The sequence below is a fragment of the Enterobacter sp. RIT637 genome (genome assembly GCF_019718755.1).
Classification (GTDB): domain Bacteria; phylum Pseudomonadota; class Gammaproteobacteria; order Enterobacterales; family Enterobacteriaceae; genus Enterobacter.
In genome coordinates this window covers 617,385-674,599 of the sequence record NZ_JAIHAZ010000002.1, presented here as the reverse complement: position 1 = coordinate 674,599, position 57,215 = coordinate 617,385, and the positions used below count along the sequence as shown (strand labels likewise).

Below are 57,215 nucleotides of genomic sequence, written 5' to 3'. Positions count from 1 at the left end.
CCGGGGGACGGACGGCAACATCGCGAGAAGGCTTAATCACTCTAACGCCCGGTTCGCCGGGCGTTTTTATGTGACATTCAGGGAGTGTGTGTGCAGCGCGATACCTATGGTGTAAAACGATCTCTTCAGCAATGGCTGCATCAGCGTAGCAATCCCGGCCTGATTGTTAATCTCTGTTTTATTATTGTCCTGGTCTTTTCCACGCTTCTCACCTGGCGTGAAGTGGTGGTGCTGGAAGATGCCTATATCTCCAGCCAGCGTAACCATCTGGAAACGGTCGCAAATGGCCTGGACAGGCAGTTGCAGTACAACGTCGATAAAATGCTTTTCCTCCGTCACAGCATGCGCGATGCGCTGCAAACTCCGCTGGCATTCGGTGTGCTGCACAATGCGGTGACGCGTTTTAATACCCTGCGGAATACCTCAAACTGGCAAATCGCGGTAGACGAAAAGCGCACGTTGCCCATCAACGGGGTCTCCGATGCGTTTGTCGAAAAAACCACGCTGCTTAACCGCGATAACGATCGCATGGCAAACGAACTCTCTGCTGCCCTCGAAGTGGGGTACCTCCTGCGTCTGGCGTCATCGCACAGCAGTAACGAGGAGCGGGTGGTGTATGTTTCCCGCGCAGGGTTCTTTATTGCGACCGATACGCCCGCGCAGCCGAACGATATCGCACCCCGCTATTATCAGCTGGTTACTCAGCCCTGGTTTTCACAGCAGTCTGAGCGTGAAAACCGCGCGCGTGCCGTCCGCTGGTTCATTTCGCCTCCATCGTCATCTGCCGGGACCAGGCGGCTGATTACCGCCAGCGTGCCGATCTATTACGACCATTTCTGGTATGGCGTGGTGGCGATGGATATCAGCGTTGAGACGATGAAACAGCTGCTGTCAGAGGCCATGGACAACCATACAGAAGGCGAATACCAGCTTTACGACATGCGCCTCAATATGATTGCGACCTCAGAGTCACCTGAAAGCAAGGTTAACCACTTTGATGAAAGCGAGCTGGCGCAGATAGCTCACGCTATCGAGTCCGACACGGAGGGGGGGATCCGTCTGGGTAGCCGCTTTATCAGTTGGGAACGGCTCGATCATTTTGAGGGCGTTGTCCTGCGCGTGCATACGCTGCATGAAGGAGTTCGCGGGGATTTCGGCAGCATCAGCATTGTGCTGGCGCTACTCTGGGCGCTGTTCACCGCCATGCTGCTCATCTCCTGGCTCGTGATCCGGCGCATGGTCAGCAATATGTATACGCTTCAGCATTCGCTCCAGTGGCAGGCCTGGCACGATCCGCTGACCCGCCTGAACAATCGCGGGGCGCTGTTTGAACGGGCGAATGCCCTTGCGAAGCAGTGCCAGCAGCAGTCCCTGCCGTTTTCTGTTATCCAGATCGATCTTGACCATTTCAAGGGCATCAATGACCGCTTCGGGCATCAGGCAGGGGATAAAGTGTTGTCGCACGCAGGAGGATTGATTGCGAGCGCGCTGCGTTCCAGTGACGTGGGCGGCCGTGTGGGTGGCGAGGAGTTTTGCGTCGTGCTCCCGGGCCTGACGCTTGAGGAAGCGGCAAATGTAGCTGAGCGGATCCGCGCGCGTATCGACAGCAAAGAGATTCTGGTTAAGAAGAGCGTCACTCTGCGCATCAGTGCCTCACTGGGCGTCAGCAGCGCACAGGAGACGGATAACTATAATTTTGAGCAGCTGCAGTCCATTGCCGATGCGCGGCTGTATGAGGCAAAGCAGGGGGGACGCAATCGCGTCGTCTGGCGCGATCACAGCAAGAAGTGATCGAGCCCTTCGCGCCAGCCCGCGGGACCGGAGCGTTGCGTGTGATAAACCCGTTCCGGGCTATCGTTCTGCAGCGAAATGCCCTGGCGGTTAATGCTTTTGACCACCACAGCAAAGTCGACGCTGTCTAGCAGCGGGGCGTCGTTGGGACCATCGCCCAGCCCAAGGGATGTCCACGCAACGCTTTCGCGCGAACAATACTGTTCAGTGAGCCATTTTACCGCCACATCCTTGCCGCAGCGCACGTCAAGGATGTGCCAGAACCGCGCCCCCTGTACAAACTGCAAACCGTGCTGTTCCAGCGCCTCTTCAAAGCGTGCCATTTGCGCATCGCTGTCGCGCCAGATTAACGTCACGGATGCTTCATGCTTGTGCGCAAGCAGTGAGCGGGAAGGCGTCAGTCCCGTCCATTCACCGATTACCCGTTCATTCACGTCGTCAAAGGTGGTGAATTTGACGTGCGTTTGCACTCTGATCTGCTCGATGATTTGATGAATCGTACGGTGCGACATCCCCGCTATGCGCCGGGCTGGGGGATCCCAGCGGACATCAGGCTGAATAACCGCTCCGTTTTCCGCAATGAACGGCAGTCCTTCCAGGCCCAACTCCTGCTGGATGTCGAGCATCTCAGCCGCCGTCTTGCTGCTGCATAGGATAACGGGAACCTGTTTATCCTGTAGCCGCTCCAGCCACGCGGCAGCAGGCTGCCAGTCATAAGTATGAATATCCAGCAGCGTACCATCCAGATCGGTGAAAATCAGTAGTGGCTTCTGAAGCGAAGGCATAACGGCTCCTGATGGCTGATGAGGACTTGCCTAAGATTATTCCTAAAAAATAACCGCGTCAGGGGGCTGGTTTGACTGAATCGTTCCTGCGTAACCCATACGCGGCGCATGTTGCTGCTCATAACTAAAATTCACATGTATAAAATATTATATTCACCAGGAGAATATATGCTTGTCAGACAAATCCGTTGGGGATAGTGTTGTTTCTACATCAGATTTCCTGGTGTAACGAATTTTCAAGTGCTTCTTGCATAAGCAAGTTTGATCCCGGCCATCCCCATGACCGGGATTTTTTTCATCTTACCGATTCGCCTCAGACACGCTGAAGTCATGAATATCAAGCTCGAAGGCTTCGGCGAGCTCGCGGTAAGTGTGATAGTCCCTTCCGTTCACAATCACTTTGTCTGACTCATCGTCTGCGCGGCGAACTTCGGACTCACTGATCTCATTAATAGCGGCGAGCAGGGCATCGACATCCACTTCTACCTCACGCTTGATGGTGTCGCTGTACTCTTTATCGGTCTTCATTACGGGGTCCTCATGCAACCGTGTCCATCCGTAAGTATAGACCGCACACAAAAACACCATTCGCGCCGGGCGTCGGTGCCAGTTAATGCGTTTTGTTCTACACTGGCTCAAAACCACAGGAGGAATGTATGAAGGTCAACGATCGGGTAACCGTTAAAACGGACGGTGGGCCGCGCCGCCCGGGTGTGGTGCTGGCAATAGAAGAGTTTAGCGAAGGTGTAATGTACCTGGTTTCACTGGAAGACTACCCGCTCGGGATCTGGTTCTTTAACGAACTGGGGCATGAGGATGGTATTTTTGTGGAAGCAGCAGAATAGCGTGGCGTCGGGCGGCGTTCCCGTCCCCGGCCCATGCGGCTATAAATGCAAAAATCTCTGGCCAGGCCAGAGATCGCAGGTAGGGTACAGAAGGTCTCGCGCGGATCAGCGCATATTAACGAAAATTCCGTTTGTGACATTATCGGTCAGGCGAACGACGTGGTAGATCACTTGCTTATTATGCGTTTTAATTTTCCTTTTAATATTTCCTTTGTGTGACGAAACCGTTTTTGCCTTGATATTCATCTGGTCCGAGATCTGAATTGTCCCTTGTCCAGCCATCCACATTCTGAGCATACTTGATTCAGTTCTGCTTAATGATAGGGTGGGTAAGTTAACCGCTCCTACATTCTTAACTTCTTTATTCAAATAATCACCCAAAATGTCATCCAGCGACTCGGGTTTAATCGATTTAGAACTGATCAATAAATTTTTACGGACCAACAAGTATTCGTCGAAATGAATATTGGCGATAGCCATAAAAACAATAAACAACGTTTTAGGATGCTGATTAATGATTTGCTTAATGTGCTGACTGTTGGCTGGATCGTGAATGAAACAGTCCTCATTAATAAACACCACGCCGGGCTTGTGTGCTTCACAAGCGGCTTCGAGTTCGTCAACGGTGTGTGCATCGTTGATGTCTCTCTTTCTTACCCCTCTGCTTGCCAGATACCCGGTTAACCCTAGCCGGGTGTAGCTGCATAAATCCATAATGATCGTTGACATGGCATACCCTCACTCAATGCGTAACGATAATTCACCATCTGCCTGAGAGCTCATAAACAGCCATACGGGATGGAAAAAACCAAATAAAACCTGTGAGCATGACAAAGACTTTCAGGCGAACTCACTATCCCGTAAAGTTACTTATAATTTGCCAGGAATCTTCTTAAAGTAAAGTAAATATTAAGTATTGTGAGATGGTTAGAAACATTTAAACCGCGTCAGATATATCCTGGAAGATGTTTTTCATGTTTTATTTTAGGAATATCCTCAGAAAGACAATATGGAGTGTGAGGTCTATTATTTGCGAGGCAGTTCGCTGACAATATCTGCTAACAGGTTGAATATCTCGCTGAATAAATGTTCACAGAAGGGGGCGATAAGTGGCATTAGCAATGACATTAATAAAAGACCGACCGTCAACGTCACGGGAAAGCCAATGACAAACACGGAAAGCTGCGGTGCCATTCTGTTCAGCAAGCCTAATGCCAGGTTAACCGTCAGCAGCAGGGTGATGATCGGCAGCGCCAGCATCAGCCCGTTGAGAAAAATCAGCCCGGCGGCACGCACCAGCGCCAGAAACGCGTTGCTGTTGACCGGATTTTCGCCAATCGGCAGCGTGTGGAAGGTGTCCACCAGCATTGAGATAAGCCATAAGTGGCCGTTAAACGACAGGAACAGCAGCATCGCCAGCAGATCGATGATACGCGCCAGCACCGGCATGTTGAGGTGGCTGCCGGGGTCGACGAAGGTGGCGAAGGATAACCCCATTTGCAGGCCGATCAGCTCACCCGCAGTACGCACTGCCGCAAAGGCGAGCTGCATGGTAAACCCAACGGCGACGCCGATCATCACCTGCTGAAGCGCCACCCATACGGCGTTAGCGGAAAAAACAGGGATATCAACCGGCGGCAGGGACGGGGCGACAATAATCGTGATGACGATCCCCAGCCCCACTTTGATGCGCTTGGGTATCGATTTCTCGCTGAGAATAGGGGCGGTCGAGATGAGCGCCATAATGCGCAGCATCGGCCAGAAGTAGACGCCCAGCCACTGGACGTATTGATCGCTGGTGAAGTGCAGCATCCTGATATCAGCCGATGATGTACGGCAGATTGGTGAACAGGTTGCGCATATAGTCCAGCAGCAGGTTCAGCATCCACGGCCCGGCGACGATAATCGCCACGAACACGGCAATGATTTTCGGGATAAACGACAGCGTCATTTCGTTAATCTGCGTGGCGGCCTGCAGGATACTGATAATCAGACCGGTCACGAGGGCAACAAGCAGCAGCGGGGCGGCAACGGCAATGGCGACTTTCATCGCTTCCGTGCCCATCATCATGACCGATTCTGGCGTCATTGCGCGCTCCTCAACTGTAGAAACTCTGCGCCAGCGAACTGACCAGCAGCTGCCAGCCGTCGACCAGCACAAAGAGCATGATCTTAAAGGGCAGAGCGATGGTCGCAGGCGGTACCATCATCATCCCGAGCGCCATCAGCACGCTGGCGATCACCAGGTCGATAATCAGAAACGGAATGAAAATAGTGAAGCCAATCTGGAACGCGGTTTTTAGCTCGCTGGTCACATAGGCTGGCAGCAAAATGCGCATCGGCACCGCTTCCGGTCCCTGAAGCTCGCCGGTATTGGACAGGCGGGCAAAGAGCGCTAAATCCGCTTCACGCGTCTGGCGCAGCATAAATTCACGCAGCGGCTGCGCGCCTTTCTCCAGCGCAACCTCCATTGAGATTTTATCTTCGCTAAACGGCTGGTAGGCGTCGGTGTAAATCTTGTCGATCACCGGCGACATAATGAAAAAGGTCAAAAACAGGGCCAGACCCAGCAGCACCTGGTTGGGCGGCGCGGAAGGCGTTCCAAGGGCGTTTCGCAGCAGGCCAAAAACAATGATGATGCGGGTAAAGCTGGTCATCATCAGCAGAATGGCCGGAATAAAGGTCAGCGAGGTGATGAATACCAGCGTCTGAACCGAGAGCGACCAGCTTTGACCGCCTCCGGCGAGCGGCGTCGAGACCAGACCGGGCAGCTGCGCGTAGACCGCGGGAGCAAACAGGCCAACACCCGCAAGCGTAAGGGATAACAAACGGCGCATCAGGATCTCCCGGAACGCTTAAGCAAACTCTTCATAACGGACTGGAAATCCGCTGGGGCTTCTGCGCGCTCGTCGCTTGTGACGGGGGCGGGCGGCAGTTTATGCAATACATTGATGTTTGAAGCGGTAATTCCCAGCACCAGGCGCGCATCTTCCACATCGACGATGACCACGCGCTCGCGTGGCCCCAGCGTGGTACTGGCGCTGACCTTCAGGCCGCGCGTTCCGGCGGTTTTACCCGCCAGACCAAAGCGCTTGGCCAGCCAGGCCGCAATAAGAATGAAGGCAATAATGCCGAACAGGGCACCGCTCACCTGGAGCAGCGGTGAGCCAGGTACCGCAGAGGGTTGGGACATTGTTGCCTGGGTTTTCATGCTTAACGGCTCAGACGACGCATACGTTCGGACGGGGTAATGATGTCGGTGATGCGCACGCCGTATTTGTCAGCAACCACCACCACTTCACCCTGAGCAATCAGATAACCGTTGATCAGAATATCCAGCGGCTCGCCGGCCAGGCCGTCAAGGGCGACCACGGAACCCTGCGTCAGGCGCAGCAGCTCTTTAATGGTCATGCGGGTGCGGCCCAGTTCAACCGTCAGCTTAACCGGGATATCCATGATCAGGTCGATGTCCTGCAGCGTGCCGCTGACGTCACCGCCGCCCAGCTGCTGGAATACCGCGTCCGCCGCGCTTTTCGTCGGGGTTGTCTTTTGCTCGTTTAACGCGTCAGCCCACAGATCGTCCAGTGCTCCGCTGTTTTCATCGGACGGATTGTTCATGTCACTCATTTGGGCTGTTCCTCATTCAGCGAATTCAATATCGGGTTGATCAAGTGCTCAACGCGTAACGCATACTGGCCGTTAATTGTGCCGTACTGACTGGTCAGCACGGGGACACCATCCACATGGGCAATAATGCGGTCGGGTTTTTCTATCGGCAAAACGTCGCCGGGTTGTAATTTCAGGATCTGAGATAACCGCAGCGGAATATCGGCAAAGCTCGCCACCAGCTCCAGCTGCGAATGCTGAACCTGGCGGACCAGGTTTTCACGCCAGTTCTGATCTTCGTGGCGCGAGTTCTCCAGCGGCGGGTTCACCAGCAGCTCGCGCAGCGGTTCGATCATGCTGAACGGCAGGCAGATGTTGAACTCACCGGTCAGGTTGCCGATTTCAACGTGGAACGGCGTGTTAACGACGATATCGTTCGGCGAGGTGGTGATATTGGTGAACTTCACCTGCATCTCGGAACGAACGTACTCCACTTCCAGCGGGTTAATCGCTTTCCACGCGTCGCTATAGGACTCCAGCGCCAGCTTCAGCATGCGGTTAATGACGCGCTGTTCGGTGTGGGTGAATTCACGACCCTCTACTTTGGTCGGGAAACGCCCGTCGCCGCCGAACAGGTTATCCACCGCAATGAACACCAGGCTTGGCGAAAACACCACCAGACCGGTGCCGCGCAGCGGCTTCAGATGGATCAGGTTAAGGTTGGTTGGCACCGGCAGGTTGCGGGCAAACTCATGGTACGGCTGAATGCGGATCGCGCCGACGGTGATATCCGGGCTACGACGCAGCAGGTTAAACAGCCCCATACGGAACTGACGCGCAAAACGTTCGTTGATGATCTCCAGCGCCTGCAGACGTTCACGTACCACGCGGCGCTGGGTATTCGGGTCATAGGGGCGAATATTGTCGTCGCCGCTCAGACCCGGTTGCGGATCATCACTCTTATCGCTGTCGCCGTTGAGCAGCGCATCGATTTCTGCCTGAGAAAGAATACTGTCGCCCATGTCGTTACCGCAGAATGAAGGCTGTATACAGAACGTCAGTGACTTCCTGCTTAGGTTGGCCGTTTACCAGCGGGGTAGACAGCGTCTGTTTGATGGCATCGACCAGTTTTTGCTTACCGTCATCGGTAGCGAGCGTCGAAGCGTCCTGACGAGAGAACAGCAGCAGCAGACGGCTACGCACTTCAGGAAGATAATCGTTCAGACGAGAACGGGTAGCTTCGTCTTTCAGGCGCAGCGTAATGCCAACATAAAGCACACGATCCGCATCACCCAGGTTGACGGTGAAGGTGTCCAGCGGGAAGAACACGGGAGCCGGAGGCGGTGGCGCTTCAGCTTTGGCAGCAGCGGCAGTCGGTTCCTGCTGCATACGCCAGTAACTATAGCCCGCGGTAGCGCAGGCGGCGAGCGTGATCAACACCAGCAGCGGGATCCAGATGGAGCGCTTACTTTTTTTGGTGATAGCGGAGTCAGTCATCTGATACGAGCTTCCTGTTTCGGTACAGCTTAATAGGGTGATTATCCCGTGTCCGCCTTATCTCAAAGCGTGGAAAAGACGGGAATAATCACGCTACCTCTGGCGTTTAGGCGAAGATATCCACTGCGCCATTTCCACGCGCGGCGGATTGCAGGGCGGCAGGGGTCGGCAATAGCTCATCACTCTCTTCATTGAACGCGCCGTGCTGGCCCGAGCGGGAAGCCTGCTGTTGCTGCTGTGATGAAGATTGCTGCTGTCCGGCGAAGCTCTCGCTGCTGACGCTGCTCTGTGAAAGCTGAATGCCGCTTTCCGCCAGCGAGGTGCGTAAGACCGGCAGTGCCGCTTCCAGCGCCGCGCGCACGTGGCTGTGCGGAGACACCATCTGCAGCTGTGCCTGGTTATCATCCAGTTTAAGCGAGATTTGCACCTGTCCCAGGTCTTCCGGGTGCAGACGCAGCTCAGCGGTCTGCTGGCCCTGCTTCGTGAACAGGGTGATGTGCTGGCTCAATGTCTGCTGCCATTCGCTGGTGCCGAGCGGCTGGCTCAATACCGGCGCGGTAGCAACGGTTGCGGCTGGCTGTGAGGTCGCGTGGCTGCTGAGGATCGGTGCCAGGGTTGCGGTGGGCGAGGTTGACGACGCGCTGCTCGCGATGTCCTGTTTCTCAGCCGCCGCCGCGACCGCAGGCGTCACGGGTACGCTGGCGGGCAGGGCAGCGTCAGCCGTTTGTGCCACAGGCTGAGACGCCGCCTGAGGCTGGTTATTCTCTTTTCCCGGCAGCGCGTTTTTCAGCGTTTGCGGAAGTGCGGAAGTCAGGGACGTCTGAGCGGTAACACCGTCGACGTGGGTTGCCTGCGTCGTTACCGGTGTTGCCGTCTGCTGGTGCGGCAGCATCGCCATCAGCGCGCTAAGCCCCGCGAGTTCGTCTTCGCTGAGATCGGTTTTGCCGTCATCTTTTGCGGACGCGTGCGTCAGCGTCTTTAACGCATCACCGTTTGTCGTCGGCATCAGCCCGGAGACCAGCGTTTGCAGCGCTGTGGTTTTCGCCGCGTCATCGTCGGCGGTCAGCGTCTCCTGGCGTGAAAGCAGGTCGGCAATTTTCGCCTGCAGGGTCGTCTCGCCTGCGTCCTGCTGCGCGACGTTGGACAGCTTGCTGCCAGCCGCTTTCAAATCAGCCAGGGTCAGCGGCGCATCTTTGCCCTGAGCGGTCGCATCGGTCAACGCGCCCGCCAGCAGCGAAAGAAAGTCTTGCGCACCCTCGGTGCCTTTCCCCGTTTGCGTGCCGCCTGACAGGTCGCTGTCGGTCATCAGCAGTTGTTGCAGTGTGATCATTCCGGTTTCCTCATTGATGCGCGCTGGGCAAACTCATCCATTTTTTTCTGATCCAGACGGTTTTCCGCCAGGGTTGACGCCGCGACCTGTCGGTCCTGGAGTGTTTGCCAGGCCTGCAGCCGCTGTTTTTTCTCGCGCCAGAAGTTGAGCGCGGTATCCACTTTTTCGGTCCACTGGTTAAGCTGCAGGCGGTGTTGCTCAATCGCCTTTTCCAGCGTCTGGATAAACTGCTGATAGTTGATCCAGCGCTGGCTGCCAATGCCCTGCGTCATATCGGTATTCAGGTTGGTGCGATATTCATGCTGATAGTCGATTAACATCTTCAACTGCTCTTCAGCCTGCTGGCACCCGCGTCGCATTGCGCCAAGCTGCAGTGCGGCATCATCAACTTCTTTTTCAGCCAGATCTTTTAGCGTTGATAACGCGCTGTTTTGCGCCATGACCTTCGCCCTCCACCTGTATTACACCTGCGGGAAAATCAGATCCAGAGCCTGGATTGAGTCTTCCCAGTCGGCGCGTTCAAAAATGCCTTGTTGCAAAAACGCCTCCAGCTGCGGCCAGAGCGCAATCGCTTTGTCGAGCATCGGGTCGCTGCCTTTGGCATACGCCCCAACGCTCACCAGATCGCGGTTGCGCTGGAAGCTGGAGAGCAGTTGTTTGAAGTTACGCACGCGGGCGTAGTGCTTCTCGGTTATCAGCGCCGTCATTGCGCGGCTGATGGATGCTTCAATATCAATCGCCGGGTAATGCCCCGCTTCGGCCAGACGGCGCGACAGCACAATGTGACCGTCGAGGATCGCACGCGCGGAGTCGGCAATCGGATCCTGCTGGTCATCGCCCTCGGTCAGCACCGTATAGAATGCGGTGATCGAGCCGCCGCCGCTGATGCCGTTCCCCGCGCGTTCGACCAGCGCCGGGAGCTTGGCAAATACCGAAGGCGGGTAACCTTTGGTTGCGGGCGGTTCACCGATGGCGAGCGCGATTTCACGCTGCGCCATCGCGTAACGGGTCAGGGAGTCCATGATCAGCAGGACGTGCTGGCCGCGGTCACGGAAATCTTCGGCGATGCGGGTCGCGTAGGCGGCACCCTGCATACGCAGCAGCGGTGACACGTCCGCCGGCGCGGCGATAACCACCGAACGGGCGCGCCCTTCCGCACCCAGGATGTTTTCGATGAAGTCTTTTACTTCGCGTCCACGCTCGCCGATCAGCCCCACGACGATCACGTCGGCCTGGGTATAGCGCGCCATCATGCCGAGCAGGACGGATTTCCCGACACCTGATCCGGCAAACAGGCCCATGCGCTGCCCGCGCCCCACGGTCAGCAGGGCGTTAATCGGGCGCACGCCGGTATCGAGCACGTGCTCGATGGGGGTACGCTGCAGCGGGTTGAACGGCTGGGTGATCAGCGCCCCGGTTTCGGTGGTGTCCGGCGAGGGCAGACCGTCGAGCGGCTTGCCGCTGCCGTCCAGCACGCGCCCCAGCAGCGCTGGCCCAAGCGGTAACTGCTTGCCGCTTTGAAGACCGTCGCCTGAACTGTTTTTCGCATAGACGCGCGCGCCGGGCAGAATGCCTTCAACTTCTTCGAGCGGCATCAGGAACAGGCGCTGGCCGTTAAATCCGACCACTTCGCTTTCGACCTCACGCATTTCCAGCCCGTCCTGACGCTCAATAACGCAGGTGGCACCCAGCGGAAGCTGCAGGCCCGTCGCTTCCAGCACCAGGCCGGTGGCGCGGGTCAGACGTCCATAACGACGAACAGATGGCAGCTGTGCCATCTTAGTTTCAAAGTTATCGAGCGTGTTGAGCCAGCGGGTAAGGCGCGCGGTCATCAGACGACTCCCGGTGCTGCCAGGCGGCACAGTTCTTGCCAGCGGGTGGCGACGCTGGCATCCAGATCGCCCTCATCCGCAGAGACTTTGCACCCGCCGTGGTGTAACGACGGATCGCCCCGCAGCCGCCAGCCGTGCAGGCTGAGCGTTGCGCCAAGACTCTCTTCCACACGCTGGAGATCGTCCGGGTGCACGCGCAGCTGGGGTTTGCCGCTGAACAGCGGCTCCTGCTGGAGCAGCCCCTGAATCTGCTTAATCAGCGCCGAGTTATCGACGGTTGGCGTCTGGCCAATCACCTGACGCGCGGCTTCAAGCGCCATCTGCATCAGGCGCGACGCAATCACGCTGTCGAGCGCGTCCAGCGTGTGCTGGAACTCGCTCACCAGCTGCTGCATACGGGCATTGAGGGGCGCCTGCTGCTGACGCGCCTGTTCGATGCCTTGCTCCAGCCCTTTTGCCAACCCTTCCTGATAACCCTGCTCCTGGCCCTTCTGCCGTCCTTCGTGCAGACCGGCGTTGAAGCCCTGTTCGTGCGCCTGCATTTGCATCTGCGCCAGCATCTGCGCACGCTGCTCTTCTTCGCTCAGCTCGGGCACCGCGGCATCGATATCGCCCTCATCGGACGGGATCGCTGCCGGGATAAATTCGGAGAGGGGAGGCGCCAGATCGTCGGGCGTCCAGCGCGTCCACGGCAGCTCGTTAGACATAGGTGTCGTCTCCGCTGCCAATCACCATCTCGCCGGTTTCGGCCAGTCGACGAACGATAAGCAGGATCGCCTTCTGTTCGTTTTCCACCTGAGAGAGACGCACCGGACCACGGTTGGCCAGGTCGTCGCGCAGGATATCGGCCGCACGCTGGGACATGTTGCGCAGGAACTTCTCGCGCAGCGGCTGCTCGGCACCTTTGAGGGCGATAAGCAGCGATTCGGAATCCACTTCCTGAAGCAGGCGCTGGATGCTGCGATCGTCCACTTCGACCAGGTTTTCGAACAGGAACATCTCGTCGATAATTTTCTGCGCCAGCTCGCCGTCGAACTCGCGCACCGCGGTGATGACCGCTTCTTCCTGCTGCGTTTTCATCAGGTTGATGATCTCGGCCGCCGTTCTCACGCCGCCCATTTTGCTGCGCTTGAGGTTCTGGCCGTCGAGCAGGTTGTTCAACACTTCGGTCAGCTCCGCCAGCGCGGCCGGCTGGACACCGCCAAAGGTGGCGATACGCAGCATCACGTCGTGACGCAAACGCTCTTCGAACAGCGCCAGAATATCGGCTGCCTGGCCCCGCTTGAGGTGCACCAGAATGGTGGCGATAATCTGCGGGTGCTCGTCGCGAATAAGGTCGGCGGCGCTCTGCGGCTCCATAAAGTTGAGCGTTTCGATACCGCTGGCGGTGTCGCGGGTTTCCAGAATGTCTTCCAGCAGGCTGGCGGCACGCTCTTCGCCCAGCGCCTTAACCAGCACGGATCGCAGGTATTCGTTGGCGTTGACGTTGAGCGCGGCAAACTGTTCGGCTTCCTGCTCAAATTCCGCCAGCACTTCGGTCAGCTGCTTGTTGGAGATCTGCCGCACGTTAGCCATGGCCGCAGAGAGGATTTGCACCTCTCTTTGCGAGAGGTGTTTGAACACCTCTGCCGCGCGGTCTTCGCCAATGGTCATCAGCAGGATGACGCTTTTATCGGTGCCTGTAAGCGTATTACTCATGTTCGTTACCCATCCAGTTGCGGATGACCAGCGCGACGACGCGCGGATCGTTGTCTGACATTTCGCGAATGCGCTGGCTCATGACCTCTGCGCCCATGCGCTGGTTAGCGCGGCGCTGCTGTACCTGCTCGTCTTTGCTGAGGCGCACTTCAACCGCTTCTTCCACTTCCTGGCGATTATTCATCTGTTCCAGCGCGGCTTTCTCGGCTTCAGCACGGCGCTGAAGCTGAGGACGAACGCCCTTACGCCACAGCAGCCAGGCAACAATCAGCACCAGTAACCAGCGGCCTGCGGACATCAGCTGATCGATAAACGACTGCTGTTGCCAGAACGGCAGTTCGCCACCGCTTTCATCAACCGAGTTGAACGGTGAGTTCACCACGTTCAGCGTATCGCCACGTTTTTCGGAGTAGCCCATCGCTTCACGGGTCAGATCTTCAATCTGCTTCATCTGCTCGGCCGTCAGCGGCAGAGGCTTGCCGTCCGGCAGGGTTTTGTAGTTCACCACCACGGCAACAGACAGACGCTGAATATCCCCCACGTTCAGTTTGGTGTGGCGGATAGTACGATCCACTTCGAAGTTCGTGGTTTCGTTACGGCTGCTGGTACGCGGTCCTGCGTTAGTTGCCGTTGAGGTTGTCTGCTGTGCATTCTGCTGGTTGGCCGGAGGCGTTGAAATCGGTGCCGCGTTAGCCGGGGCAGGCTGGTTAGACAGCGCGCCCGGCACGCCGCCAGGGTAGGGGCCACCCACCTGCTCGTTCGAGTTAATCTGACGAGAACGCATCACCGCCTGAGACGGATCGCCGTTCGGGCTGTATTGCTCTTCCGTTTGTTCTTTATTCGCAAAATCGATCTGCGCGGTAACCTGAGCATGCACGTTGCTGTTACCGACGACCGGGCCCAGGATCGCTTCAATACGGCGCTGAAGACGACCTTCCACATCGGCCGCGTACTTCAGCTGCGCGTCGTTCAGATCGCGACCGGCGCTGTTGTTCTGCGTCAGCAGATGACCGCCCTGATCCACCAGCGTCACGTTGCCCGGCGGTAAGCCTGCAACCGCGCTGGAGACAAGATGCGTGACCGCGCTGATTTGCCCTTCGTCCAGCGCGCGGCCAGGCTCAAGGTTGACGGTTACGGAGGCAGAAGGGGATTTCTGTTCACGAACAAATAAAGAGGGTTTAGGCATGGCAAGGTGCACACGGGCACTCTTCACCGGGCCTAAGGTTTCAATGGTACGGGCCAGTTCACCTTCCAGCGCGCGCTGGTAGTTCACCTGCTCGCTGAACTGGCTGATACCGAATTTTTCCTGATCCAGCAGCTCGAAACCGACCGCGCCGCCTTTCGGCAGACCCTGCTGCGCCAGGCGCAGGCGAAGTTCATGCACCTTGTCCGCGGGCACTTCAAGCGCGCCACCGTTATCGGCAAAGCGATAAGGGATGTTCATCTGGGTAAGCTGGGTGACGATGGCACCGCCATCCTGATCGGAAAGATTGCTGTAAAGCGTGCGGTAATCAGGGCTTTTCGCCCACAGGACCATCGCAACAAGGATCGCAATGGCGGCAGCGCCTGCCACGATCAACGGGATTTTAGGGTTCGCGCGAAGGCGGTTCATCCACTCGAGTGATTTATTCTGTGGCGCTGTCGATGCTGTTGCACTCATTGCGCACCTCTTAAATCCTGGTGGTTTACGTTATTCGTGTAGAGAAACAAAACTGACTCCCGGGTCGGCAAACACGACAAAAGTTCCATATTGATGGCCCTGCCATTATTTGATGATTCGTGATTTTCTATGCGTCAAATAACCTGGTTTTTTAACGCTATTTACCGCCATTATCTGATTGACAAGCTGTTAGTCTTGACCGCGTAAAAATCCATCCAGGGGAAAGTCATGGCTATACAGGGCATTGAAGGGGTAATCAGTCAGCTGCAGGCAACGGCAATGACGGCACGTAATCAGAACGTGATGGACGAACCTTCAACCATCAGCTTTGCGGGGCAATTGCACGCCGCGCTTGACCGTATCAGCGACAAGCAGAACGCCGCCCGCACGCAGGCGGAAAAATTTACGCTCGGTGAGCCGGGCGTGGCGCTCAATGATGTGATGGCCGATCTGCAAAAAGCGTCGGTGTCTCTGCAGATGGGCCTCCAGGTGCGTAATAAGCTGGTATCCGCCTATCAGGATGTGATGTCCATGCAGGTGTAAAACCTGCCGATCATACGCTGGCACCCATACCGCTTTAATGCCACAATATTTTTTTCTTCCCACGCAGGAAAGATGATGAAAAAAATAGCAATTGTGGGTGCGCTTCTGGCGTTAACCGGTTGTGTTCAGGTTGATAATTATCAGGATGTCATCAAGCACCCTGTGCCGTCGCATCTGGCAGGGTACTGGCAGTCAAAAGGGCCGCAAAGCAAGATGGTGAGCCCGGAGGCGATTGCCACGCTGGTGGTGACGGAAGAGGGCGATACGCTGGATTGCCGTCAGTGGCAGCGCGTGGTGGCGGTGCCGGGCAAGATCATGCTGCGTTCGGATGATTACTATAACGTGACCCGCAAGCTGGATATCTATCCGCTGGAGCGTGATGGCGCAACGCTTGAGTATGATGGTATGGAGCTGCAAAAAGTGGATCGTCCAACGGTAGAGTGTGCGAATTACCTGAGCAAAAATCCGCTGGAGAGTAAACTACCGTAGCTGTTTTTTTGCCGGGTGGCGCTAACGCTTACCCGGCCTACGGGACGGTGCTCTTGTAGGCCGGGTAAGGCGAAGCCGCCACCCGGCATTGTTTCTACAGCGCATCCTCTATGACCCACACGCTGACGCTTCCCCCGTTGCAGAAGAACGTCCCTTCACCGTCCGCCGCCGTGGTCACGGTTTCCTCGCGATTGCCCAGAAAATCACGCCAGGTTTTATTGCCGTAATTCTCTCCCAGACAAATCACTTTTTCCCCGTCATCGCCATTGGAAAGGACCACCACGCAGCCCGGCGCGTCGTCGGTCCCGCTGCGGCTAAACGCGATACAGTTAGGATGATCAAAAAATAGCGTCTGAATGCCGTGGGCAAAACGCTGGCGGGCGAGGATCAGCTCGTGCAGCTGTTCGATCACGGGCATATCAATATGGTACGTGTTACCGTCTCCGCCCGTATCGTCGTAGCTGGCACCGAAGAGGTCCGGATAGAACACGCTAGGCACGCCGTTTTCGCGCAGCAGAATTAACGCATAGGCGAGCGGTTTAAACCAGGCTTCCACCGGGGCTTCCAGCGCCTGCAGGGGCTGGGTGTCGTGGTTGGCTACCAGCGTGACCGCATGGAACGGATCGGCTTCCACCAGCGTGCCGGTGAAGATCTGGCTCATGTCGTAGTCGCGCCCCTGACGCGATGCCTCGTGGAATTTCATCTGCAGCGGCGCATCGAAGAGCATGGTTTTGCCGTCGACCTGATTGATGTAGTTCTGCAGTTTATCCACCTCGTGCGACCAATATTCCGCGACGACGAACAGCGGCTGCGGCGCCACCTCCTGCACGTGCTCAATCCACTCCTTATAAAACCAGGCCGGAATATGTTTTACGGCATCCAGACGAAAACCGTCACACTGCGTTTGCTCCATCACCCAGCGCGCCCAGTATTTGATCTCCTCGGTCACGGCATGATTGCGAAAATCGATGTTCTCGCCCATCAGGTAGTCGAAATTGCCCATCTCGTCGTCGACCTGATCGTTCCAGCCTTCGCCGGTGTAGTCGTTGACGATTTTGAAGATGTTGTCTTCATTGGGATTCTCGATGTGGTCGATGCCGCTGAAGCATTTGTGATCCCAGATAAACTGCGAATATTTTCCCGCCCGGGCAGGGAAGGTGTAGCGCGTCCAGGCTTCACACTCGATGATTTCATCGTCGATTTGCGTACGGTCTTGCTCGTTAACGCGTTGCACGCGGATCGACTCTTTCTCGTCCGCCCCCATTTTGTGGTTGACCACCACATCCAGCAGCACGGCGATCTGGTTGCTTTTGAGCGCGTCGATGGCCTCCAGCAGCTGTGATTTATCGCCGTATTTGGTGGCGACGCCGCCTTTTTGATCGAATTCGCCGAGGTCAAACAGATCGTAAGAGTCGTAGCCCACGGAATATCCCCCCGATGCGCCTTTGTACGCCGGAGGTAACCACACCATGTTAATGCCGATTTCGTTGAGGTTGGGGGCTAAAGCCGTAACTTCTCGCCACAATTCACCGCCAGCGGGATAATACCAGTGAAAGCATTGCAGTAAGGTTGGATTGCGCATGCACCGTCTCCATGAGGTCGCGAAACTCAAGTATGGAGTACGTTTTACAGAAATGCCTGGCGAACGAAGCGGGAAACGTTCGTTCGCCAGCTACATGGCTAATTGAGATCGCTATTACTTTGCGGGACCAGGACATGACCACCCTGGTTGCTGTAGGTGGAAAGAACGGTTTTCTGAATGGAGGATTGCCCTACCATTTTGGCCAGTTCATTCATTCTGGACTGCAGCAATGTTTTCACCTGGCTTTCATTGTCGAGGATCACGCGAAGAGTCGGTCGAAGCTGTTCCTGCATTTGTGCAGAGGGTTCCGCTTCCTGCGTAAGACGAGCCAGCGAGTGCACCGCGTTGACATAATCGGTTTCACAGGTAATGAGATCATCCCATAAACCCTGACGAGCCAGTCGCAACATCAACTGGCTCTGCTCAAGGAGTTGCTGATAAAGGGTATAGAGTTGCGGTGCATTACTCATTAGACGGCGTCCTGCATCAGTTGTGGCGTACCCGCAACCTCCTTCCACCCGTCAGCGATATTGCGCAGCAATGTTTCCACCTCTTCGATGGCGCTGGCGTCGTTATTCACGTTGGCGTGCAGGAGGCGACGTACCATATAGGCATAAAGAGCAATCAGGTTTTGCGTAAGCTCATCACCGTTATTGTCCACCAGGCCAACCTTCAGCCCGTTTTCAATAATGTTGATGGCTTTCGAGAGTGCCAACCCCTTTGCCGGGATATTGCCGTCTTGCAGGAACAGACGCGCGCGAACCAGCGCGCTGAGGGCTCCATCAAATAGCATGATAACCAGCTGTTGCTGGCTGGCGCTCATCACCGCGCTTTCAACCTCTATTTTTGCGTAGGCTTGCGTGCCTTTTGCGCCGTACATGTTATCCCCCTCGGGTTCGTTTAGCGTTTACTACTTGCTGCTGGACGTATTTTCAAACTGCTGCGTCAGGTAGCTGCTGGTGTTGTTCAGCGAGGTCATCAGTACGTCCAGCTGGGTAAACTGGGCTTTGTACTGTGCCACGCGCGCGTCAATACGCTCGCTCACGGCGTTGTACTGATCGGTAAGCTTGTTCAGCGTTTTGCTGACGCCATCTTTGGCTGCCTGGATAATCCCTTTGCTGGAGAGCCAGTCAGTCAGTTGGGTGGCCATGGTGGTGGTGATACCGGTGGTTTTACCGTCACCCACAACCAGATCTTTCACGGCAGACGGGTTATCCGTCAGCGCTTTTTTCAGCTTGGTGTTGTCCAGCTCCAGTTTGCCGGAGCTTGGGTCGGTCGTGATACCCAGCGACGACAGCGTTTTGTACGTGGTACCGCCGACGGTATTGCTCAGCATGGTTTTCAGCTGGGTCTGGATCGTACGCAGCGTGCTGTCACCCAGCAGGGCGCCGTTGCTGGAGTCCTGTGCATCCGTACCCGCATCAACCGCCGTATATTTGGTCAGTGAAGCAAAGCTGTCCTGCAGAGTGTTATAGGCATCCACCCAGGCTTTCATTGCCGTTTCGGCTTTAGACGTATCTTTGGTGATCGTCAGCGTCTGGTTACCGGTGGTGACGTCGTTCAGGTTCAGGGTGATATCTTCCAGCGCATCGCTAATGGTGTTGCTGCTGTTTTCGATATCAACGTTGTTGACCTTCAGCTTGGCGTTCTGCGCGGTGACGCTTTCCGTCATGCCGTTGCTGGCGTCGGTGCTGGTGCCGTTGTAACCCATAAAGGATTGCAGGGCGCTGTCGCCGCTCACGCTGATGCTGACTGCGTTATCTGCACCGGTTTCCGTAGAGGTAACAGACAAACGATACTGACCATTACCGACGTTAATAATACTGGCTGTCACGCCCGCATCCGCTTTGTTGATGGCATCACGAATGCCAGTCAGCGAGGAGTTTGCCGCGCTGATATCAACGGTCACCGGATCTTTACCGTTACCCGCGGTAAAGGTAATTTTGCTGTCCGCGGTGGCAATGGCGGTTTTGGTATCCGCCTGGGTATTTTTAGTGGTCAGCGTCTGCGCCTGCGCCAGCTGAGAGACGCTAATGGTGTATTTACCCGCAATGGCGCTGCCGGTCGTGGTTGCGCTGAATGCCGTGGTGCTGCTTGCCGTGCTGGTGGCCGTAAACAGGTCAGCTTTATTCAGCGCGGTGTTGGCGGTCTGAAACGCTTCCAGCGAACTCTTCAACGTGCCGTAAGCGCTAAGCTTGGCGGTATAGGATGTCTGCTGTTTGGAAATCGGCGTCAGCTGCGCTTTTTCGGCCGTGGTGAGACTATCCAGAATGTCTGCTAACTTAAGACCCGAACCAATCCCCAATGATGAAATACTTGCCATATTTATTCCTTAATCTATCGACACGTAGAACGAATAGTGGGGTTATCGGCCTTTATGCGTGAAAGTTTACGGTTAATTTCTTTTTTTTAATGGCGGGAATAACGGTAATAGAGAAGAGTATTTCCGTGGCTAAAAAAATTATCGAGATCCTGAAAAAAAATCTAAAGGTTGTTTTGGACCAGACGATAACACCTTTGACGGCGATGAAGCCGAAGGGTGGAAACCCAAATCTAACCAAACAGATTTGATGAACAACAGGAATCGAAATCATGGCACAAGTCATTAATACCAACAGCCTCTCGCTGATCACTCAGAACAACATCAACAAGAACCAGTCTGCTCTGTCTTCTTCTATCGAGCGTCTGTCTTCCGGTCTGCGTATCAACAGCGCTAAAGATGATGCTGCGGGCCAGGCTATCGCTAACCGCTTCACGTCTAACATCAAAGGTCTGACTCAGGCTGCACGTAACGCTAACGACGGTATCTCTCTGGCACAGACCACTGAAGGCGCGCTGTCTGAAATCAACAACAACCTGCAGCGTGTTCGTGAACTGACCGTTCAGGCGACTACCGGTACTAACTCCGATTCTGACCTGACCTCAATCCAGGACGAAATCAAATCCCGTCTGTCTGAAATCGACCGCGTATCTGGTCAGACTCAGTTCAACGGCGTGAACGTACTGGCTAAAAACGGTTCTATGGCGATTCAGGTTGGTGCAAACGACGGCCAGACCATCTCCATCGACCTGCAGCAGATCGACTCTTCTACTCTGGGTCTGAACGGCTTCTCCGTTTCTAACAACGCACTGAAACTGAGCGATTCTATCACTCAGGTTGGCGCGAGCGGTGCTCTGAAAGATGTTGACCTGAGCGCGGTAGCAACTACTCTGGGCGTGGACGCGAAGAGCCTGACTCTGCACAACGTGCAGACTCCAGCTGGCGCATCTACTGCGACCTACGTGGTTTCTTCTGGTTCTGACAACTACGCTGTGTCTGTTGACGATGCAACTGGCAGCGTGAAAGTGAACACCGCTGACATCACCTATACCGATGCTAACGGTGGTACCGGTACTCTGACTGGTGTTGCAGTTAAAGTTGGCGCAGACGCTGCTGGCGCTGCTGCAGGTTACGCTGAAGTTCAGGGTAAAAACTACTCCCTGACTGCTGCTGCTATCGCCGATGGCGGCGCGGGCGGTACCCTGAACAACGCACAGACTGTTACCCTGAACGCGGCGGGCGAGTTCAAAGGCGTGTCAACTGCAGATCCACTGGCTCTGCTGGACAAAGCTATCGCGTCTGTTGATAAATTCCGTTCTTCACTGGGTGCGGTACAGAACCGTCTGAGCTCTGCTGTAACCAACCTGAACAACACCACCACCAACCTGTCTGAAGCGCAGTCCCGTATTCAGGACGCCGACTATGCGACCGAAGTGTCAAATATGTCTAAAGCGCAGATCATCCAGCAGGCCGGTAACTCCGTGCTGTCCAAAGCTAACCAGGTTCCTCAGCAGGTTCTGTCTCTGCTGCAGGGCTAATCGCCTGATAATGCTTAAACCCCGCTTCGGCGGGGTTTTTATTTAGCGCTATTTGCATAACTCCCCAAATAACCCCTCATTTCACCCACTATTCACCCAATTGAAACCCCTGCAGAATCGGATAATCATGCCGATAACTCAATTAACGCAGGGCTGTTTATCGTGAATTCACTCTATACCGCTGATGGTGTAATGGATAAACACTCGCTGTGGCAGCGTTATGTTCCGCTGGTGCGTCACGAAGCATTGCGCCTCCAGGTGCGTTTGCCGGCGAGCGTGGAACTGGACGATCTGCTACAGGCGGGCGGTATCGGGTTATTGAATGCAGTTGACCGATACGACGCTCTGCAAGGAACGGCATTTACGACTTACGCAGTTCAGCGTATTCGTGGGGCGATGCTGGACGAGCTGCGCAGCCGAGACTGGGTGCCGCGCAGTGTTCGCCGCAACGCGCGCGAAGTGGCGCATGCGATGGGGCAGCTGGAACAGGAACTGGGACGTAACGCAACGGAAACCGAAGTGGCGGAACGTCTTGGCATTGCTGTTGAAGAGTATCGTCAGATGTTGCTCGATACCAATAATAGCCAACTCTTCTCTTACGACGAGTGGCGCGAAGAGCATGGCGATAGCATCGAGCTGGTGACGGATGAGCATCAGCAAGAAAACCCGTTACACCATTTAATGGAAGGGAATTTACGCCAGCGCGTGATGGAAGCGATTGAAGCTTTACCAGAGCGCGAACAGCTGGTGTTGACCCTCTATTACCAGGAAGAGCTCAATCTCAAGGAGATTGGCGCGGTACTGGAGGTGGGGGAGTCTCGGGTTAGCCAACTGCACAGCCAGGCCATCAAGCGCTTACGCACGAAGCTGGGTAAGTTATAGGTGATTGATTCACCTGGGAAATGCCGCACAACGTATTGACAACCAGGAGTTATCATGACGGTGCAGCAATCTAAAAGACGGCCTTTAAGCCGCTACCTGAAAGACTTTAAACACAGCCAGACGCATTGCGCCCACTGTAACAAGTTACTCGATCGTATCACGCTGGTTCGCCGGGGCGAAATCGTGAACAAAATCGCGATATCCCGCCTCGACACGTTGATGGATGAGGCCGCCTGGCTCGAAGAGCAAAAAGAGTGGGTGGCGCTTTGCCGTTTCTGTGGCGATCTCCACTGCAAAGAGCAAAGCGACTTCTTCGATATTATCGGCTTCAAGCAGTTCCTGTTTGAACAAACGGAAATGAGCCACGGCACCGTTCGCGAATATGTGGTTCGCCTGCGCCGCCTTGGGCAGCATCTGACCCTCCACAATATTTCTCGCGATCTGCTGAAAACCGGTTATCTGGATGAAAATCTGGAGCCGTGGCTGCCTGCGACCAGCACCAACAACTACCGGATTGCGCTGCGTAAGTATGCGCAATACAAGGTACAGATGCCGGGAGTTGTAAAGCAGAAAGCCCTCGCCGGAACAACTTCTGATATATATTAAAAAAGAATAAGATGTAGCGCAGTCGCCTTTGACGTTGCAGGCGATTTCTCTACACTACGTAAAAATTCCACTATATCGGGGTATTTATGAAATTTGCACTTCTGGGTCGTCAGGCGCTGATGGGTGTTATGGCCGTTGCGCTGGTTGCGGGCATGAGCGTGAAAACGTTCGCCGCGGAAAACCTGCTGAATAAAGTAAAAGAGCGCGGTACGCTGCTGGTGGGGCTGGAAGGAACCTATCCTCCGTTCAGCTTCCAGGGCGACGACGGGAAATTGACCGGTTTCGAAGTGGAATTTGCGGAAGAACTGGCGAAACACCTTGGCGTGAAAGCGTCCCTGAAACCGACCAAATGGGACGGTATGCTGGCGTCGCTGGATTCAAAACGTATTGATGTGGTGATTAACCAGGTGACCATTTCTGACGAGCGTAAGAAGAAGTATGACTTCTCCACGCCGTACACCGTGTCCGGTATTCAGGCGCTGGTGAAGAAAGGTAACGAAGGCGGGATTAAAACGGCTGCGGACCTGAAAGGGAAGAAAGTCGGCGTCGGTCTGGGTACCAACTACGAAGAGTGGCTGCGCCAGAACGTGCAGGGCGTGGATATCCGCACCTACGATGATGACCCGACCAAATACCAGGATCTGCGCGTAGGCCGTATCGACGCCATTCTGGTTGACCGCCTGGCCGCGCTGGATCTGGTGAAGAAAACCAACAATACCCTGGCCGTAGCGGGTGATGCGTTCTCTCGTCAGGAATCAGGCGTGGCCGTTCGTAAAGGTAACGAAGACCTGGTGAAAGCGATCGATTCCGCGATTGCTGACATGCAGAAAGACGGTAGCCTGAAAGCGCTTTCTGAGAAATGGTTCGGCGCTGACGTCACCAAATAAGTCTTTGACCCATAAAAAAAGGCGCTTTTAAAAGCGCCTTTTTTATTTCTTACGCGTCTGCGTGCATAATGAAAAATATCATATGAATTAGCGTTACCGGAGGAACCATGTCACTGCAGAATTTAACGCGCTTTCCCCGCCTGGAGTTTATCGGCGCGCCTACGCCGCTGGAGTATTTACCCCGATTTTCTGATTATTTAGGGCGCGATATTTTTATTAAGCGCGATGACGTAACGCCAATGGCGATGGGCGGCAATAAGCTGCGCAAGCTGGAGTTTCTGGCGGCAGACGCGCTGCGTGAAGGGGCCGACACGCTGATCACCGCAGGGGCGATTCAGTCTAACCACGTGCGCCAGACGGCGGCGGTGGCGGCAAAACTGGGCCTGCACTGCGTTGCGTTGCTGGAAAACCCGATCGGAACGCATGCAGAAAACTATCTGACTAACGGCAACCGTCTCCTGCTGGATCTGTTTAACGTGCAGGTCGAGATGGTCGATGCCCTGACCGACCCGACCGCGCAGCTCGACGAACTGGCCACGCGTCTGGAAGCGCAGGGTTTTCGCCCGTACGTTATTCCTGTCGGCGGGTCGAACGCGCTGGGCGCACTGGGCTATGTCGAAAGCGCGCTGGAAATTGCTCAGCAGTGCGAGGGCGCAGTGAATCTCTCTTCTGTCGTTGTCGCCTCCGGTAGCGCCGGAACCCATGCCGGGCTGGCGGTGGGGCTGGAGCAACTGCTGCCGGATGTTGAGCTGATTGGCGTCACGGTCTCCCGCAGCGTTGCGGATCAGAAGCCGAAAGTGGTGACTTTACAGCAGGCGGTGGCAGAAAAACTGGAACTGAAAGCAAAGGCTGACATTCTGCTCTGGGATGACTATTTTGCGCCGGGCTACGGCACGCCAAATGAAGAGGGGATGGAAGCCGTGAAATTGCTGGCACGCCTCGAAGGCATTCTGCTCGATCCGGTCTATACCGGTAAGGCGATGGCGGGGCTGATCGACGGCATTGCACAGAAGCGCTTTAAGGATGAAGGACCGATTTTGTTTGTTCACACTGGCGGGGCGCCTGCGCTGTTTGCCTATCATCCTCATGTCTAAAAATCAGGTCGAAAAATAATAATGCACGAAAGTATTCAACTGGTTATTGATTCACTGCCGTTCCTGCTTAAGGGGGCGGTGTTTACGCTTCAACTCAGTATCGGAGGGATGTTCTTCGGCCTGGTGCTTGGGTTTGTGCTGGCATTAATGCGCATGTCGCCCGTCTTGCCGGTACGCTGGCTGGCGCGTTTTTACATCTCTGTATTTCGCGGCACGCCCCTAATCGCCCAGCTCTTTATGATCTACTACGGTTTGCCGCAGTTCGGCATTGAGCTTGACCCCATTCCGGCGGCGATGATTGGTCTGTCATTAAATACTGCAGCCTACACCTCCGAAACCCTGCGTGCGGCCATCTCGTCCATTGATAAAGGGCAGTGGGAGGCGGCGGCCAGCATCGGGATGACGCCGTGGCAAACCCTGCGTCGGGCGATATTGCCCCAGGCCGCGCGCGTAGCGTTGCCGCCATTGAGCAACAGCTTTATCAGCCTGGTAAAAGATACGTCGCTGGCGGCCACCATTCAGGTGCCGGAGCTGTTCCGTCAGGCGCAGCTGATCACCTCGCGGACGCTTGAAGTGTTCACGATGTATCTGGCGGCCTCGCTGATTTACTGGGTGATGGCGACCGTGCTTTCCGCCCTGCAGAACTATTTTGAAAACCAGCTTAACCGCCAGGAGCGTGATCCGAAATGAGTGCAATCGACGTTAAAAACCTGGTGAAAAAATTCCACGGACAAACGGTGCTCCACGGTATCGATCTGGAAGTGGAGCAGGGCGAAGTGGTGGCGATCATCGGGCCGAGTGGCTCCGGGAAAACCACGCTGCTGCGCAGTATCAATCTCCTTGAACAGCCTGAAGGCGGAACAATCCGCGTTGGGGATATTACGATTGATACCGGGAAATCCATTAGCCAGCAGAAAGGCTTAATTCGCCGTCTACGTCAGCATGTCGGTTTTGTTTTCCAGAACTTCAACCTTTTCCCGCACCGCACGGTGCTGGAAAATATTATTGAAGGGCCGGTCATCGTGAAGGGGGAGCCAAAAGAAGAGGCCACCACCCGCGCACGGGAGCTGCTGGCGAAGGTTGGGCTGGCAGGTAAGGAAACCAGCTACCCGCGCCGTCTTTCGGGTGGACAGCAGCAGCGTGTGGCAATTGCGCGCGCGCTGGCGATGCGTCCGGATGTGATCCTCTTCGATGAGCCCACATCAGCGCTCGATCCCGAGCTGGTAGGGGAGGTGCTGAATACCATTCGCCAACTGGCGCAGGAAAAACGGACGATGGTGATTGTGACTCACGAAATGAGCTTTGCGCGTGATGTTGCAGACCGGGCAATTTTTATGGATCAGGGCCGCATTGTTGAGCAGGGGCCAGCGAAAAGCTTGTTTGCTAACCCCCAGCAGCCCCGCACCCGCCAGTTCCTCGAAAAATTCCTCATGCAGTAGCATTTTTGCCGTAATTTGCTCCAGATTTTTCGTCTGGGGCAAATTATTCGCCTGTAAACGCATGTTCGTAGTTCTTTTATTCCACGCATGTTCAGATTAACCGTATTAAATCTAAAAATTCAGGCGCATTGGACGATATTTTGTATAAATAAATAAGATTTATGTGATAGGTTATATTCACCATAATAATGATTATCTTTATCAGAGGCTTCATTCGGTAAGTATGAGGGATTCAGACTTTTTCAACTGGCGACGGGATTGCTTCCTCCGGTTTCAGGAAATGTCCTGTGCCGACGAGGTATATCAAGAACTTCAGCGACAGACGCAGGCACTCGAATTTGATTATTTCTCATTGTGTGTTCGTCATCCTGTCCCCTTTACGCGCCCGAGGATTTCGGTCCAAACCAGTTATCCGCAGGAATGGATGGCGCAATATAAGTCAGAGAATTTTTTCGCCATCGATCCGGTGCTGAAACCAGAGAATTTCATTCAGGGGCATTTACCCTGGACGGATGAATTATTCGCTGATGCTCAGGTACTCTGGGATGGCGCGCGGGACCACGGTTTGCGTACGGGAATTACGCAGTGTTTGATGCTGCCTAATCACGCGCTCGGTTTCCTGTCTGTATCGCGTACTAGCGCACAGGCTGATAAGTTAAGCGGCGAAGAAATAGAGTTGCGCCTGCAAATGCTGGTTCAAATGGCCTTAACGTCTCTGCTGCGTTTTGAACATGAGATGGTCATGCCGCCTGAAATGAAATTCAGCAAGCGTGAGCGGGAAATTCTGAAGTGGACTGCGGAAGGAAAGACGTCTGCAGAAATAGCGATTATTCTCTCTATATCGGAGAATACGGTTAATTTCCATCAGAAGAATATGCAGAAGAAATTTAACGCGCCAAACAAGACGCAGATAGCCTGTTACGCGGCGGCGACGGGACTGATCTGAAGAGACAACACGTTCTGCGTGACAGACGAGATAACGGCTGAATGCACCGCATTCAGCCGTTTTTTTTACTGGCGGTAAGCTTGTTTAATCTGCTTAACGGTATTGGCAAATACGGCTGATTCAGCCTGGTCTTCCATCTGCGCGATTTGTTTTTCCATCTTAATGATCACGCGGCCCGCGTCAGCCTGGCCCATTGCCTGTAACATGAGCGTCAGCAGCGATTTCAGGCAGTTTACTTCCTGTGCCAGTTCTTGGTTATTTTCCGCAGTGGCGAATTCAGGTGAGCTCATTTATTTTCCTCATTATAAAACAGCGCTCGAGCGCGACGATGAAAGTCAAGGCCGCGGAGTATACCACAAGCCGGGACAAAAAAAGCAGTGGTTGTTTTTCGTACTTTTCCGCATTTTGTTTATTTACGTAAACAATGCCCGCAGGTAATGTCTGCTCTGCGATCGCCACAATTAATTGTCATCGCCGGTTCGTTTGCCGTTAATTGTTGTTACAAAAAGTTTAGAACTGTTTTTAAGCCGATGTTGCTGGCCTGTTTTTTGTAACTTTTTGAATACAGATGCTTAAAAATAGTCGCAAAAGCCCATGCCGCATGGGTTTTCTTTCCACTTGCTGTACAGACTAATTTCCAAAAACGAGAGCGTAATCGTATAGCACGTTTTTTAACGTTTTAATCTTGCGAGGAAAACCGTTAATATAAACGCAATAAGTAGTCAGTAGCGTTATCCCTATTCTGGAGACATTTCCTTTGATCAACGTCCTTCTTGTTGATGACCACGAACTGGTGCGCGCAGGGATACGACGCATTCTTGAAGATATAAAGGGTATTAAAGTTGCTGGTGAGGCCTGCTGTGGTGAAGATGCCGTGAAATGGTGTCGCGCAAACTCGGCTGACGTGGTGTTGATGGATATGAACATGCCCGGAATTGGTGGGCTTGAAGCAACACGTAAAATCGCCCGTACCTTTGTTGATACCAAAGTCATCATGCTGACCGTACATACCGAAAACCCGCTGCCCGCGAAAGTTATGCAGGCGGGGGCCGCCGGGTATCTGAGTAAAGGCGCCGCACCACAGGAAGTCGTTAATGCGATTCGCTCCGTGTTTGCCGGGCAGCGCTACATCGCCTCAGACATTGCACAACAGATGGCATTGAGCCAGATTGAACCTGAAAAAACGGAATCGCCGTTTGCCAGTTTGTCTGAGCGCGAGCTGCAGATTATGCTGATGATCACCAAAGGTCAGAAAGTGAATGAGATCTCTGAACAGCTGAATCTCAGCCCGAAAACGGTGAACAGCTACCGCTATCGGATGTTCAGTAAACTGAACATTCACGGTGATGTCGAGCTAACTCACCTGGCCATTCGTCATGGTCTGTGTAATGCGGAGTCGTTAATAAGTCAGTGAATGAAGCGTTCGATTCAAAAGCATTTCTAAAAACCGTCACCAGCCAGCCAGGCGTCTATCGCATGTATGACGCTGGCGGTACGGTTATCTATGTGGGTAAGGCGAAAGATCTCAAAAAACGCCTTTCCAGCTATTTTCGCAGCAATCTTGCCTCCCGCAAAACCGAAGCGCTGGTCGCACTCATTCAGAATATTGATGTCACCGTCACGCACACCGAGACGGAAGCGCTGCTGCTTGAACATAACTACATCAAACTGTATCAGCCCCGCTACAACGTGCTGCTGCGCGATGATAAATCCTATCCCTTTATTTTCCTGAGCGGGGATACCCATCCGCGTCTGGCAATGCACAGGGGCGCGAAGCATGCGAAGGGTGAATATTTCGGCCCCTTCCCGAACGGTTATGCCGTGCGTGAAACGCTGGCGCTGCTGCAAAAAATCTTCCCGATCCGCCAGTGTGAAAACAGCGTTTACCGTAACCGCTCGCGTCCTTGCCTGCAGTACCAGATTGGTCGCTGTCTGGGGCCGTGCGTAGCGGGTCTGGTCAGCGAAGAGGAGTATGCCCAGCAGGTGGACTATGTTCGCTTGTTCCTCGCGGGGAAAGACGATCAGGTTCTTACCCAGCTTATCGCGCGAATGGAGAAAGCCAGCGCCGCGCTGGAGTTTGAAGAGGCCGCGCGCATTCGTGACCAAATTCAGGCCGTACGCCGCGTCACCGAAAAGCAGTTTGTCTCCAATACCGGTGACGATCTGGACGTGATTGGTGTGGCCTTTGACAACGGGCTGGCCTGCGTTCACGTCCTGTTCATTCGCCAGGGTAAAGTGCTCGGCAGCCGCAGCTACTTCCCGAAAGTGCCGGGCGGCACGGAGCTGGGTGAAGTGGTCGAGACGTTTGTTGGACAGTTCTATCTTCAGGGCAGCCAGATGCGCACGTTGCCCTCTGAGATCCTGCTTGATTTTAATCTCGACGATAAAACCCTGCTGGCGGATTCCCTGTCTGAACTGGCCGGGCGTCGGGTGAATGTTCAGACGAAACCGCGCGGGGACCGTGCACGCTATTTGAAGCTGGCACGCACCAACGCGGCGACGGCGCTGACGACTAAACTGTCCCAGCAGTCGACGGTCAGCCAGCGTTTAACCGCGCTTGCTGCGCTTTTGAAGCTGCCGGAAGTGAAACGTATGGAGTGTTTTGACATCAGCCATACGATGGGTGAGCAGACCGTAGCCTCCTGCGTAGTGTTTGATGCTAACGGCCCGCTGCGGGCGGAGTATCGCCGCTATAACATCACCGGGATCACGCCGGGGGATGATTACGCCGCGATGAACCAGGTCTTGCGTCGACGCTATGGTAAAGCCATCGAAGAGAGCAAAATCCCGGACGTGATCCTTATCGACGGCGGGAAAGGGCAGCTCGGGCAGGCGAAGGCGGTGTTTGAGTCACTCGACGTCGAGTGGGACAAAAACCATCCGCTGCTGTTAGGCGTGGCTAAAGGGGCGGATCGTAAAGCGGGTCTGGAAACGCTTTTCTTCGAGCCGGAAGGTGAGGGCTTTAGCCTGCCGCCAGATTCGCCTGCGCTGCATGTGATCCAGCATATCCGCGATGAATCGCACGATCACGCGATCAGCGGCCACCGTAAAAAACGGGCGAAGGTCAAAAATACCAGTACGCTGGAGACCATCGAAGGCGTTGGGCCAAAACGTCGTCAAATGCTGCTGAAGTATATGGGCGGATTGCAAGGATTACTCAATGCCAGCATGGAGGAAATTGCAAAAGTGCCGGGTATTTCGCAAGGGCTGGCAGAAAAGATCTACTACTCGTTGAAACATTGAGGGCTCTGTAGCAACATAGAGCTAAATTTTACTGACAACAAATAGTTACCGCCACTATGCAATATAATATCCCTACGTTGCTCACTCTTTTTCGCGTCGTGCTTATCCCGTTCTTTGTACTGGCGTTTTACCTGCCGGTCGTCTGGGCGCCTTTTGCCTGCGCCCTGATTTTCCTGGTCGCCGCGGTAACCGACTGGTTCGACGGCTATCTGGCGCGCCGCTGGAATCAAAGCACTCGCTTTGGCGCGTTCCTCGATCCGGTGGCCGATAAAGTCATGGTGGCGATCGCGATGGTGCTGGTGGCTGAACATTACCACACCTGGTGGGTCACGCTGCCCGCGGCAACTATGATTGGTCGTGAGATCATCATCTCTGCGCTGCGCGAGTGGATGGCGGAGCTGGGTAAACGCAGCAGCGTGGCGGTTTCCTGGATTGGTAAGGTCAAAACAACGGCGCAGATGGCAGCGCTGGTCTGGATGCTGTGGCGCCCGAACGCCTGGGTTGAGTGGGCGGGGATTGGTCTGCTGTGGGTTGCGGCGGTCCTGACGCTGTGGTCAATGCTGCAGTATTTGAACGCGGCGCGCGGAGATTTGCTTGAACAGTGATCGTTTCGACGTAATTTTCAGCAAACGATCCGGGGATGCAAAAAATAACGTTGACTCAAAACGACATATCAGTAGAATGCAACGCATCGAACGGCGGCACAGCTAGCCGGACGATAATGAAATCAAGTGGTTATAATCAACTTGATGACATGCGGGAATAGCTCAGTTGGTAGAGCACGACCTTGCCAAGGTCGGGGTCGCGAGTTCGAGTCTCGTTTCCCGCTCCAGATTAAAGACATGCGCAATAGCGGGTGTCAGTTTGAAAAGTTTTACGGCGCGTTAGCAAAGCGGTTATGTAGCGGATTGCAAATCCGTCTAGTCCGGTTCGACTCCGGAACGCGCCTCCACTTTCTTCCCTGGCCGGATGGTGGAATCGGTAGACACAAGGGATTTAAAATCCCTCGGCGTTCGCGCTGTGTGGGTTCAAGTCCCACTCCGGCTACCATGGGAAAGCAAAGAATAATCAAAGCAATAAGCAGTGTCGTGAAACCACCGAAAGGTGGTTTTTTTGTGCCTGAAATCCATGTGATAACTGTACATCCCCCCAAAAGACCTCAATCTAATTAATTCCGTTTACGAGCGCGTATTGGTTCAAAACATAATGACTTAACGTGTCTGACTCTATGTTCTGGGGTATTATCTCACTCTATTCATTTACGTATTTCCCGGCTCTCCGGGCTGGCATTCTCATACCAGGATGATTCATGAACGATAAAATTAGTCAGGATACGATCAACAAAGCCCTGTGGGCCGCATGTGATACGTTCCGCGGCACCATCAGTGCTGATACCTATAAAGACTTTATCCTTACCATGCTGTTCCTCAAGTACATTTCGGATGTCTGGCAGGATCACTATGACGAATATAAAGAACAGTATGGAGATGCGCCGGAACTGATTGAAGCCATGATGGCGAATGAGCGTTTTGTGTTACCGAAAAGCGCCAGCTTTTATGCGCTGTATGAGCGCCGTCATGAACCGGGTAACGGTGAGCGTATCGATCAGGCACTACATGCTATTGAAGAAGCCAACGGCACCAAACTGAAAGACGCCGGGAAAAGCGTGTTCCAGGATATTTCGTTTAACACCGATCGTCTTGGTGAAGAAAAGCAAAAGAACACCATTCTGCGTCAGCTACTGGAAGACTTCGCCGGTGAAGATCTTAACCTGAAGCCAAGCCGTGTTGGTACACTAGATGTTATCGGTAATGCCTATGAATATCTGATCAAAAATTTTGCTGCCAGCGGTGGACAAAAAGCCGGGGAATTCTACACCCCACCAGAAGTTTCCGATCTGATTGCTGAACTGCTCGATCCGCAACCGGGTGATACCATCTGCGATCCGGCCTGTGGTTCTGGTTCGTTGTTAATGAAGTGCGGACGTAAAATTGTCTCCGGACATGACAGCCGTAATTATGCGTTGTTTGGTCAGGAAGCGATTGGCTCTACCTGGTCACTGGCCAAAATGAACATGTTCCTTCACGGCGAAGACAACCATAAAATCGAGTGGGGCGATACCATTCGTAACCCGAAACTGCTCGATAAAAATGGCGACCTGATGTTGTTTGATATCGTGACCGCTAACCCACCTTTCAGCCTCGATAAGTGGGGCCATGACGAGGCCGAGAACGATAAGTTCGGCCGTTTTCGTCGCGGTGTACCGCCGAAGACTAAAGGTGATTACGCCTTTATCTCGCATATGATCGAAACCCTGAAATCAGGAACGGGGCGTATGGGCGTAGTTGTGCCACACGGTGTGCTGTTCCGTGGCTCCAGTGAAGGTAAGATACGCCAGAAACTGATTGATGAAAACTTGCTGGATGCGGTGATTGGCCTGCCGGAAAAACTGTTCTACGGCACGGGGATTCCGGCTGCGATTCTGATTTTTAAGAAGCAGAAAGTGGATGACAAAGTGCTGTTTATCGATGCCAGCCGTGAATATAAGGCGGGCAAAAACCAGAACCAGCTCAGCGCAGAAAATATCCAGAAGATCGTCAACACCTATCGTGAAGGCGATAACGTCGAGAAATACGCCTATCTCGCTAGCCTGAAAGAGATTCAGGACAACGACTATAACCTCAATATTCCACGCTATGTCGATACCTTTGAAGAAGAAGACGAGATTGATTTGCTGGCGGTGCGTGCAGAGCGCGAGCAACTGAAGGTGGAACTGGCGAAGCTGGAAGTTGAGATGGCGGGTTATTTGAAGGAGTTGGGTTATGGTGCCTAAGGGGTGGAGTGTTTTCCGGTTGGAAGATATCGTCATTCGTACACAGCTGGGGACCACGGAGAGAGGGATGAGTGAAGATCCATTAACGACATTAATTCCGTTGATCAAGATGGGAAATCTTGGGTGGGGTTCTGTTAATTTTAATAAAGTCGAATATATCGAACAGTCACTCATTAATGATAGTTTTTTACTTAAAAAAGGTGATTTTCTTTTTAATACTAGGAACACACCAGATTTAGTAGGCAAGTCGGCCGTTTGGGATGAGGATTACACGGCAACGTTCGATAACAATATTAATCGTATTGTATTTAACAAAAAGGTATATACGAATTTTATTGCCTATTATTTGAATACAGGAAAAGGTAAGTCAGCTATTCAGTCTCTTCCTGCTGGAAGTACCAGCGTTGCTGCAATTTACTGGAAAGATCTAAAAAATATTCAGTTACTACTTCCCAGCTTGGGTGAGCAACAGAAGATCGTTCAAATTTTATCTACGTGGGATAAGTCAATTGTGGTGACGGGAAAGCTTCTCACCAATAGTCATCGGCAGAAAAAAGCCCTAATGCAGCAACTTCTTACTGGAAGAAAACGCTTGGGATTATCTGTTGGCAGCTATGAGTTTAAGCTTACTCACTATGGATCGATCCCAAAAGATTGGGATTATCCAGCCATCAAGGAAATATGTACTCAAGTGAGTGAGAAGAATTCAGCCGCTGTAGATTACCCGGTCCTATCATGCTCCAAGTATGACGGTTTTGTAGATTCTCTGAAGTACTTTAACAAGAAAGTTTACAGTGATGACTTATCTGGTTATCGATTGATCCATCGTGGTTGTTTTGGTTTTCCGTCTAACCATATCGAAGAAGGTTCGATTGGCCTGCAGAATCTTTATGAAACGGGCATCGTTAGCCCGATTTATGTAGTTTTTCGTGCATCACCAACTAAAGTAGACAACTCTTATTTGTACGCGGTACTCAAAACGGATCACTATAAGCAAATCTTTGGTGCAGCAACTAATGCCTCTGTTGACCGCAGAGGAAGCCTCCGGTGGAAAGAATTCAACCAGATTCACGTTCCCCTGCCACCATTGAAAGAACAACAAAAAATCGCCGCCGTCCTGTCCGCGGCTGATGCCGAAATCGCCACGCTGGAGAAAAAGCTCGCCAGCCTGAAAGACGAGAAAAAAGCGTTGATGCAGCAACTTCTGACCGGTAAGTTGAGGGTAAAACTCGAGAGGCAGCAAATAGAGGAGGCGTCTCATGCAAATTAAAACCGTGAGTCTCAAGCAACTGGGTCCTTTTACTGAGCTGGAAGCGACATTCGCTCCAACTGACGACGTCAAAGGGAATGTTACCGTATTTATTGGTAATAACGGTGCAGGTAAAACATCTATTTTGAAAGCGTTGGCAACCAGCCTGAGCTGGTTTGTCGCTAGAGTTCGCAGTGAAAAAGGCAGCGGCAGCCCGATCCCTGAGGGCGTTATCCTGAATGGCTTCCCCTCTGCAGCGATCGATATTACGCTTTTGGATAATCACGATTTTCAGGCTGGGCAGTGTACAGAGAACAATACCGGTATTTATCAATGGTTATTAGCAAAAACCGCCAGTGGAAAAAAAGCGAACTATATCTCCAGTTTAAATGATGTAACCCGTCTGGCGGATGTGTACAGAACCGCCTTGACCTTCAATGAAAAGACAAACCTGCCGCTTATCGCGTTTTATCCCGTTGAGAGGGTCGTGCTGGATATTCCGCTTAAGATCAAAGAAAAACACACATTCCTGCAGTTGGATGGCTATGACAACTCGCTTAGTCAGGGGGTTGATTTTCGACGCTTCTTTGAGTGGTTTCGCGAGCGGGAAGACTCTGAAAACGAGAACAGCTTGCCGCAAGCGGTTATCGAGGCTTTATCCATCGCGGTAGGGAACGACCCTGATATCTGGAAAAAACTGCAGTCTGTTATGGCATCATCAAAAGACAGGCAACTTACAGCCGTCAGAGCGGCAATCAGCCATTTTATGCCCGGATTTAGCAACCTACGGGTTCGGCGAAAGCCGCGTTTGCACATGTCAATAGATAAAGGTAAACAAACATTAAATGTTCTGCAACTGTCTCAGGGCGAAAAATCACTTATGGCATTGGTCGGGGATATTGCCCGACGTCTAGCAATGATGAACCCCGCGCTGGAAAACCCCCTCGAAGGTGACGGTGTTATTCTTATTGATGAAGTAGATATGCATCTGCATCCTTCCTGGCAACGTAATATCATTAAGCGCCTGACCATGACTTTTCCTAATTGTCAGTTTATTTTGACTACGCATTCGCCGCTGGTGATCAGCGACTGCAAGGATGTACTGGTCTATTCTCTGGACGAGGGTGAGTTAAATCAACAGCCATCCCAATATGGTGTTGATGTTAACAGCGTTTTACTCAATGTGATGGACACGAATATTCGTAATGCTGAAATCAATCAACGTTTAAATGATCTTCTGGATATGATTCAGGAGATTGACAGCGCTGAAAAAGTTAAACGTGTACAAGATGCGTTAGGTGATTTAGAACGAGAGTTGCCTGTTGATCACCTAGAGATCGCTAAAGCTAAAATGTTTTTGCGCAAGAAGGAGTTAAAGTATGCGCAAGATAACTAAGGGGATAGCGCCAGTAAGTTTTATGGAATGGGTAAGGCAAAAACCACGCAATGTAGATGATAATCAGTGGTTTCAGGAGCTTTATAAACAAAAACGCTGGGATATTGTTTCTGATTTAAGTCACCACAACGCGCGAGAGCAGTTTTATTTATGTGCCTACTGTTGTAGTGAAATTTCAGGAGAAGGTCAGGAGACGGTTAATGAACATGTTGAAGCCAGAGCACTGGCTTCACATCGAAGCCTGGATTTTACCAATATTGTTGCCAGCTGCAAAACGAAGGGGCAGTGCGATGCACATCATAAAAGCCAGGCCTTGCCGTTAACCCCACTGATGGATGAATGTGAAACGGAATTTCATTTCAAAATTAGTGGCCGTGTAGAGGGGAAAAGCGCAAGGGCGATTGAATCAATTCGCGTGCTTAACCTTGGTGACAATGAAAGAAATAACAAAAGTCTCATCGAAAAACGTAAACAGCTTTCGCACAATTTAATGATGGCTAACGGATTGGATCCTGATGAAGGGCTTGAAGATGACGAGCTTTTGCTGGCTGTTATCGATGATCTTTTAACTCCAACCGAGGGGAGGTTGTCTCCATTCGCTCCTGTTGTAGCCAATATATTGCGCTCCTGGATATCGGGCTGAATCGGCTCCTCAACTCATAATAAAAGGATATAGCGGGTTAACTTATGGCTCACTTCACTCCTAAATTCCAGGAAGAATACAGCGCCAAAATCCCGGCACTGACGTTACTGACCAGCCTCGGCTGGACGTTTTTATCCCCGAAACAGATTATGGATTACCGGGGCTATAAACAGGATGAGGTAGTGCTGCGTCCGGTTCTGCTTGAGGTGTTGTCGACGCGTTCTTTTATAGCGGGTGGCAAAACTTGCCAGTTATCGGAAAAATCGCTGGATAACTTGATATCGCATGTCTGTTCTCCGGCGCTGAACGAAGGGCTTCTGAAAGCCAATGAGCGGATGTATAACCATCTGCTCTACGGAATCGCCGTTACGGAGTTCGTTGATGGTAAGAAGGTCAGCCCCACCATCGCGTTGATTGACTGGGAGCATCCGGAAAATAACCAGTTCCACTTTACTGAAGAATTTACGGTATTACGGTCAGGCGGCGTCGAAACCCGCAGACCGGATATTGTCTGTTTTGTTAATGGTATCCCGCTGGCTGTCATTGAAGCGAAAAGCCCGGCAGGTCACGGTAAGAAAGGGCCAACCATTGACGAGGGAATATCCCAGAGTATCCGTAACCAGTTCAACGATGAAATCCCGCAGCTGTTTGCCTACAGCCAGGTATTACTGTCGATTAACGGGCATGACGGTCGTTACGGTACCTGCCATACGCCAATGAAATTCTGGGCGTCATGGCGTGAAGAAGATATTACTGACGCGCAGATGTATGCTCTGCGCAACCATCAGTTATCGACTGAACAAATTCATGCGTTGTTTGATCATCGTCCTTCAGCCGATCTCGACTGGTACCAGCAGTTAATCGCCGCTGGTGAACTGGCTGTCAGTGGACAGGATAAGCTGCTTATCAGCCTGCTTTCGCCGGAACGTCTGCTGGAGATGACCCGCTTCTTCACCCTGTTTGATAAAAAGACCGGGAAAATTATCGCCCGCTATCAGCAGGTGTTCGGGATTAAAAGACTGTTGGAACGCATCAGCACCCGCAGACCGGACGGGGGCAGGGAAGGTGGTGTGATCTGGCATACCACGGGGTCCGGTAAATCGTACACCATGGTCTTCCTCAGTAAGGCGCTGATTCTTCATGACAGCCTGAAACAGTGTCGCATTGTGGTGGTGACGGACCGTGTCGATCTTGAAGGGCAGCTCAGCGGTACTTTTGCTTCTGGTGGAGAACTGGCCGGGAAGGATGATAAGGCCAAAGCAATGGCAACCTCTGGCCAGAAACTGGCACAGCAGATTGGTTCCGGTAAAGAACGCATTATCTTCACCCTTATTCAGAAATTTAACTCAGCGACAAAATTGCCTGAATGCGTCAATACCAGCCCCGACATCATCGTTTTGATTGATGAAGGTCACCGCAGCCAGGGCGGTGAGAACCATGTGCGAATGAAACTGGCTCTGCCAAATGCCGCCTTTGTGGCATTTACCGGTACGCCGTTGCTGAAAGAAGATAAGACCACCAATAAATTCGGGCCGATTGTCCACGCTTATACCATGCAGAGGGCGGTAGAAGATCAGGCCGTAACGCCTCTGCTTTATGAGGAACGTATTCCAGATCTTGAGGTAAATGATCGGGCAATAGATGCCTGGTTTGACCGTATTACCGATGGATTAAGCGAAGCGCAAAGAGCCGACCTTAAGCGTAAATACGCCCGTAAAGGTGAGGTTTACAGTGCAGATGACCGCATCCGCCTGATCGCACTAGATATTGCTACCCACTTCTCGAAAAATATTGATGAGGGGCTGAAAGGGCAACTTGCCTGCGACAGCAAAATCTCCGCAATTAAGTATAAAAAGTATCTTGATGAAGCCGGGTTGTTTGAATCAGCGGTGGTGATCAGTCCGCCGGATACCCGGGAAGGGAATACCGAGGTGGATGAAAGCAAACTGCCGGATGTGACGAAATGGTGGAAGGATAATGTCGGCACGCAGGATGAGTCTGTGTATACCCGTAATATCATTAGCCGTTTCGATACAGATGATAAGCTCAAATTGCTGATCGTCGTTGATAAACTGCTTACCGGGTTTGATGAGCCGAAGAATACCGTGCTGTATATCGACAAGCCGCTTAAGTCCCACAACCTTATCCAGGCGATTGCGCGGGTGAACCGACTGCATCCACTGAAAAAGTTTGGTCTGCTGATTGATTATCGCGGCATTCTGGCTGAACTGGACACGACGATCGGTGAATATCAGGATCTCGCCTCCCGAACTCAGGGAGGATACGACATCAAGGATATTGACGGGCTGTACAGCGCCATGAGTTCTGAATACAAGCGGCTGCCGCATCTGTATAACCAGTTGTGGGCCATATTTGCCGGTGTTAAAAACAAAAATGATACTGAGCAGTTACGTGCAGTTCTGGTGCCTAAAATGGAAGAACGTGACGGAGAGATGGTCGATATCCATCAGAAAACCCGTGATGATTTCTTCGAGGCGTTAACGGCCTTTGCCGGATGCCTGAAAGTGGCACTGCAGTCCGCTACCTTCTTCACCGACAAGAGCTTTACGGAACAAGACCGAAATCTCTATAAAGAAACCGTAAAACAGATGTCCAGTCTGCGCCAGTGGACAATGCAGGTCAGCGGCGAGCAGGTCAATTATGACGACTACGCGGAGCAGGTGAAAAAATTGCTGGATAAGCATGTCACCGGCGTTGAGGTTCGTGAACCGGATGGCGTGTATGAAGTCGGTAAAATGGGCAAGAGCGAAAAACCCGAAGAGTGGGACAACAATAAAACCCGCAATGAAACCGACATCATTAAAACCCGTGTGACGAAGATGATTGAGCAGGGGCTGCGTGATGACCCGTACGCTCAGGAGGCATTTTCCAAACTCCTGCGCATGGCTATCGAAGAAGCAGAAAAACTATTCGACCATCCACTAAAACAGTATCTCCTATTCCGTGAGTTTGAAGAAAAAGTTGAAGCCCGTAAGCTCAGCGATATCCCGGATGCGCTGGCGGTAAACAAGCATGCTCAGGCGTATTACGGAGTATTTAAAAAAGAGCTACCTGAGGTTTTTGCGGTAAACGATGTTCAGGTGCAGGAGAAGTGGACCAAGCTGGCCTTTGAGGTGGACAGCATTATCGTCAAAGCAGTGGCAGAAAATTCCCTTAACCCTCAGGATATAGAGAAAGCGGTCAAGACAAATATTTTACCGCTGCTGTTTACGTCCTGCCGGGAGATAGGGGCTGGAATGATCCAGGTGAACCGTATTGTGGAAACCATCATCCAGATCCTGCGTGTTGGTTTGATGAAATCATGAGTGAAAAAGAATCGCCATCAATGAAAGCGTTACGCATTGTTTATGGTGATGAGGTCATCACCGTACAGTGTATTCCGCGTCAGGTTGTTAAGGGCAGGGTGCTCATCAAGGTTCATCCTGACTGTCGGGTTGTGGCCTCTGTACCGCCAGAAACACCGGAGCAGGAAGTGCTGTCTGCGCTGAAAAAACGAGGGCGCTGGATATATCAGCAACTGCGTGATTTCAGGGAGCAACAGACACACATTGTCCCGCGTCAGTATGTCAGTGGAGAAAGCCATTACTATCTTGGCAAGCAATATCAGTTGAAAGTGACAGAAGACCCTACTGTGCCGCAACGAGTGAAAATGTTGCGTGGGCGTCTGGAAGTGACGATCAGACACAAATCGGCAGAAAAGGTCAAAGCGTTGCTGGCTGAATGGTATCGGGAACGCGCCAGAGATGTCTTTCAACGCAGGCTTGATTTATTGATACCGCAGACCCTTTGGGTTAGTGAGCGTCCGCCGATACGTTTGCGGGCGATGCAAACGCAATGGGGTAACTGTTCTGCGAAAGGCTGTCTGACCCTGAATCCATGGCTGGTTAAGGCATCCTCAGAATGCATCGATTATGTCTTGCTGCATGAGTTATGCCATGTTGCTGAGCACAACCATAGTGAAGAGTTTTACCGTCTGATGGGGCAAGTTATGCCGGGGTGGGAAAAGGTCAAGAAACGACTGGATGGGATGGCTGGGATGCTGTTGGCTGATATGTGATTTTGGGGCTTATTCTAATTTAGAAACTAATCGGGGAAGTTATGTATTCAGTATCAAAGTATATTTTTTATACCACTCTGATTCTTTATGTCCTGACATTACTAACTGTCAGCTATGTTGGTGTCTATTTAACTTATGTGGCTATTCCGGTGATTGTTGTTTCTGGATTATTAATGAAACTTCTCGGTAAAAGAAAGAGTAAATCAGGAGAAGTATCAAATGTTGTAGCCAGGATGCTCAATGATACAAATGCCGGGCTGGAACGTTTTAATGAAGGCATGCACTGGTTCAATGAGAAAAACAGAATAATAAATGAAAAAACAAAACATCTTAACGAACAAATTCATGCGATAAGAATAAAAATGATTGAGCCGGAGATAAAGTTAAAGTATGAAAGTGACCCTGAGAAAAGAAAGACACTTAATGCTTTAATTGAAAGTATGGAAAAAGATATAAGGATTATAGAATCCCAGAAAGATGAAATTAAAATGGCGATAGAGATAGATATTACCCGAAAGAGGATTAATGAATAATGTTTGATTTTTTTGTGTATAGATATTGATTAACAGTGACAGTTCTCAATAACTAAAATATCAAACAAATGGCATAGTAAACATGATTGTTAAAGGGAGGTTGAATTGCATTCTGAAGCGTTGGCTATCGAATTTATTGAACAACTGAAAGGCATCTCGGTTGAGGATGATGTTGAATTCAATTTTTTTGAATTGGGAGGTTCCGGATATCTCGAAAACCCAACAACGGATTTGATGGCTTTGTTTATGGGAGCCCAGAAAATGGTGCCGCCATGGTTGCTAAAAGCATTGTTATGTTGCCTGGATGATTCCCTCGATGTTGATGAAATTGATTTCACCTCTCTGGAATTAATGAGAGAGGCCAGAACAGAGGATGGGAAATATCTTGATATTCTTATCAGACATGATGAATTCATCATAGGTATTGAGCATAAAGTTTTGGCTGATACATATAATCCTTTTCCCAGCTATGTAAGTCTCATTGATAGTTACGGCGGCAACAATCAAAATCTATTTCGTTGTATATTAAAGCCTGATGGTAACTGCGCTAAAGGCGTAGCCGGTTGGCAACTTATCAATTATTCACTGCTGCTGGAAACCGCCATCCGACGTCTGGGGTTGGAGATGATGAATCAAGAGTTCTGCAAGTGGACTGTTTTTTATCAGGAGTTTTTAAGTCATCTTAAAAAATTGAGTGAGGTTAGTATGGATAAGGTATCTGATAAAAATGTGGAGTTTGTCACTGAAAATTTCACGGCTTTGATAAAATCGGTACAATTGCTGGAAATGTACCAAAATGCTATCACCGAGGAAGCTAAATCGGTTATCTCAGAGGTATTGCCTGATATTCATATTGCAACAGGTATTAATAACTGGAAGGGTTACTATAAAGCAATTCATCTGATGCCGGGATGCTGGGGGCAAGGTAAAACAGGAATTACGTTAGTTTATCGCCCTTCAGAGGATGGACGAGACGAAGCTGAGTTCTACGTATATGGCTGGATACATTCAGATGATTACCCTGAAGTTAATGCACTAAAAGAAGAAATAAGAGTTGCTTTAAGTACTGGAGATTTCATTCCAACAGCTAGCCCTGAGGACTACGAAGTATCAATTACTGGGAAGGGGAAAGTGCTTGAACTGAGTTTTTGGGGGAATACGAGAAGCAAAAAAGATGCACTGGTTCTTCTTAAGGATATGACTAAGTGGATGGACTCAAAAATAAGAACATAAAGTAATATGACTGAGTGATGACGATCTTTTTTAAATTGTGGATTATTAGGCTGGTAATTGAAGCGCCGAATAGACAGATATGGAATAAAAGGAGAATATTCAAATGATTTATCAGTGTGATACTTGCAGTAGAACGACTTTTGAGATTAATTGTCCATGGTGTAGTGGAGTTTCGCCTGTAAAAACGTCTGCATGGGGTTCAGCATCATCGACCTCACAAGCAATAGATATACAACGTATGACACCATTGAATCCATCGTTTTATCCCGAATTTCAGTATCGTTCAAAGGGTGTTCTTAAAGATCTATTTGGGAAAAAGAAAGAACAAACTCAGCTTAATCAATTGCTTGAAAATGTTCTCGAAAAATATTCCAATTTAAAAGATCCATATTTTACTAACTTCATTTACACTTCCAGATTCTCACATAATAATAAATCTGAAGCAGATTTCACAACAGATAATGGCACATACTCCGAATTACAACTTTTCCGTGAGGTGTTGGTCAGAAAAGGGTTCAATGAGCTTGAGGAGTTACCTGAGCTATTAGATAAATTACTCCTTACCACGTCATTTAACGCTCTTTATTATGGTTTCGCTAAGGAAGTTAAACGGCATATTAAATCTACACTTACTGAATCCTTGAAGTAATGGATTGAGGAAGCGGGCACTACTTTTCGGGCAGATCTTTCATTATTTCTATTCTATATATGGAGTAATAAGATAGAGTTCTCATCAGTAGAATTCAATGAAAAAGCGGAGGCCACACCTGGTGTCCCTTTGGTTTTATTTGATGAAGTTAAAAAATACTTGGCTGTGTGTGAACGTATTTATTTTGATATTCTGGTTGATAGATTAGCTACACGCCTTGAGCATTTTAACCCTAATAAATTCGTCACCATGTATTTAGTTGATGCAATGGACGGTTTCCAGTTCGAAGATTTCCTTGTGGAAATATTCCAGACTATGGGTTATGACGTCAAAGAAACCAAGAGAACGCAAGATCAGGGGGCAGATCTTTTCGTCACTCGATTTGGTAAGAATATTGTTATTCAGGCGAAAAATTATTCTGGTTCTGTAGGTAACTCTGCGGTGCAGCAGGTGATCTCTGCTAAAACGTTCTATGGTTGTGATGAGGCGATGGTTGTGACTAATTCCTACTTCACACGCTCAGCTAAAGAGTTAGCTGAGTCAGCCTTGGTACGACTGATCGACAGGGATGAACTGCAAAAGTATCTGGATGATTACAATCAGAAGATAATCGAAGATTTCCAGTCAAACTCGTAACTATGCAGTCATATAGATATAGCAAAGGACAGGTAGGCCTCCGTGCCGTGAGAGGGGGACTTACCTGTGTTGTTCTGTGGTGAGTAAAGCACTTCTGCTCAGTTGGCCAAATTCAGTAAACCACTTCATTCATATGAGACCTAATGGCCTCGTCATCCAGCCAGAAATCCATTGAGCCAAAGTTGAGAAGGGCTTTTGTAGGTGTGCCAATTGGTGGCTCTGAACTTCTGGTTTCCTACATGACTAAATGTGTTGTCAGCAAACGCTTTAACAGGTCCTTCAGCTCAGCAAAAAGCTCGATTTTTTCATCAAAGCCCAATTGGCGATGAAGATCACCAAAAATGATATGTTGATTATATATACAGTACCAAATTCGATTTTCTCCCTATAAGATAGATTGCACTTCCGCGGGTGTGGTTTACATGGAAAGGCTGTCAACATGCATCGCTCTGTTTCTGAGTTTTATCGCATCCCCCCTTTACTTATTCGGGCGCTAAAAAGCGGAGTCGCCTCCGTGGTGGAGTTTCATCTCAGTAAGGGATTGCCGAAAGATTCACGAGATTCTCTTGGAAATAGCCCATTGATGATTGCGGCCCAGAATGGGCATTTCGCTATTTGCGAAATGTTGTTGTGTTCGGGTGTCGATGTTGAGCATCAAAACAACCTCGGGTTTCGCGCCAGTGATCTCGCGCAGGAGCAAACGCTACGTGATCTGTTAGCTCGTTATCGGCAATCTCCTCCGCCTGCCGGGCAGCTACTAGCTGGGGGGCTAGATGATGAGGCAAACGTTGAGGTTGTAATTGAAGCCGCTGTTGAAACAGAACCTCCCGAAACCGAAGACGCAATGGATTTTATGCACTGGGATGCCGAAATCGAATCGGAACCCGCCGAAGATAATCTGGCATTACGACACGCTTCCGCTGAGGCTCAGCAATTATTATCCCGCTATCGCCCGATTGATAACTCCGCTGAATGGATAGATATCGAACTCTCGCTTCCTGGCCCGCCGACGCCAGTTTCTCACTCTCCGCAAAATTATCCCCATTTCTCAACGTTGCTCACTAGCGCACTGGACGCCGGTCGTGTCTCTGTTCATGACATCCGGTCTGCCGGGGAAGATGATTTCGGAATGCCGTGGCTTGAATTCCGGGTCAGCGTAGAGGCATTGATCAAGGACTTACCTTTGATTGTGGATGTCGATGATGTTTTCCCGAAAAGTGATGCCTGTGGGGAATTAGCGGCGAGTGATGACCTTGAGCCCTGGTTTGACGCTTTCGGTGCATTGCGGCAGTCCAGCATCTTTGAACGTTATCTTGTGGACATTCGCCAATGGGATGTCGTCGATAAAACAAAGGAGGAGCGACTCGGGCAGCGCATGGATACGGCGCTTATCAACTTGATGACGATCCTGGCGAGATTACCCGAAGCAGAATATCTTCAGTTACTGCATCCGAATTGCCTCCCCGCGACATCGCCTGAGATTACTGAAGAGGAAGACGACGCGGAAGAAGCGGATGAGGAAATCTCTTCCGCAGCCGATGACGATGACGATGATGCCATCACCTTTAACGATCTGCTCATTCTGCTGAGAAGTGGGAAGGCTGAAGAGTACCAGGATAATCATATCCCTCGCCCGGAGTACCGTGACCTGCAACAGATAGTCGAGCGCGCCCAAACGCTCATCCCTGATGAATGCCATAATGTGAGTCTGTATGTCAGTAGTTACAGAGACGCTTGGGAGGGATTAATCCACGCCAATTTACGTCTTGTGGTAGCGATTGCGAAAAAATACTGCGGGCGTGGATTAGATATCGAGGACTTAATCCAGGAAGGTAATCTGGGCTTGATCAAGGCCGTTGAAAAATTCGACTATCGGCGTGGATTCAAATTCTCCACTTATGCCTCCTGGTGGATCCGCCAGAAGATCACCCGTGCGATTGCCGATCAGGCGCAGCTTATTCGTTTACCCGTTCACTTCTATGAGCAATTCAGGCGCTGGCGGAGCAGTCGGGATCAGTTGCTGCATCGCCAGGGAATGACGCCCACCCTCAGACTGTTGCAGGAAATGACCGACCTGTCAGAGCGTCAACTTCTTCGTATGGCTAAATATGAAGAACAGACGGCGTTGATTGGTGATTTTCATGACGATGCTCAGGACCGCGAAGCAGCGTTGTCGGGAGACGCGCTGCTGACCCGAAGGGATTTCACCAGTACTCCCGTTCAGTCTCTGGAGTTAAGAGAACATATTTCATCGGTTCTGGATACGCTGTTGCCACGCGAAGCACAGATCATAAAAATGCGTTTTGGCATCGGTATGACGCAAGATTTCACGCTGGAAGAGGTGGGTAAACAGTTTGATGTCACGCGAGAAAGGATACGTCAGATAGAAGCCAAAGCGCTCCGTAAGCTCCGTCATCGCAGCCGGGCATCGAAATTAGGCGGCTTCGTCGAACAGTGGGAAACCGCGTTGAGCGAGATGAAGGAAGAAGAAGAATGACGACCATGCGCCATGCACCACCGAATGCAGCCATTATGATCGAAGCTCTGCGAGGGCTCGGCTACAACACCGCCACCGCACTGGCTGATATCATCGACAACAGCATCAGTGCTGGTGCCCGTAAGGTCGATCTGACTTTTCACTGGCGTGAGTCGGATAGCTATATTGTGGTTCGGGATAATGGTTGCGGTATGTCCGCCGCTGAACTGGATGTTGCGATGCGGCTGGGGGTCAAAAACCCGCTGACAAAGCGTCCAGGACACGATCTGGGCCGCTTCGGTCTTGGACTCAAAACCGCCTCCTTTTCGCAATGTCGTCGCCTGACGGTCTCCTCTAAAAAAGAGGGGATAACGACCATCCTGCGGTGGGATCTGGACATTCTCGCCGCTAGTACGGACGACGGTTGGTATTTGCTTGAAGGTGCTGACCCAGGGAGTCAGGAGGCGTTAGCAAATGCGGAACCTGACTCCCATGGTACGGTGGTGCTGTGGGACGTTTTAGACCGAATTGTCCCCCCCGGCTACGGTGAGAAAGATTTCCTCAATCTGATGGATGGCGTTGAACAACATCTGGCGATGGTATTTCACCGATTCCTTGAGGGGAACTCCCCCCGACTCACTCTCACCTTCAATGGTCGCAAAATTAAAGCCTGGGATCCCTTTCTCAGCGGGCATCCTTCCAAGCCCTGGCATTCGCCTTCGGCAATGGCGCCAGGCGCTCCCGCCGTGAAGGTGGAGTGTCATGTTCTGCCGCATCAGGATCACCTGACGACGCAGGAGTATCAACAGGCTCAAGGACCGGCAGGCTGGACGGCTCAGCAAGGATTTTATGTATACCGGAATGAGCGATTGCTGGTGGCGGGCAACTGGCTTGGACTTGGAAATCCCCGGACCTGGACGAAAGATGAAACCCACCGTCTTGCGCGGATCCGTCTGGATATCCCTAATGATGCCGACATAGACTGGAAGATTGATATTCGTAAATCGATGGCGCGCCCGCCGGTTTCGCTGCGTCCCTGGTTAACTCAGCTGGCGCAATCAACACGCGATCGTGCGGTAAGGACATTTGCCAAACGCGGGAAAATGAATAAGCGCAAGCCCGGCAAGGAACTCGTTTATCTCTGGCAGGCGCAGAAGACGTCATCAGGTGTTCGTTACCAGATTTCGTTACAACATCCTGTCATCAGCAATGTCCTTTCGCAGGCTGGTGAGTTATCCCTACAAATTCAGGCCATGCTAAGACTGATTGAGGAAACCGTTCCAGTTCAGCAAATCTGGCTTGATACGGCTGAGACAAAAGAGACGCCGCGGACAGGCTTCGAAACCGTGCCACCCGCAGAGGTGTTATCTGTATTGCAGGTCATGTACCAGACCCTGGTTGGTCAGCAGGCTATGTCACCGGCGCTGGCGAAACAGCATCTGCAAAATATGGAACCTTTCGATAATTATCCCGAATTAATTGCACAACTCCCCGACGATCAACAAGAGAAATCGCTATGAGTCTGAATCCCCTGGATGACACGCAACTGAGTGTATTGCAGATTGTGCAAACGCTCCTGCAAGGCCAGGATAAAAGCACGATCACCCCTGGCATTCTGCGCCAACATATTGACATGGTTTGTCAGATGAAACCGGAGTGGAGCCGTCTTGAAAACCGGGAGACTCTGGTCGAAGAGTTGATCCGCCGTTATAGCATCTGGATGGGCGAAGATACTTCTCTGAGTAATGATGAAGGACATCAACCCTGGCTGACAGCAGATGCGAAACGCGAGTGGCGCTACTGGCATCGATATCGCCAATGGCTTGGTCAAACGATGCCCTGGGGAGTCCTGGATACCCTTGACCGTTCAACGGATCGTGTTCTGGGATTACTTGAGCAGCCAGGGCGGGAAGGGCGCTGGGACCGGCGTGGTCTGGTGGTCGGCCATGTTCAGTCGGGGAAAACCAGCCACTATACCGGTCTAATCTGTAAAGCCGCGGATGCGGGATATAAGATAATCATTGTGCTTGCTGGCTTGCATAATAACCTTCGCTCTCAGACCCAAATGCGTCTTGATGAAGGATTTCTTGGCTACGAAACGAGTCCACTCAGAGAAAAAGTGACCATCATTGGGGTAGGCGATATTGATAGCGATCCCGTCATTCGTCCGAATTACGTCACCAACCGATCTGAAAAGGGCGACTTCAGTGCCGGAGTGGCTAAGAATCTGGGAATCAGCCCCGAGCAACGGCCCTGGCTGTTCGTGGTAAAGAAAAATAAATCTATTCTGAAACGCCTGCATACCTGGATTGAGAACCATGTTGCCACCAGCGTTGACCCAGTCACCGGAAAGCGTTTTGTTTCGGAATTACCGCTGCTGATGATTGATGATGAAGCGGATAATGCCTCAGTTGATACGGGGGAAATCGTCTACGATGACGATGGAAAACCGGATGCTGAACATCAGCCAACGGCAATCAATAGCCTGATTCGTAAGCTTTTGATGCAGTTCAGCCGTAAGGCGTATGTCGGCTATACTGCCACGCCCTTTGCCAATATTTTTATTCACGAGAGCAATGAAACGCGTGATGAAGGCCCGGATTTGTTCCCTTCCGCCTTTATCATTAACCTCGGCGCACCTTCTAATTACATCGGCCCGGCGAGGGTATTTGGTCGGGCCGCCGCGGAAGGGCGGACCGGTGAACTGCCTCTGATCAGGCGGGTGAGCGATCATTGCAGCGATGACGGAAAAAGAGGGTGGATGCCGGTTTCTCATAAGAGCTCGCACTATCCCACGCTCGATACGCTAACCCATTTCCCGGACTCGTTAAAACACGCCATCGATAGCTTTTTGCTGGCTTGCTGTGTCAGAGAATTACGCGGTCAGGGAGATAAACACAGTTCGATGCTGGTCCATGTGACCCGCTTCAATAAAGTGCAATCGGTCGTTTATGAGCATATTGACGCCTACATTCAGGACGTGAGACAGCGACTGACGCGAAGGATTGGACACGAGCCTTTTTTACATCAGCTTGAATCACTCTGGCAGGCCGACTTTTTGCCGACTGGTCAGACGATTCGCGACGTCATGCCGCAGCAGATTCCGGACGACGCCTTTGCGTGGCGGGAGATCGTCGACAAGCTGTATACCGTGATCGAAAACGTGTCAGTACGAATGATAAACGGAACGGCGAAGGATGCGCTTGATTATTCGGACAGTGCGACAGGCTTAAAAGTCATTGCGATTGGCGGAGACAAACTGGCTCGAGGGCTAACGCTTGAGGGGTTATGCACCAGTTATTTCTTACGCGCCTCCCGCATGTATGACACGTTAATGCAGATGGGGCGCTGGTTTGGATATCGACAGGGATATCTGGATGTGTGTCGGCTGTATACCACCGATGAGCTGATTGAATGGTTTGAGCATATTGCGGATGCCTCAGAAGAGCTGCGGGAAGAGTTTGACAATATGGTCGCCAGCGGCGGAACCCCGCGTGATTTCGGGCTAAAAGTGAAATCACACCCCGTGTTAATGGTGACATCCCCCTTAAAAATGCGTAGCGCGCGCTCACTATGGCTCTCTTTCAGTGGCACGGTGGTCGAAACGATTTCGTTGTTTAAAGAACCGGAGTACCACAAGCGTAACTACGAGGCCTTCCAGCATCTGACCGGGCGTGTCGGCTCTGGCGCGCCGATCCCTGAGAGACGGCGCGCTGAGAAGATTGAAAAATGGAAAGGGGTCATTTGGCAAAACGTCTCCCCCGAGCCGATCATTGATTTCTTAACGGAATATGAAACCCACTCTCAGGCCAGGAAAGCCAACAGCAAACTGCTGGCGGATTTCATTACGCGGATGAATCGTGTTGATGAACTCACACAATGGACGGTGGCGGTGATAGGGGGGGGCGTCGATCGTCATCATGCTGTCTGTGGCTTCCCCGTCCCGCTTATGATGCGTAAAGCGTCTGAGGGGGTCACTGACCGCTATTCTATTGGCCGTTTACTTTCCCCACGCGATGAAGGTATTGACTGCGATGAATCGACCTGGCTTGCCGCGTTGGCTGAAACGCAGCGTATTTTTCATGCCGATCCCGGACGCAATGAAGGGCGAGAGGAGCCCGTCATTCCTGGTGGCGTAGTACTGCGTCGGATCAAAGGATTTGGCATAAACGACATCCCGGCACAGCGTCAAAAAGGGCTACTGCTCATTTACTTACTGGACCCGCAACAGGCGTTGTCGGTAGCGGATCAGGACGATGCCTTGCCGGTGGTGGCTTTTGGCATCAGTTTTCCGGGAAGCCGCAGTGGGGTAACGGTGGAGTACAAAGTGAACAACGTACTGTGGGAGCAAGAGTATGGTGCGGCTGAGTAAAGAGGATCTGCTGGCGGCCTGGAAAGCCTTAGATCGATCTCAGATAGACGAACAGCCCGGCGCTCAGGGCTGGCGCGGGATTCGGCTTTTTACGCACCGGGGCTGTAGCTTTCATGCCGGGCGTCGTCAGCCTGATAACGAAGAAATGCTGATTGCCGTGTTTCCTCATCCTCTTTCGCCGGGGTCGACGGCGCTGCCGTCCTGTAAAGGATTTCGCGTTGAGATGACCGCAACAACCGGAACAGAGGAGGGGCGGCAGAACGGTTTGATGATCCGTCGTCAGCAAACGGGGAGTGCGGATGTCTTTACAACGATGATTCTGGATATTCTCCATTCGCTCCTGAACGTTTCTGAACCGCGTCTGTTTGAAACCCTGCTCCGTCGGATTCGTTTATGGCAGGCGTTTATGGAGCGTGATACCCGTCCACTCAGTCATGAAGAAGAAGTGGGGTTAATCGGGGAATTGACGTGTCTGGAGCGGTTAATCGAGAGCGGTCTTGCGCCGTCAACGGCAGTCGAAGCATGGGTAGGACCGCAGCATGGCCTACAGGATTTTGAACTTGATGAACGCGCCATTGAGGTAAAAAGCACCACCGCAGAGCAGGGCTTTTGCGTAACCATCCACGCGCTTGAACAACTGGACTGGCAGCGGCCTGGCTCGCTCATGTTGTGCGGTTTGCGCTTCAGCGAGCATCCCACCGGCGCGACCCTGAATGACCTCATTTACCGTCTTCGTCAGCGGTTTGAGGGAAACGCTCCGGCGGCCTGTCTTTTTGAGGGATCGCTTTGTCACGTCGGATATTTCACTGAACATGCTGAATTCTATACACGTCATCTCTTGCTGACAGAGGCGTTTGCACTTCCGATTGAAGCGGATTTTCCCTCTTTGACGCATGCCAATGTCCCGTTGCCGGTGGTGAGTGCGTGCTATCAACTCGAACTCCAAACACTTATTCCTCAGGCTCAAAATTTTAACCATTGCTTGTCAGACTTTGCAGGATTACCGCATGGAACTTATTGATTTTTTACGTCAAACGCAGAATGAGATTCGCAAGGAATATCAGGATCAAATGGCTCAGCCTGGGGTTGAGTCGCCTTTTCCGGAACTGATTTTTACCGATATTGTTATGCGTCATATGGCCGAAATCGGCATGACATTCGATGATGCCGAGACGTGTCACTTTATGGCGAAAGTCAGTGGACACAATGTGCGTCTCAGCGGTTATGCTTTCTCAGAAGATGGCGAGCAACTCGACCTTTTTGTCAGCATTTATCACGGTAGCGACGAGCTTTGTCACGTTCCGGATGCTGAGACAAAAGCGATTGCCGGTCACTGCATTCAATTTTTGCAGAAGTGCGTTGACGGTAAATTATCAACCACGCTCGATCAGTCCAATGATGCCTGGCAACTGGTGACGACCATCGAACAGTCCTACGCGGAACTGGAGCAAATCAGAATTTATGTTCTGACCGATGGTCAGGTGAAAACCCGCTGGTATCAGTCCCGCGATGTGGCCGGTAAAACCATTAAATTAGAGGTTATGGACATTGTCCGCCTGTTTAACCACTGGCAGGAAGGTAAGCCACGCGACGAACTGCAGGTTAATTTTGATGAGGTGGCGGGGGGGGCACTCCCCTGTGTCTGGATCCCGGATGAAATGGGTGAATATGATTATGCGCTGACGGTGGTTCCGGGCGAGACGCTGCGATTTATCTATGAAAAATATGGCAACCGGATTCTGGAAGCGAACGTTCGCTCATTTCTAAGCCAGACGGGGAAAGTCAACAAAGGGATTCGTGACACTTTACGCGAGCAGCCTGAGCGTTTTATGGCTTATAACAACGGCATTGTGATTGTTGCCGATCAGGTCAGGCTTGGCGAAGCGCCGGGAGGTGGTCCTGGTATTGCGTGGATGCAGGGGATGCAGATTGTAAACGGTGGGCAGACGACGGCTTCTATGTTTTTCACCAAAAAGAAATTCCCGGCAACCAATTTGCGTAACGTGCGTGTACCCGCAAAAGTCATTGTGCTGAAACAGACCAATAATGCACAAGAAGAGATGCTAATTGCGGATATTTCGCGCTTCTCGAATAGCCAGAATAAAGTCAATATTTCCGATCTATCAGCCAATCGACCGGTACATGTACAGCTGGAAAAAATGGCAAACACGGTGTATTGCCCGGACGGATACAGCCGTTGGTTTTACGAGCGAGCGAACGGCAGTTATAAGGTTATGCTGGAACGGGAAGGTAAAACACCCTCTGGAATCAAACGGTTAAAAGACGCGATTCCTGCCTCTCGCCGGATAACGAAAACAGATTTCGCAAAATATCATTGTGCCTGGCTCCAGCGTCCGGATTTAGTCAGCCTCGGCGGACAGAAGAATTTTGCCGCATTAATGACGATGATCGACAAGGATACTGAGCGTTATGGGGATGAACTGAATATTGAGAGTTTTAAAAGTTACATCGCGCAGGCCATTATTTATAAGAAAGCCTATAAGTTGATTAATTCACTTTTCCCCGCATTTAAGGCGAATATTGCCGCCTATACCGTGGCCGCCTATTCACATCTTTATGGCAACCAAACAGATCTGGCAGAGATCTGGAATCAACAGGGCATTGAGGAAACGATGGGCAACCGCCTTGTCAGCTTAGCCCATCGGGTGAATAGTCTTCTGAACGAATCCGCGAATGGCAGGATGATTTCAGAGTGGGCGAAGAAGCCTGAATGCTGGGAGTATGTGCGCAGCAAAATCTATTTCTCCGCACATGGAGAAATGGAAGGCCACATGAGTAGTTAAATTGTCCACTGAGTTCATGATCGAAGCCCCGCGAGTGTGTTATGGGTTGCTCATAGCGGGGCTTTGTTGAATAAACCGAACTTTTTCTTAGTTGAAGACTTAGATTACACATCATCATACAACGCCAGTAGCCCCATGGCGCTTCACATCATCATTCTTTAAAATATTCTCAGGCACAAAACTGTTCTCCTGTGCTTTGTCTGTGCTCAACGTTATCCAAGTCTATCTATTTACTGACAATCACAGTAAAATGAGTAAACAATTATAGCAAAGTTTCGCAATGCTCTGCTATGTAACCCATTGATCCTGCTACAATTTAAAATCCCTCGGCGTTCGCGCTGTGTGGGTTCAAGTCCCACTCCGGCTACCATGGGAAAGCAAAGAATAATCAAAGCAATAAGCAGTGTCGTGAAACCGCCCATTAAGGCGGTTTTTTTATTGCATCTGCATGCCTTCAGAATATCAATTGTTTGATTTCTTTCAGTTAAAAAAGAAAAGCCTCCAGGTTTTTGATCTGAAGGCTTCTCACATTTCGATCTTACAATCGTTATCGAGTAGAGTCTGGAACCGCGTTTTTACCCATTCGTTTCGACCGTTTTTGACGCAGTAGCGCAACTATCCAGATGATTAAAGTAGTGGTTAAAATCGCAACTGTGAATAAAACCAACGTGTAGTAATCAAGAAAGTCTTCCTCCATGACATAGCCATATTTTTCTACATACCATCCATAAATCTCCAAATCGGGCATAAAATAGCAAAACACAGAATAAAAAATGAAGAGGGTTGTAAGTTCTGCATACCAGATAAGTACCTGAGACAAAGGTTTCATCAATATACCTGTATTGTGCCAAACGCCCTCAACTGGGCTGTAACCATGACTGGTGGCGATTTAATGAGCGCCCTCCAGAGAATCATGTAGTCGGATAACGAAACTATAGAAATACATCCATCGCTGTTTCCGTTATGGCCTGCAGGGTGCAGACGAAATGCTCCTCGCTCGACCGTGCCAATAAACGAACTATCATCAATTCGTTCATCTTCGCGAAAAAGGGCAAACCACAGATTGCGATCTGAACCGCTTTCTACCGTTTTATACAAATCGTTAAGTCTTGTATTCCATCCTCCCCGCGAGCGCGTGACGATATAGTACTTCCCCGGCGGAAGAGGTCCCCTTTTTGGGATTGCTATTGAGTCTGGATTGTTCCTGTGCTTCCCTTTATTGCCTGAGTAGGCAGCAAAGAAACCAACCCCAGGACAACTTAACGAAGAGAGTTGTCCGTTATTGATATGAAAATAGCAACGAATCATCTTTCTGCCCAGGAATCAGAAAATAGTATGTTACCGTCGCAGTGTTTCCAGGTGATGCGTTCATAACGCAAAGATATGCTTTCAAGATGGTTGTGCTTTTCAGTCGCAGGATCTTTCACATCGTGCATAACGGGGCACACAGAAACCACTTTTACCCCTTCAAGATACATATTGAAGTACTCAACTTCCTGCCCAGCGTCGTTAATCCTGTACCACTTAAATTCCGCTGATTGTAACGTTTGCCCTTGCGCCACCGCTTTATAAAGATAAGGGCTTGATGAATCGAATTCTTTTTCAAAGTTTAATGCGGAGTGAACTCGCGTACCTGTAATTTTTCCGGTTGCGCTATCAGTAGGAAGGTGTAAGCCATGTCCAAATCCAAGAACCTCAATACTACCTTCGCGGTACTGAACATCAACAGACCCTTTGATGTCTGTACCTCCGTCATCTTTAAGCCAAAGATATGCGGGTATAGCCATTCTGAAAGCTCCTTTTCAGTGAGTTTGACGCGATCGTCAGAGACTAATAAATCAACAAACTCAGGCCATCTCAAGGCATTGCGTGCTATATCTTACGTGAATAAGTCATTGTTATATATATGAAAATATTTTTAACGGTATTCTTGTATCAAATCAAACCCCGCCCAGATACGCCTTCCTGACCTCCTGGTTCCCCAGCAGCTCCTCGCCGCTGCCGCTCAAGCGGATCTGTCCGTTGACCATCACGTACCCACGGTCGGAAAGCTTCAGCGCATGGTGCGCATTCTGCTCAACCAGAAAAATGGTCATCCCGTTGCGTGCCAGCTCGCGCAGCGTCTGGAAAATCTGTTTCACCACGATAGGGGCCAACCCCAGGCTGGGTTCATCCAGCAGCAGCAGCTTAGGGCGGCTCATTAAGGCTCGCGCAATCGCCAGCATCTGCTGTTCTCCGCCGGACATGGTCATCGCACGCTGTTTACGCCGCTCCTTGAGGCGGGGGAAAAGGTCGAACATGCTTTGCATATCTTCAGATGCAAACTGGTTTCCTATCGGGATGGTCCCCATCAGCAGGTTCTCTTCCACCGTCATATCCGGAAAGATACGCCGTCCTTCGGGCGCCTGGGCGATACCGCCGGACGCGACGTAGTGGGTGGATTTATGGCTGATATCCTCTCCGCAAAACAGGATCTGCCCATTGCGGACCCGGGGTTGACCAAAGATAGACATCAATAGCGTCGATTTTCCTGCACCGTTTGCGCCAATCAGCGCCACGGTTTCGCCTTTGTTGACCTCAAGGGAAACCTGTTTCAAGGCCTGGATCACGCCGTAGAAAACGTCCACCTCCCGGAATTCCAGCATCGTTTCGCTCACAGGTTAACCTCGCTCTCGTCGGTGCCCAGGTAGGCGGCAATCACTTTTTCATCGTGCTGTATCTGCTCTGGTTTCCCCCGCGCAATGACGTCTCCGTGGTCGAGTACAATAATGTCGTCCGAAATCTCCATGACCATCCCCATATCATGCTCAATCAGCAATACCGTGATGTCGTGGTGATCGCGCAGAAAACGGATAATGCTACTTAACTTGTGCGTTTCCACCGGGTTCAGGCCAGCGGCAGGTTCATCAAGGCAGATCATCTCCGGGCCGGTACACATTGCCCGGGCAATTTCGAGGCGTCGCTGTTGACCGTAAGACATTTCGCCCGCGAGGCGGTTGGCGCAATCCACCAGATCCACCACTTCCAGCCAGTAAAATGCGCGATCGAGGGCATCACTTTCCGCCCGACGATAGGCGGGGGTGTTGAGCACACCGGCGAGGAGATTACGGTTTACACGCATGTGCTGTGCAACCAGCAGGTTTTCGACGACCGACATCTCGCGAAACAGGCGGATATTCTGGAACGTGCGCGCAAGGCCCGCGCGGTTAACCAGGTGTGTTCCGCCGAACATTTTGTAAAAAAGACGCGACCCTAGCCGGGCCGGGTTTATCCAGTCGCCGGGCTGGAATTTTTGACCAAGTACCTGAATCACGTTGGTGGTTCTGCTGCGGGTGTTGAATAAGATGGTGCCGCCGGATGCCCTGTAGAAGCCCGTCAGGCAATTAAACACGGTTGTTTTCCCCGCGCCGTTAGGCCCGATGAGGGCGGTAATCGACCCGCGTTGAACATCAAGGTTGACGTCATTTAACGCTTTAATCCCACCAAAGTGCATCATCAGGTGCTCAACGCGTAATATGGTTCCGTTCATGGCGCGACACCCTTACGCACGGCATAGCCGCTGCGGTTAATGCGGATCAAACCGCGCGGACGCCAGATCATCATGACCACCATCAACACGCCAAACAGCAGCACGCGATACTCGGCAAAGCTGCGCAGCAGTTCCGGCGTGACGGTCAGGACAAAGGCGGCCAGCACCACG

Annotated in this window: 55 protein-coding genes, 3 tRNA genes and 2 pseudogenes (1 of these 60 only partly in view); 33 read left to right on the top strand and 27 right to left on the bottom strand. The window is 51.7% G+C overall.

What is annotated here, in order from left to right:
* Both K5E19_RS06785 and dgcQ read left to right on the top strand, forming a co-directional pair.
* Positions 1-36 carry the 3' portion of a YodC family protein gene (locus K5E19_RS06785; RefSeq protein WP_010432330.1) on the top strand. The gene continues 147 nt to the left of window position 1, outside the view, so the window shows 36 of its 183 coding nt (coding positions 148-183); its start codon lies beyond the left edge, outside the window; its stop codon occupies positions 34-36.
* A gap of 54 nt (positions 37-90) precedes the next feature.
* Positions 91-1,791 (top strand): cellulose biosynthesis regulator diguanylate cyclase DgcQ, encoded by a 1,701-nt coding sequence (gene dgcQ / locus K5E19_RS06780; RefSeq protein WP_221550470.1) that lies wholly within the window; start codon positions 91-93, stop codon positions 1,789-1,791.
* On the opposite strand, the gene K5E19_RS06775 is transcribed toward dgcQ, so the two are convergent.
* A complete protein-coding gene (locus K5E19_RS06775) occupies positions 1,776-2,576 on the bottom strand; it encodes a mannosyl-3-phosphoglycerate phosphatase-related protein (RefSeq protein WP_221550469.1) in 801 nt (266 codons plus the stop codon). The two genes, dgcQ and K5E19_RS06775, sit on opposite strands and share 16 nt — an antisense overlap.
* 300 nt (positions 2,577-2,876) lie before the next feature.
* Complete coding sequence (gene yodD, locus K5E19_RS06770; RefSeq protein ID WP_221550468.1) at positions 2,877-3,104, bottom strand: YodD family peroxide/acid resistance protein; 228 nt, start codon at positions 3,102-3,104, stop codon at positions 2,877-2,879.
* Between the two features lie 128 nt (positions 3,105-3,232).
* Between yodD and dsrB the strand changes: the two genes are divergently transcribed.
* Positions 3,233-3,421 (top strand): protein DsrB, encoded by a 189-nt coding sequence (dsrB, locus tag K5E19_RS06765; protein ID WP_010432339.1) that lies wholly within the window; start codon positions 3,233-3,235, stop codon positions 3,419-3,421.
* A 105-nt stretch (positions 3,422-3,526) separates the two neighbouring features.
* On the opposite strand, the gene rcsA is transcribed toward dsrB, so the two are convergent.
* The 14 genes from rcsA to fliF all read right to left on the bottom strand — a co-directional run bounded on the left by rcsA (position 3,527) and on the right by fliF (position 15,044).
* Positions 3,527-4,150 (bottom strand): transcriptional regulator RcsA, encoded by a 624-nt coding sequence (gene rcsA / locus K5E19_RS06760; RefSeq protein WP_010432341.1) that lies wholly within the window; start codon positions 4,148-4,150, stop codon positions 3,527-3,529.
* Positions 4,151-4,447: 297 nt separating this feature from the next.
* Positions 4,448-5,233 (bottom strand): flagellar biosynthetic protein FliR, encoded by a 786-nt coding sequence (gene fliR, locus K5E19_RS06755; RefSeq protein ID WP_010432343.1) that lies wholly within the window; start codon positions 5,231-5,233, stop codon positions 4,448-4,450.
* Positions 5,234-5,240: 7 nt separating this feature from the next.
* Positions 5,241-5,510 carry a flagellar biosynthesis protein FliQ gene (gene fliQ, locus K5E19_RS06750; RefSeq protein ID WP_003859587.1) on the bottom strand — a complete coding sequence of 90 codons (270 nt, stop codon included), beginning with the start codon at positions 5,508-5,510 and terminating at the stop codon, positions 5,241-5,243.
* Between the two features lie 10 nt (positions 5,511-5,520).
* Entirely contained in the window at positions 5,521-6,258 is a 738-nt protein-coding gene (fliP, locus tag K5E19_RS06745; protein ID WP_042716760.1) for a flagellar type III secretion system pore protein FliP, read from the bottom strand.
* Positions 6,258-6,632, bottom strand: a complete 375-nt coding sequence (gene fliO, locus K5E19_RS06740) for a flagellar biosynthetic protein FliO (protein WP_221550467.1) — start codon at positions 6,630-6,632, stop codon at positions 6,258-6,260. The genes fliP and fliO overlap by 1 nt, the downstream gene beginning before the upstream one ends.
* 2 nt (positions 6,633-6,634) lie before the next feature.
* Positions 6,635-7,048 (bottom strand): flagellar motor switch protein FliN, encoded by a 414-nt coding sequence (gene fliN / locus K5E19_RS06735; RefSeq protein WP_003859592.1) that lies wholly within the window; start codon positions 7,046-7,048, stop codon positions 6,635-6,637.
* Positions 7,045-8,049: a flagellar motor switch protein FliM gene (gene fliM / locus K5E19_RS06730; RefSeq protein ID WP_010432363.1), complete on the bottom strand. Its 1,005-nt coding sequence runs from the start codon at positions 8,047-8,049 to the stop codon at positions 7,045-7,047. The genes fliN and fliM overlap by 4 nt, the downstream gene beginning before the upstream one ends.
* Before the next feature lie 4 nt (positions 8,050-8,053).
* Positions 8,054-8,524: a flagellar basal body-associated protein FliL gene (gene fliL / locus K5E19_RS06725; RefSeq protein WP_010432366.1), complete on the bottom strand. Its 471-nt coding sequence runs from the start codon at positions 8,522-8,524 to the stop codon at positions 8,054-8,056.
* Positions 8,525-8,630: 106 nt separating this feature from the next.
* The gene (fliK, locus tag K5E19_RS06720; protein WP_221550466.1) at positions 8,631-9,854 is read right to left on the bottom strand and encodes a flagellar hook length control protein FliK; all 1,224 of its coding nucleotides are present in this window, start codon (positions 9,852-9,854) and stop codon (positions 8,631-8,633) included.
* Positions 9,851-10,294 carry a flagellar export protein FliJ gene (gene fliJ, locus K5E19_RS06715; protein ID WP_010432373.1) on the bottom strand — a complete coding sequence of 148 codons (444 nt, stop codon included), beginning with the start codon at positions 10,292-10,294 and terminating at the stop codon, positions 9,851-9,853. Before fliJ ends, fliK begins: the two co-directional genes overlap by 4 nt.
* Before the next feature lie 21 nt (positions 10,295-10,315).
* On the bottom strand, positions 10,316-11,686 hold the full coding sequence (gene fliI / locus K5E19_RS06710; protein WP_010432376.1) for a flagellar protein export ATPase FliI: 1,371 nt from the start codon (positions 11,684-11,686) through the stop codon (positions 10,316-10,318).
* Positions 11,686-12,393 (bottom strand): flagellar assembly protein FliH, encoded by a 708-nt coding sequence (gene fliH / locus K5E19_RS06705; protein WP_120157920.1) that lies wholly within the window; start codon positions 12,391-12,393, stop codon positions 11,686-11,688. The genes fliI and fliH overlap by 1 nt, the downstream gene beginning before the upstream one ends.
* Positions 12,386-13,384 (bottom strand): flagellar motor switch protein FliG, encoded by a 999-nt coding sequence (gene fliG, locus K5E19_RS06700; protein ID WP_089599455.1) that lies wholly within the window; start codon positions 13,382-13,384, stop codon positions 12,386-12,388. The genes fliH and fliG overlap by 8 nt, the downstream gene beginning before the upstream one ends.
* Entirely contained in the window at positions 13,377-15,044 is a 1,668-nt protein-coding gene (gene fliF, locus K5E19_RS06695) for a flagellar basal-body MS-ring/collar protein FliF (protein ID WP_221550465.1), read from the bottom strand. The genes fliG and fliF overlap by 8 nt, the downstream gene beginning before the upstream one ends.
* 228 nt (positions 15,045-15,272) lie before the next feature.
* Between fliF and fliE the strand changes: the two genes are divergently transcribed.
* Both fliE and yedD read left to right on the top strand, forming a co-directional pair.
* On the top strand, positions 15,273-15,587 hold the full coding sequence (gene fliE, locus K5E19_RS06690) for a flagellar hook-basal body complex protein FliE (RefSeq protein ID WP_010432385.1): 315 nt from the start codon (positions 15,273-15,275) through the stop codon (positions 15,585-15,587).
* A 75-nt stretch (positions 15,588-15,662) separates the two neighbouring features.
* The gene (yedD, locus tag K5E19_RS06685) at positions 15,663-16,076 is read left to right on the top strand and encodes a lipoprotein YedD (protein ID WP_221550464.1); all 414 of its coding nucleotides are present in this window, start codon (positions 15,663-15,665) and stop codon (positions 16,074-16,076) included.
* A gap of 94 nt (positions 16,077-16,170) precedes the next feature.
* Here yedD and amyA read toward each other — a convergent pair whose 3' ends face one another.
* The 4 genes from amyA to fliD form a co-directional block, all read right to left on the bottom strand.
* On the bottom strand, positions 16,171-17,658 hold the full coding sequence (amyA, locus tag K5E19_RS06680; protein ID WP_221550463.1) for an alpha-amylase: 1,488 nt from the start codon (positions 17,656-17,658) through the stop codon (positions 16,171-16,173).
* A 98-nt stretch (positions 17,659-17,756) separates the two neighbouring features.
* Positions 17,757-18,128, bottom strand: a complete 372-nt coding sequence (gene fliT, locus K5E19_RS06675) for a flagella biosynthesis regulatory protein FliT (protein ID WP_042717934.1) — start codon at positions 18,126-18,128, stop codon at positions 17,757-17,759.
* Complete coding sequence (gene fliS / locus K5E19_RS06670; RefSeq protein WP_010432394.1) at positions 18,128-18,538, bottom strand: flagellar export chaperone FliS; 411 nt, start codon at positions 18,536-18,538, stop codon at positions 18,128-18,130. The genes fliT and fliS overlap by 1 nt, the downstream gene beginning before the upstream one ends.
* A gap of 30 nt (positions 18,539-18,568) precedes the next feature.
* Complete coding sequence (fliD, locus tag K5E19_RS06665) at positions 18,569-19,981, bottom strand: flagellar filament capping protein FliD (protein WP_221550462.1); 1,413 nt, start codon at positions 19,979-19,981, stop codon at positions 18,569-18,571.
* A gap of 269 nt (positions 19,982-20,250) precedes the next feature.
* On the opposite strand from fliD, the gene K5E19_RS06660 reads away from it, so the two are divergent.
* From K5E19_RS06660 to sdiA, 8 genes are all read left to right on the top strand, one after another.
* Positions 20,251-21,516, top strand: a complete 1,266-nt coding sequence (locus K5E19_RS06660; protein WP_010432402.1) for a FliC/FljB family flagellin — start codon at positions 20,251-20,253, stop codon at positions 21,514-21,516.
* Positions 21,517-21,678: 162 nt separating this feature from the next.
* Positions 21,679-22,398, top strand: coding sequence for an RNA polymerase sigma factor FliA (locus tag K5E19_RS06655; protein WP_042714098.1), 720 nt, complete (start codon positions 21,679-21,681; stop codon positions 22,396-22,398).
* A 54-nt stretch (positions 22,399-22,452) separates the two neighbouring features.
* Positions 22,453-23,004, top strand: coding sequence for a flagella biosynthesis regulatory protein FliZ (gene fliZ, locus K5E19_RS06650; protein ID WP_221550461.1), 552 nt, complete (start codon positions 22,453-22,455; stop codon positions 23,002-23,004).
* An 86-nt stretch (positions 23,005-23,090) separates the two neighbouring features.
* Positions 23,091-23,891 carry a cystine ABC transporter substrate-binding protein gene (gene tcyJ / locus K5E19_RS06645; RefSeq protein WP_023336163.1) on the top strand — a complete coding sequence of 267 codons (801 nt, stop codon included), beginning with the start codon at positions 23,091-23,093 and terminating at the stop codon, positions 23,889-23,891.
* Positions 23,892-23,998: 107 nt separating this feature from the next.
* A complete protein-coding gene (gene dcyD, locus K5E19_RS06640) occupies positions 23,999-24,985 on the top strand; it encodes a D-cysteine desulfhydrase (protein ID WP_221550460.1) in 987 nt (328 codons plus the stop codon).
* Positions 24,986-25,006: 21 nt separating this feature from the next.
* Positions 25,007-25,675, top strand: a complete 669-nt coding sequence (tcyL, locus tag K5E19_RS06635) for a cystine ABC transporter permease (protein WP_010432414.1) — start codon at positions 25,007-25,009, stop codon at positions 25,673-25,675.
* Entirely contained in the window at positions 25,672-26,424 is a 753-nt protein-coding gene (gene tcyN / locus K5E19_RS06630) for an L-cystine ABC transporter ATP-binding protein TcyN (protein WP_010432417.1), read from the top strand. Before tcyL ends, tcyN begins: the two co-directional genes overlap by 4 nt.
* A 223-nt stretch (positions 26,425-26,647) precedes the next feature.
* Positions 26,648-27,370, top strand: coding sequence for a transcriptional regulator SdiA (gene sdiA / locus K5E19_RS06625; protein ID WP_221550515.1), 723 nt, complete (start codon positions 26,648-26,650; stop codon positions 27,368-27,370).
* Positions 27,371-27,435: 65 nt separating this feature from the next.
* Here the strand turns inward: sdiA and K5E19_RS06620 are convergent, their stop codons facing one another.
* Entirely contained in the window at positions 27,436-27,660 is a 225-nt protein-coding gene (locus K5E19_RS06620) for a DUF2594 family protein (protein ID WP_221550459.1), read from the bottom strand.
* Between the two features lie 467 nt (positions 27,661-28,127).
* Here K5E19_RS06620 and uvrY point away from each other — a divergent pair, with 467 nt between their 5' ends.
* The 20 genes and pseudogenes from uvrY (at position 28,128) to mzaE (ending at position 53,515) form a co-directional block, all read left to right on the top strand.
* Positions 28,128-28,784 carry a UvrY/SirA/GacA family response regulator transcription factor gene (gene uvrY, locus K5E19_RS06615; protein ID WP_221550458.1) on the top strand — a complete coding sequence of 219 codons (657 nt, stop codon included), beginning with the start codon at positions 28,128-28,130 and terminating at the stop codon, positions 28,782-28,784.
* Positions 28,781-30,613, top strand: a complete 1,833-nt coding sequence (gene uvrC, locus K5E19_RS06610; RefSeq protein ID WP_221550457.1) for an excinuclease ABC subunit UvrC — start codon at positions 28,781-28,783, stop codon at positions 30,611-30,613. Before uvrY ends, uvrC begins: the two co-directional genes overlap by 4 nt.
* A 56-nt stretch (positions 30,614-30,669) precedes the next feature.
* The gene (gene pgsA, locus K5E19_RS06605) at positions 30,670-31,218 is read left to right on the top strand and encodes a CDP-diacylglycerol--glycerol-3-phosphate 3-phosphatidyltransferase (protein WP_046888002.1); all 549 of its coding nucleotides are present in this window, start codon (positions 30,670-30,672) and stop codon (positions 31,216-31,218) included.
* Between the two features lie 151 nt (positions 31,219-31,369).
* A tRNA-Gly gene (locus K5E19_RS06600) sits at positions 31,370-31,445 on the top strand.
* Between the two features lie 46 nt (positions 31,446-31,491).
* Positions 31,492-31,565: transfer RNA gene (locus K5E19_RS06595), tRNA-Cys, on the top strand.
* 11 nt (positions 31,566-31,576) lie between these two features.
* A tRNA-Leu gene (locus K5E19_RS06590) sits at positions 31,577-31,663 on the top strand.
* Positions 31,664-31,922: 259 nt separating this feature from the next.
* On the top strand, positions 31,923-33,446 hold the full coding sequence (locus K5E19_RS06585) for a type I restriction-modification system subunit M (protein WP_221550456.1): 1,524 nt from the start codon (positions 31,923-31,925) through the stop codon (positions 33,444-33,446).
* Complete coding sequence (locus tag K5E19_RS06580) at positions 33,436-34,716, top strand: restriction endonuclease subunit S (RefSeq protein WP_221550455.1); 1,281 nt, start codon at positions 33,436-33,438, stop codon at positions 34,714-34,716. The genes K5E19_RS06585 and K5E19_RS06580 overlap by 11 nt, the downstream gene beginning before the upstream one ends.
* On the top strand, positions 34,706-36,091 hold the full coding sequence (locus K5E19_RS06575; RefSeq protein ID WP_221550454.1) for an AAA family ATPase: 1,386 nt from the start codon (positions 34,706-34,708) through the stop codon (positions 36,089-36,091). The genes K5E19_RS06580 and K5E19_RS06575 overlap by 11 nt, the downstream gene beginning before the upstream one ends.
* On the top strand, positions 36,075-36,734 hold the full coding sequence (locus tag K5E19_RS06570; protein ID WP_221550453.1) for a hypothetical protein: 660 nt from the start codon (positions 36,075-36,077) through the stop codon (positions 36,732-36,734). The genes K5E19_RS06575 and K5E19_RS06570 overlap by 17 nt, the downstream gene beginning before the upstream one ends.
* Before the next feature lie 44 nt (positions 36,735-36,778).
* On the top strand, positions 36,779-40,060 hold the full coding sequence (locus K5E19_RS06565; RefSeq protein ID WP_221550452.1) for a type I restriction endonuclease subunit R: 3,282 nt from the start codon (positions 36,779-36,781) through the stop codon (positions 40,058-40,060).
* Positions 40,057-40,812, top strand: a complete 756-nt coding sequence (locus K5E19_RS06560) for a M48 family metallopeptidase (protein ID WP_221550451.1) — start codon at positions 40,057-40,059, stop codon at positions 40,810-40,812. Before K5E19_RS06565 ends, K5E19_RS06560 begins: the two co-directional genes overlap by 4 nt.
* A gap of 173 nt (positions 40,813-40,985) precedes the next feature.
* Complete coding sequence (locus K5E19_RS06555) at positions 40,986-41,345, top strand: hypothetical protein (RefSeq protein ID WP_221550450.1); 360 nt, start codon at positions 40,986-40,988, stop codon at positions 41,343-41,345.
* A gap of 105 nt (positions 41,346-41,450) precedes the next feature.
* Positions 41,451-42,578, top strand: coding sequence for a PD-(D/E)XK nuclease family protein (locus tag K5E19_RS06550; RefSeq protein WP_221550449.1), 1,128 nt, complete (start codon positions 41,451-41,453; stop codon positions 42,576-42,578).
* Between the two features lie 103 nt (positions 42,579-42,681).
* Positions 42,682-43,863 (top strand): annotated as a pseudogene (locus K5E19_RS06545) (restriction endonuclease).
* Between the two features lie 439 nt (positions 43,864-44,302).
* A complete protein-coding gene (locus K5E19_RS06540) occupies positions 44,303-46,360 on the top strand; it encodes a sigma-70 family RNA polymerase sigma factor (RefSeq protein ID WP_221550448.1) in 2,058 nt (685 codons plus the stop codon).
* Positions 46,357-47,859, top strand: a complete 1,503-nt coding sequence (gene mzaB, locus K5E19_RS06535) for an MZA anti-phage system associated ATPase MzaB (RefSeq protein ID WP_221550447.1) — start codon at positions 46,357-46,359, stop codon at positions 47,857-47,859. The genes K5E19_RS06540 and mzaB overlap by 4 nt, the downstream gene beginning before the upstream one ends.
* Positions 47,856-50,711, top strand: coding sequence for an MZA anti-phage system associated Z1 domain-containing protein MzaC (gene mzaC, locus K5E19_RS06530; RefSeq protein WP_221550446.1), 2,856 nt, complete (start codon positions 47,856-47,858; stop codon positions 50,709-50,711). The genes mzaB and mzaC overlap by 4 nt, the downstream gene beginning before the upstream one ends.
* Complete coding sequence (gene mzaD, locus K5E19_RS06525) at positions 50,695-51,732, top strand: MZA anti-phage system associated PD-(D/E)XK motif protein MzaD (RefSeq protein WP_221550445.1); 1,038 nt, start codon at positions 50,695-50,697, stop codon at positions 51,730-51,732. The genes mzaC and mzaD overlap by 17 nt, the downstream gene beginning before the upstream one ends.
* Positions 51,719-53,515 carry an MZA anti-phage system associated AIPR family protein MzaE gene (mzaE, locus tag K5E19_RS06520; protein ID WP_221550444.1) on the top strand — a complete coding sequence of 599 codons (1,797 nt, stop codon included), beginning with the start codon at positions 51,719-51,721 and terminating at the stop codon, positions 53,513-53,515. Before mzaD ends, mzaE begins: the two co-directional genes overlap by 14 nt.
* A 547-nt stretch (positions 53,516-54,062) precedes the next feature.
* On the opposite strand, the gene K5E19_RS06515 is transcribed toward mzaE, so the two are convergent.
* From K5E19_RS06515 to K5E19_RS06490, 6 genes and pseudogenes are all read right to left on the bottom strand, one after another.
* Positions 54,063-54,344: a hypothetical protein gene (locus K5E19_RS06515; protein ID WP_221550443.1), complete on the bottom strand. Its 282-nt coding sequence runs from the start codon at positions 54,342-54,344 to the stop codon at positions 54,063-54,065.
* On the bottom strand, positions 54,344-54,823 hold the full coding sequence (locus K5E19_RS06510; protein WP_221550442.1) for a DUF2778 domain-containing protein: 480 nt from the start codon (positions 54,821-54,823) through the stop codon (positions 54,344-54,346). Before K5E19_RS06510 ends, K5E19_RS06515 begins: the two co-directional genes overlap by 1 nt.
* Positions 54,820-55,302 (bottom strand): Hcp family type VI secretion system effector, encoded by a 483-nt coding sequence (locus K5E19_RS06505; RefSeq protein ID WP_221550441.1) that lies wholly within the window; start codon positions 55,300-55,302, stop codon positions 54,820-54,822. The genes K5E19_RS06510 and K5E19_RS06505 overlap by 4 nt, the downstream gene beginning before the upstream one ends.
* A 153-nt stretch (positions 55,303-55,455) precedes the next feature.
* A complete protein-coding gene (locus K5E19_RS06500; protein ID WP_221550440.1) occupies positions 55,456-56,172 on the bottom strand; it encodes an ABC transporter ATP-binding protein in 717 nt (238 codons plus the stop codon).
* Positions 56,169-57,044 (bottom strand): ATP-binding cassette domain-containing protein, encoded by an 876-nt coding sequence (locus tag K5E19_RS06495; RefSeq protein WP_221550439.1) that lies wholly within the window; start codon positions 57,042-57,044, stop codon positions 56,169-56,171. The genes K5E19_RS06500 and K5E19_RS06495 overlap by 4 nt, the downstream gene beginning before the upstream one ends.
* A pseudogene (locus K5E19_RS06490) lies at positions 57,041-57,215 on the bottom strand (branched-chain amino acid ABC transporter permease); the annotation flags it as partial. The gene K5E19_RS06495 and the pseudogene K5E19_RS06490, both read right to left, overlap by 4 nt.

What these genes read in the sequence shown, in the direction of transcription:
- K5E19_RS06510 (WP_221550442.1), bottom strand. Translation starts at nt 54,823, where the DNA reads ATGATTCGTTGCTATTTTCATATCAATAACGGACAACTCTCTTCGTTA.
- fliD (WP_221550462.1), bottom strand. Translation starts at nt 19,981, where the DNA reads ATGGCAAGTATTTCATCATTGGGGATTGGTTCGGGTCTTAAGTTAGCA.
- K5E19_RS06575 (WP_221550454.1), top strand. Translation starts at nt 34,706, where the DNA reads ATGCAAATTAAAACCGTGAGTCTCAAGCAACTGGGTCCTTTTACTGAG.
- fliK (WP_221550466.1), bottom strand. Translation starts at nt 9,854, where the DNA reads ATGATCACACTGCAACAACTGCTGATGACCGACAGCGACCTGTCAGGC.
- K5E19_RS06565 (WP_221550452.1), top strand. Translation starts at nt 36,779, where the DNA reads ATGGCTCACTTCACTCCTAAATTCCAGGAAGAATACAGCGCCAAAATC.
- fliI (WP_010432376.1), bottom strand. Translation starts at nt 11,686, where the DNA reads ATGACCGCGCGCCTTACCCGCTGGCTCAACACGCTCGATAACTTTGAA.
- tcyN (WP_010432417.1), top strand. Translation starts at nt 25,672, where the DNA reads ATGAGTGCAATCGACGTTAAAAACCTGGTGAAAAAATTCCACGGACAA.
- K5E19_RS06580 (WP_221550455.1), top strand. Translation starts at nt 33,436, where the DNA reads ATGGTGCCTAAGGGGTGGAGTGTTTTCCGGTTGGAAGATATCGTCATT.
- fliL (WP_010432366.1), bottom strand. Translation starts at nt 8,524, where the DNA reads ATGACTGACTCCGCTATCACCAAAAAAAGTAAGCGCTCCATCTGGATC.
- pgsA (WP_046888002.1), top strand. Translation starts at nt 30,670, where the DNA reads ATGCAATATAATATCCCTACGTTGCTCACTCTTTTTCGCGTCGTGCTT.
- fliS (WP_010432394.1), bottom strand. Translation starts at nt 18,538, where the DNA reads ATGTACGGCGCAAAAGGCACGCAAGCCTACGCAAAAATAGAGGTTGAA.
- fliT (WP_042717934.1), bottom strand. Translation starts at nt 18,128, where the DNA reads ATGAGTAATGCACCGCAACTCTATACCCTTTATCAGCAACTCCTTGAG.
- fliE (WP_010432385.1), top strand. Translation starts at nt 15,273, where the DNA reads ATGGCTATACAGGGCATTGAAGGGGTAATCAGTCAGCTGCAGGCAACG.
- mzaC (WP_221550446.1), top strand. Translation starts at nt 47,856, where the DNA reads ATGAGTCTGAATCCCCTGGATGACACGCAACTGAGTGTATTGCAGATT.
- mzaD (WP_221550445.1), top strand. Translation starts at nt 50,695, where the DNA reads ATGGTGCGGCTGAGTAAAGAGGATCTGCTGGCGGCCTGGAAAGCCTTA.
- dcyD (WP_221550460.1), top strand. Translation starts at nt 23,999, where the DNA reads ATGTCACTGCAGAATTTAACGCGCTTTCCCCGCCTGGAGTTTATCGGC.
- K5E19_RS06660 (WP_010432402.1), top strand. Translation starts at nt 20,251, where the DNA reads ATGGCACAAGTCATTAATACCAACAGCCTCTCGCTGATCACTCAGAAC.
- fliJ (WP_010432373.1), bottom strand. Translation starts at nt 10,294, where the DNA reads ATGGCGCAAAACAGCGCGTTATCAACGCTAAAAGATCTGGCTGAAAAA.
- fliR (WP_010432343.1), bottom strand. Translation starts at nt 5,233, where the DNA reads ATGCTGCACTTCACCAGCGATCAATACGTCCAGTGGCTGGGCGTCTAC.
- K5E19_RS06555 (WP_221550450.1), top strand. Translation starts at nt 40,986, where the DNA reads ATGAAACTTCTCGGTAAAAGAAAGAGTAAATCAGGAGAAGTATCAAAT.
- fliN (WP_003859592.1), bottom strand. Translation starts at nt 7,048, where the DNA reads ATGAGTGACATGAACAATCCGTCCGATGAAAACAGCGGAGCACTGGAC.
- fliH (WP_120157920.1), bottom strand. Translation starts at nt 12,393, where the DNA reads ATGTCTAACGAGCTGCCGTGGACGCGCTGGACGCCCGACGATCTGGCG.
- K5E19_RS06775 (WP_221550469.1), bottom strand. Translation starts at nt 2,576, where the DNA reads ATGCCTTCGCTTCAGAAGCCACTACTGATTTTCACCGATCTGGATGGT.
- K5E19_RS06585 (WP_221550456.1), top strand. Translation starts at nt 31,923, where the DNA reads ATGAACGATAAAATTAGTCAGGATACGATCAACAAAGCCCTGTGGGCC.
- tcyL (WP_010432414.1), top strand. Translation starts at nt 25,007, where the DNA reads ATGCACGAAAGTATTCAACTGGTTATTGATTCACTGCCGTTCCTGCTT.
- mzaB (WP_221550447.1), top strand. Translation starts at nt 46,357, where the DNA reads ATGACGACCATGCGCCATGCACCACCGAATGCAGCCATTATGATCGAA.
- fliF (WP_221550465.1), bottom strand. Translation starts at nt 15,044, where the DNA reads ATGAGTGCAACAGCATCGACAGCGCCACAGAATAAATCACTCGAGTGG.
- K5E19_RS06505 (WP_221550441.1), bottom strand. Translation starts at nt 55,302, where the DNA reads ATGGCTATACCCGCATATCTTTGGCTTAAAGATGACGGAGGTACAGAC.
- fliP (WP_042716760.1), bottom strand. Translation starts at nt 6,258, where the DNA reads ATGCGCCGTTTGTTATCCCTTACGCTTGCGGGTGTTGGCCTGTTTGCT.
- K5E19_RS06515 (WP_221550443.1), bottom strand. Translation starts at nt 54,344, where the DNA reads ATGAAACCTTTGTCTCAGGTACTTATCTGGTATGCAGAACTTACAACC.
- K5E19_RS06495 (WP_221550439.1), bottom strand. Translation starts at nt 57,044, where the DNA reads ATGAACGGAACCATATTACGCGTTGAGCACCTGATGATGCACTTTGGT.
- yedD (WP_221550464.1), top strand. Translation starts at nt 15,663, where the DNA reads ATGAAAAAAATAGCAATTGTGGGTGCGCTTCTGGCGTTAACCGGTTGT.
- rcsA (WP_010432341.1), bottom strand. Translation starts at nt 4,150, where the DNA reads ATGTCAACGATCATTATGGATTTATGCAGCTACACCCGGCTAGGGTTA.
- tcyJ (WP_023336163.1), top strand. Translation starts at nt 23,091, where the DNA reads ATGAAATTTGCACTTCTGGGTCGTCAGGCGCTGATGGGTGTTATGGCC.
- fliZ (WP_221550461.1), top strand. Translation starts at nt 22,453, where the DNA reads ATGACGGTGCAGCAATCTAAAAGACGGCCTTTAAGCCGCTACCTGAAA.
- dsrB (WP_010432339.1), top strand. Translation starts at nt 3,233, where the DNA reads ATGAAGGTCAACGATCGGGTAACCGTTAAAACGGACGGTGGGCCGCGC.
- K5E19_RS06570 (WP_221550453.1), top strand. Translation starts at nt 36,075, where the DNA reads ATGCGCAAGATAACTAAGGGGATAGCGCCAGTAAGTTTTATGGAATGG.
- K5E19_RS06620 (WP_221550459.1), bottom strand. Translation starts at nt 27,660, where the DNA reads ATGAGCTCACCTGAATTCGCCACTGCGGAAAATAACCAAGAACTGGCA.
- K5E19_RS06560 (WP_221550451.1), top strand. Translation starts at nt 40,057, where the DNA reads ATGAGTGAAAAAGAATCGCCATCAATGAAAGCGTTACGCATTGTTTAT.
- fliQ (WP_003859587.1), bottom strand. Translation starts at nt 5,510, where the DNA reads ATGACGCCAGAATCGGTCATGATGATGGGCACGGAAGCGATGAAAGTC.
- fliO (WP_221550467.1), bottom strand. Translation starts at nt 6,632, where the DNA reads ATGAAAACCCAGGCAACAATGTCCCAACCCTCTGCGGTACCTGGCTCA.
- yodD (WP_221550468.1), bottom strand. Translation starts at nt 3,104, where the DNA reads ATGAAGACCGATAAAGAGTACAGCGACACCATCAAGCGTGAGGTAGAA.
- fliG (WP_089599455.1), bottom strand. Translation starts at nt 13,384, where the DNA reads ATGAGTAATACGCTTACAGGCACCGATAAAAGCGTCATCCTGCTGATG.
- mzaE (WP_221550444.1), top strand. Translation starts at nt 51,719, where the DNA reads ATGGAACTTATTGATTTTTTACGTCAAACGCAGAATGAGATTCGCAAG.
- K5E19_RS06540 (WP_221550448.1), top strand. Translation starts at nt 44,303, where the DNA reads ATGCATCGCTCTGTTTCTGAGTTTTATCGCATCCCCCCTTTACTTATT.
- fliM (WP_010432363.1), bottom strand. Translation starts at nt 8,049, where the DNA reads ATGGGCGACAGTATTCTTTCTCAGGCAGAAATCGATGCGCTGCTCAAC.
- sdiA (WP_221550515.1), top strand. Translation starts at nt 26,648, where the DNA reads ATGAGGGATTCAGACTTTTTCAACTGGCGACGGGATTGCTTCCTCCGG.
- amyA (WP_221550463.1), bottom strand. Translation starts at nt 17,658, where the DNA reads ATGCGCAATCCAACCTTACTGCAATGCTTTCACTGGTATTATCCCGCT.